The following is a 52293-nucleotide window of genomic DNA, read 5'->3' on the forward strand; positions in this document are numbered from 1 at the left end:
TTGCGGGCGTACTTCGCGTGGTAGACGTCGCCGCCGAGCGGGAGGGCGTCCCATACGGCGTTGCAGGTGATCGGCGCGCGGTCGTCGAGCAACTTCGCCGTGCAGCGCACGCCGCGCTTGTCCAGCGAGACTTCGATGAAGCGATCGGTCATGCTCGGATCGTAGGGGGCAATCCCGGCGTACGGAACGGCATGGAACAGTACGGCACAACTCCCGACCGCTTGCATCAAGGGCCGGAAACGATCGGCATACTCGCCAGGCGTTCGGGTAGCCGCGCGCCCATGGCTCCACCACCATGGAACACCACAGAGATCACAGGCCAATTGACACGCGGCATCCGCCGCCGGTCGCTGCTCGCGGGGGTAGCGGCGCTCGGCGCAGCGGGTGCGGTCGGGGCGGCCGCCGGCTGCTCCCGGGTCGACGTCACCGGCGCGACGGGCGGCGGCCATCTCCTGGAGGATCTGCGCAGCAAGGGCACCGTCCGCATGGGCATCGCCAGCGAACCGCCGTACGCCTCCATCAACAGCAAGGGCGAGCTCACCGGCGAGGCGCCGGCGGTGGCCAAGACGATCTTCCAGCGGCTGGGGATCAAGAACTTCGAGCCGGTGCCGGTCGAGTTCGGCGCGCTCGTGCCGGGCCTGCACTCCTTCCAGTACGACGTGATCGTCGCGGGCATGTTCATCAACAAGGCGCGCTGCCAGGCGGTGCTCTTCTCCGACCCGGACTACGAGTCCAAGGACGCCTTCCTCGTCCCCAAGGGGAACCCCAAGAAGATCAAGGACTATCCGGACATCGCCGAGCAGGGCCTGCGCATGGGCACCGGTATCGGCTACGCCGAGATCGACTACGCGGTCGGCAACGGCGTCAAGCGGGGCGCGATCCAGACCTACGGCGACCAGATCGCCGGCATGGAGGCGCTGGAGGCGGGCCGGATCGACGCCTTCGCCGGTACCGCCCTGACCATGATCGAGGCCCTCAAGACCGGTCAGCACCCCAAGGTGGGGATGACCGAGCCGTTCACCCCGAAGGTCGACGGCAAGCTCCAGCGCGACGGCGGCGGCTACGGCTTCCGGATCGGCGAGACCGAGCTGCGGGACGCCTTCAACCGCGAGCTGCACAAGATGAAGAAGAGCGGCGAGCTGCTGCGGATCGCCAAGCCGTACGGCTTCACCGAGGAGTTCATGACCGACCTCACCGCGAAGGAGCTCTGTAACAAGTGACCTCTGCGCTGTGGGAACTCTTCTTCAAGGGGCTGTGGATCACCGTCCAGCTGATGGTCTACAGCGCCGCCCTGGCCGCCGCCGTCGCCTTCGGCATCGGCCTGGCGCGCACCTCGCGCTTCTGGATCGTCCGCTTCCTGTCCGGTGTGTACGTGGAGTTCTTCCGCGGCACCTCGGCACTGGTGCTGATGTTCTGGCTGTTCTTCGCGCTGCCCCTGCTGGGCTGGCAGCTCGCCGGCATCTGGGCGGGCACGCTGGCGCTGGGCCTGTCGTACGGCGCGTACGGCTCCGAGATCGTGCGCGGCGCCCTCCAGGCGGTGCCGGCCGCGCAGCGGGAGGCGGCCATCGCGCTGAGCTTCTCGCCCTGGCAGCGGCTGCGGAAGGTGCTGCTGCCGCAGGCCGTTCCGGAGATGATGCCGCCGTTCAACAACCTGCTGATCGAGCTGCTCAAGGGCACCGCGCTGGCGTCGCTGCTGTCCATCGGAGAGCTCACCTTCCAGGCCAAGCTGGCCCGGCTGTCGACGGGCCAGAGCGCCCAGGTCTACGGAATCATCCTCGTGCTGTACTTCGTGGTCGCGTTCCTGGTGACCCGGGTCATGCGGGTGCTGGAGCGCCGCGCCAAGGCCCAGGTCGGCCGGGCGGTGCCCAAGGGCGAGGGCTGGTTCTCCCGCAAGCTGCCCGTCGAGAAGCAGGGTCCCGAGGCGCTGGCCACCGGAGGTAAGCCGTGAACAACTGGTCGTGGAGCTACGTCGGCGACATCATGCCCGACCTCCTCAAGGGGCTGTGGATCACCGTCCAGGCGACGATCTACGGTTCGCTGGTGGCCTTCGCGCTCGGGCTGGTGTGGGCGCTGGCCCTGCGCTCGCCCAGCCGCTGGGTGACCTGGCCGGTCAGCGCCGTCGTCGAGTTCGTCCGCAACACCCCGCTGCTGGTGCAGCTGTTCTTCCTGTTCTTCGTGCTGCCGAGCTGGGGGCTGACCTTCGCGCCGCTGACCACGGGCGTGATCGGTCTGGGCCTGCACTACTCGACGTACACCGCCGAGGTCTACCGCGCCGGCATCGACGGCGTACCGCCCGGCCAGTGGGAGGCCGCCACGGCGCTGAGCCTGCCGCGCCGGCGCACCTGGATCGCGGTGATCCTGCCGCAGGCGTTCCGCCGGGTGGTGCCCGCGCTCGGCAACTACGTCATCGCGATGTTCAAGGACACGCCGATGCTGGCCGGCATCACCGTCGCCGACATGCTCTTCCAGGCGAACAGCATCAGCGCCACCACCTTCGACTACCTGGAGCCGATCACCGTCGTCGGCATCCTCTTCGTCGTCATCTCCTACCCCACCTCCCTGCTTCTGCGAGCCCTGGAGCGTCGTCTTGTCCGCTGACAGCAATCCCCCCAAGGACCACTCCGAGGAAGCGGCCGCCCCCGCAGGGGAGGGCACCGAGCTGATCCGCTTCGACAACGTCACCAAGCGCTTCGGGGCCAACACCGTCCTGGACGCGCTGGACTTCACCGTCTCCCCGGGCAAGCACGTCACCCTCATCGGCCCGTCCGGCTCCGGCAAGACCACGATCCTGCGGCTGCTGATGACGCTGCTGAAGCCGGACGAGGGCACCATCAAGGTCGGCGGCGAGTACCTGACGCACGAGGAGAAGGGCGGCAGGCTCGTACCGGCCGGGGAGAAGCACACCCGGGAGGTCCGCAAGAACATCGGCATGGTGTTCCAGCAGTTCAACCTCTTCCCCAACATGAAGGTGCTGCGCAACATCACCGAGGCGCCGGTGCACGTCCTGGGCATGAGCAAGGACGCCGCCGAGGAGCGGGCCCGCGAGCTGCTGGACCTGGTGGGGCTGACCGAGCACCTCGACAAGTACCCCACCCAGCTCTCCGGCGGCCAGCAGCAGCGGGTCGCCATCGCCCGCGCGCTGGCGATGCGCCCGCAGGTGCTGCTGCTGGACGAGGTGACCTCGGCGCTCGACCCGGAGCTGGTGGCCGGGGTGCTGGACGTGCTGCGGGACATCGCGCACACCACGGACATCACGATGCTGTGCGTCACCCACGAGATGAACTTCGCCCGGGACATCTCCGACGACGTCCTGATGTTCGACGCCGGCCGGGTCATCGAGTCCGGCTCCCCGGAGAAGATCTTCACCGAGCCGGAGCACGAGCGCACCCGGGAGTTCCTGAGCGCGGTGCTGTGAACCGCGCGCCATCGGCGCGGTGAGAGGTGGTGCGTCCCGGCCGGGGCGCACCACCTCTCGCGTCCCGCGCATGGCGAGAAGGCGATGACGACGTCCTGAGCCGGCGCTCGCGTCATCTGACGGAACCAGCCGCGAGAATGGCCGATTCCGCACCCTCGCAGGGGCCGTCTGCCGGTTCCGCCCCGGCGCGACCGGGTGCCACCGGTGTGTGCAGTGACCCCGCACCTGCCTTCGTGACCTTGGCATATGCCAGAGTCTCAAGCCCCAGTACAGAAATCCGAGACGCACTGCTTTTCAGTCAAGACCCCCTCCATCGAGGGCCGTTGACCGCTATCGTGATAGCAGCCTCGTTGTCCGGGCGCGGTCGCGCATGTGCCGACCGTGCCGCTCAGCGCGGTCACGACGCAAGCGGTAACAACCTGCTAGGGGGACACCGTGGCGCTGAAGCCCGAGCCGACCGCGCCGTTCCATTCGGTGCAGTACGCCCTTCGCGTGCTCGAAACGATCTCCCGGCACGCCGGTGGCGTGACGGATGCGCAGATCGCCCGGGAGACCGGCCTGCCCCCGGGCCAGCTCGCCCACATGCTGTCGATGCTGCGGCGCGAGGGCTATGCCGAGCAGCTCACCGACGGCGCCTATATCGTCGGTGAATCGCTCCTGCTCCTGGGGTCGGGAGGCGACCGCGACCGGGCCTTGCGCGACAAGCTGCAGGCGACCCTCGACCAGCTGCGCGACTCGGTCGGCGCGGCGGTCTACATCAGCCGGTACATCGACGGCGAGGTCAAGATCCTCCACTACGCCGACGGACCGCTGGCCCCCAAGGTCAACGAGTGGGCCGAGTTCCACCGCACGGCGCACGCCAGCGCGGTCGGCAAGTGCCTGCTCGCCCAGCTCGACCACGACGGGCGCAAGGACCACCTCTCACGGCACAAGACCGCCCGGCTCACGTCCCGGACGATCACCAACGAGAAGGTCCTCTTCCACAAGCTCGACAGCCAGCCGCCGACGGTCCCCGTCCTGGATCTTCAGGAGTACGCCGTCGGCACGGTCTGCGCGGCCGTACCGATCACAGCCGGCGCGACGGTCGGCTGCCTCGCGCTGTCCATGCCGCTGGAGCACGCCCACCGCCTGCGCCAGGCGGCCGACACCCTCAACCGCAAGGCCGCGCCGGTACTGCTGTCGCTGGCGATCTGAGCGCTGCGCGGGCGTCCCGGCGGGCGGTGGTCATGAGCACCCCTCTCGACCAGGTAGTATTTCTTTCGTCAGCGCGCGCCGCTAGCTCAGTTGGTTAGAGCAGCTGACTCTTAATCAGCGGGTCCGGGGTTCGAGTCCCTGGCGGCGCACGTAGGAAGTGGGCGTTTCCGGTTCTCCGGGAACGCCCACTTCGCTCTGTCCGGGGTCCTTCCCGGGGGGGAGGCGGGGAGGCCCGCCGGGGGTCAGGAGAGGTCGACGTCCGAGCAGGCGTAGAAGGCGTTGCCGGTGTCGGCGATGTTCCAGACGCCCAGGATCAGGTGCCGGCCGGACTTCTGGGTGGGGACGGTGCCCTGGTGCTGGACGGTCTCGCCCGGCCGCGCGCCGCCCATGGGGACCGTCATGAACGGCTCGGGTTCGAGGTCGGCGCGGGTGAGCGGCTTGCTCGGGTCGTAGCCGTCCTTGGTGATGAAGTACGCAAAGTCGGTGGTGGCGTGGCGCGCCGTCAGCCGCCAGGTGAAGGTGTAGCCCTGACCCGGGGAGAGCTTGGTGCCGGGCCACTTGCCGCCGCGCGGATCGTCCAGTTCGGCGAAGTTCTCATGGCCGCCGGAACAGATCTTGCCGTCGGCGGGGCCGGCCGCCGGGAAGCCCTTGGGGGCCTCGACGCTCTGCGGCTCGTACTGGATCGCGCCGCAGTCCTTGACGGCGCCCTGGGCGCAGAGCGCCTGCCGGCTGGGGGGTGCGTCGCTGTAGCCGTGACTGGCGGCGCTGCCCGTGGAGAGCAGGGAGACACCGAGGACGCCGAGGCCGATCACGGCGGCGCCGATCTTTTTGCGCATGCTTCGCTCCTGAAGGACGTGGGGGAGGTTCCGTGAGCCGAGGAGGGAGGTGCGGGAAGCGCGGTCTAGACCAAACGGCACACTAGACACTGCCACTGGTCATGTCCAGACCAATGACAGTGTCCGGTGTGCCGATGTGCGCCCGCACCGCGCGCGAGCGGCGGGCGGGGCTGGCGGGGCTGGCGGGCAGGGGCGTCAGGCGGCCGCCGGGAACGGGTCCGTCGCGGGGCGGGCGGCGGCCTGGACCAGCGCCGTGTAGGTGCGGCGCAGGGCGATCAGCGACTCCTGGGCCTCGCGGTAGACGGCCGCGTCGGGACCGCCGCGGTGGGCGAGGGTGCGGACGGGGGCGCAGTGCCGGTCCATCGCGCTGAGCCAGGCGCGGTGCTGCGCCGGCAGGTGGCGGCGCAGCAGCTGGCGCCGGCCCTCGCCCATGCGGCGGCCGCCGATGCCCAGCACCGCGTCGGCGGCCTGCAGCACCGGGGGTTCCAGGGCGCCCTGCTCGGCGAGCGCGCCGAGCACGGCCCGCTGCTGCGGCGTCGCGGGCGCGGCCGCCAGCTCGGCCGCCTCGGCGTGGAGCTGGGCGCGCAGGGCGTGCTGGACGCGGACCAGGCGGCGCAGCGCCGTGGGGGTGGAGCAGTCGTCGGGCGAGCGGCCGGCGAGGGTCTCGGCCAGCCGGAAGAGCCAGATGCCGTGCGCCTCCAGCCGGGTCGCGGCCAGCATCAGCCGGTCGAGCCGGCTGAGCGGCTGGCCCTCCGGGGCCCAGCGCACGATCGGTACGAGGGCTTCGGTGCGGGCCAGCTGGTCGATGGGGATATGGCGGCGCGGTTTGCGTTCGGGGGCCCAGTTGTGGAGGGCGAGGGTGGGCAGCGCGACGAACTGGTCGTGGTCGATGCGGTGTGCGATCGCCGCCCACAGGTCGAGGAACGCCTCCTCGGCGACCTGGCGGGCGGCCGGGGCCTGCGGGTCGAGCCCGCACCATCCGCACGAGACCGCGATCACCGCGATCCGCATGGCGGCCGCCTCGGCGTTGCGCAGGGAGAGGCGGGAGACCCGCTGCCGCAGGGCGGCCAACTCCTCGTCCCGGCGGGCGCGTTCGACCAGCGCGATCGCGGCCTGCCGGTCGGGCGCGACGGCGGCCGCCCGGGCCATGGCGTCCAGCCTGGTCCAGGTGCCGATCATGGAGCGGACCGGCGGCCGCTCGGGCAGGAAGCCGTGTGCGCAGGGGTCGTGCGGCGCGGGTGCGGCGGAGTCCGCGGGGGCGGCGGGCGGTATGCCGGAGCCGGGGGCCGGTATGGGCACGCCGGACCGGGCGCCGGCTTCCGGGCCGGCAGCGGTCACCGCCCGCGGCCCGGCCTCCCTCGCCCGCGCGGCCTCGGCCGCCACCTCGTCCATGGCCGTCGTCATCATCGCCGTGCCCCCCATCAGCACTTCCCCGCCAGCAGTCGGGCCAGGTGGGTGTCCAGGTCGAGGAAGCGGTCCTCGCGGCCGGGCGGCACGATCGCCGCCGTCTGCTCCAGCCAGGCGGTCAGCTCCGTCGCGCGCACGGACAGCTCGCACACCGAGCCGCCGGTGCACAGCTCCATGTGGACGCGGCGGACATCGCCCGGCCGGCGGAAGGCCCACACCCGTACGTCCCCCTCGCCCACCTCGCCGGACAGCCCCTCCAGCAGCAGGTCGCGGGCGAACCGCCAGGTCGAGACCGTGCGGCCGCGACTGAGGAAGGCCACCTCGACCTCGTACGGGCGGTCGCTGCGGTAGCCGAACCGGCCGGCCACCGGAACGGCGTCGTGCGGCCCGAGGAGGAGCTGCATCTCAAGGGTGCGCTTGGCTGTCGACACCATGACGATCAACCTTTCCGACGGAGGGGCGAGTCCCGGTGACCCGGTCCGGGGCGCGCGTCCTGGCAGACGTTGCTGTGGTGGGTGGGGTTGCGGGAGGTGCGGGAGGAGTGACGGACGCCATGGCCGGCCCCCTCCTCGCTCGTGTGCGTTCCTTCGCCCCGGCGCTGGCCTCAGCCTCTCAACCGGCGGGAGATATCGCATGTTGACGGGGCAACCGATGCCCTACGAGCACACACGCGCCGAACTCGATCCTCACAGAGCAATTCGGGCGGTCCGGCGGCCGAAGGTCCCAAGATCACGGGACTTACGGCCCGCATGGGGAGGGGGCCCGGTGCGGTATGACACCCGGACGAAAAGGGCGCGAGTGGCGGGGATCACATGAACCGAGCGCGTGGGCGGCCGGGTGCTGGGTACGGAGCACCCTCCGAGTTCGTGTAAAGTTCTTCAGGTCAGCGCGCGCCGCTAGCTCAGTTGGTTAGAGCAGCTGACTCTTAATCAGCGGGTCCGGGGTTCGAGTCCCTGGCGGCGCACGTAGGAAGTGGGCGTTTCCGGTTCTCCGGGAACGCCCACTTCGCTATGCCCCGGCGACGGCCGACGGCTCCTTGGCCACCTCGCGGGCGCGGGCGATCCGCGAGGTGGCCGGCACAGCGGGAGCCGCGCGGAGGCGGGCGGGGCGGCGACGCGCATATCGCACGGCAGGGCGACGGCCATGCGTTCGGCCGATTTCCGGACAGGCGGAGGCCACCCCTCCGGAGGCGGCGAACGAGTCGAACCCGTCATGACATGACGAACCGGACTCCACCGCGGCGTCGAGCGGGACCTCTCGGCCATCGAGTCAAGGCCCGCCGGAAAGCGGACAGTTGCAGTCACCGCCGGACTCAAGTCTTGCGCGCTGCGCCATACATCGTCCCGCCTTGCACACTCTTGTCCGTATACCCTTCGGCCCGTCTTGCGATCATGGGGCCGGTTCGGGACCCTGACCTGGGAACTCGGCTGAAAAGTGGCAGGGTTCCGGCGAGTTGGGACAGGAAACGCCGGTTGGCGTGATGTGGACGCGGGGAGCCCGCCGCTTGGCAGGATCGACGGGGCGTTCATCATGCAACCGGAAGACGGCCGTCACCGTCCCACGGTGTGGGCGGCCGACACCAGTGAGCCCGAGTCGGTCGAGGGGGACCGAGACTCGGGCCGTCAGCAATCGGCACGCAGCCCCCGCTGCGTGCGGGGGGATGGACTCATGACGTCGCCGCATGACGGCGCCCGGCCGCAGCCACCGTACGACCCGTCCGCCACGGCGCGCCTGCGCGTGCCGCGCCAGCACTGGCAGCGGCGGACCCAGCGCAAGCCGCTGCCGCGCTACGACTACGAGCACTACAGCCGGCTGGCCGGGCCGCTCACCCAGCCCGACCCGGACAAGCCCTACACGGTCCGCTACCGCTCGCTGCTCGCCGGCGAGCCGCACCGCATCCGGGCGGCGCTGCTGCTCGGCGCGGCCCCGCTGCTCTCGCTGGGCCTGCTCGCCTGGCTGCTCCAGCCCGATCACTGGACCCAACGCGACTACCCCGCGTATGAGTTCCTGCCGGTGCTGGACACCGTCATGCTGGTCTCGATCGCGCTGATCGAGTTCTTCCGGTGCATGAACGTGCTCTCCAACGCGCACGCCACGCTCGTCGCCCGCGACCCCGTGCCGGTCATACCCGAGAGCGGCACCCGCGTCGCCTTCCTGACCTCCTTCGTGCCCGGCAAGGAGCCGTTGGCGATGGTCACCAAGACCCTGGAGGCGGCGGTCCGGGTGCGCCACCGCGGTCTGCTGCACGTCTGGCTGCTGGACGAGGGCGACGACCCCGAGGTCAAGGAGGTCTGCCAACGCCTGGGAGTGCACCACTTCACCCGCAAGGGCGTGCCGGAGTGGAACCAGGCCAAGGGCCCGCACCGCGCCAAGACCAAGCACGGCAACTACAACGCCTGGCTGGCCGCGCACGGCGACGACTACGACTACTTCGCCTCGGTCGACACCGACCACGTCCCGCTGCCCAACTACCTGGAGCGGATGCTCGGCTTCTTCCGCGACCCGGACGTCGGCTTCGTCATCGGCCCGCAGGTCTACGGCAACTACGACACCTTCGTCACCAAGGCGGCGGAGTCCCAGCAGTTCCTCTTCCACGCGCTGATCCAGCGGGCCGGCAACCGCTACGGCGCGCCGATGTTCGTCGGCACCTCCAACGCCGTACGCATCAGCGCCCTCAAGCAGATCGGCGGGCTGTACGACTCGATCACCGAGGACATGGCGACCGGCTTCGAGATGCACCGGCACCGCAACCCGGCGACCGGCAGGAAGTGGCGCTCGGTGTACACACCGGACGTGCTGGCGGTCGGCGAGGGGCCGACGGCCTGGACGGACTTCTTCACCCAGCAGCTGCGCTGGTCGCGCGGGACCTACGAGACGATCCTCAAGCAGTTCTGGAAGGCGCCGTTCACGCTGCCGCCGGGCCGGCTCTTCAACTACACCATGATGGTGATCTTCTACCCGATGTCGGCGCTGAACTGGATCCTGGCGGCGCTGAGTTGCGCGCTGTTCCTGGGCCTGGGGGCCTCCGGCGTCCAGATCGACCCGTCGGTGTGGATGATGCTCTACGGCAACGCCTCGGCGCTGCAGATCGGGCTGTACGTCTGGAACCGCCGGCACAACGTCTCGCCGCACGAGCCGGAGGGGTCCGGCGGCGTCGCCGGCATGGTGATGTCCGCGCTGTCGGCGCCGATCTACGCCCGGTCGCTGTTCGACGCCGTACTGCGCCGCAAGAGCAAGTTCGTGGTCACGCCGAAGGGCGACTCCTCCAGTCCGGACACGCTCTTCGGCACCTTCCGGGTGCACCTGTTCTTCCTGCTCGTCTTCGGGGGCTCGCTGGGTGCCTCCTTCGTCCTGGGGCACAGCCATCCGGCGATGATCACGTGGGCGTCGCTGGCGCTGCTGATCACGGCGGCGCCGATCGCGGCCTGGCGGCTGGGCGTACGGCAGGCACGGCGGAAGGCGGCCGCCGGTGACGCCGGCGCCTCGGCCGCGGAGGACGGTACGAGCCCCGCCGACCCGGCCGCCGACCAGCCCGCCGCCACCGACCAGACCATGCAGATCGCCCTTGGGGGACGTCACACATGAAGTACCGTCCGAGCCGTCGCACCCGCAGAGTGGCGATAGCGACCGCGGTGGTGCTCGCGCTGGCCGGGATGAACGGGCCGGCCCTCTACGGCTTCGCCTCCGAGCAGTACCACGAGTACAAGATCAACAAGCCCGAGTACAAGGCGGCGAACGGCCACTGGGACGTCGTCGACGTCCCCGACAAGTACCGCATCAACACCATCCACGCGGCCCTGCTGCACACCGGCAAGGTGCTGCTGGTCGCCGGCTCCGGCAACAACGCCGCGAACTTCAAGGCCAAGTCCTTCCGCACGGTGCTGTGGGACCCGGAGAAGAACACCTTCAAGAACATCCCCACGCCCAAGGACCTCTTCTGCGCCGGGCACACCCAGCTCCCGGACGGCAAGCTGCTGGTCGCCGGCGGTACGCAGCGCTACGAGAAGCTGCAGGGCGATGTGAAGAAGGCCGGCGGCCTCATGATCATCTACAACGAGAACCCGGACGGCCCGAGAACCTTCCCGGCCGGCACGCTCTTCACCGGCAAGCAGAACGGCAAGACCTTCACCTCCAAGGACCCGGTCGTGGTGCCGCGGGCGAAGAAGACCAAGGACCCGGCGACCGGCAGGGTGACCGTCACCCACAGCGAGGCCCGGGTCTATGTCGAGGCGCTCAAGGACGGCCCCGCGCACTCCACGGGCGCCCAGGACAACTACCGCATCCACGGCCTGACCGGCGCCGACGCCCACAACTTCTACGGCATCGCGCAGAAGCTCTCCTTCGACAAGAAGGACTTCCAGGGCATCAAGGACTCCTTCGAGTTCGACCCGGTGGCCGAGCGCTATGTCCCCGTCGACCCGATGAACGAGGCCCGCTGGTACCCGACGCTGACGACCCTGCAGGACGGCAAGGTCCTCTCCGTCTCCGGGCTGGACGAGATCGGGCAGGTCGTCCCCGGCAAGCAGGAGATCTACGACCCGGCGACGAAGAAGTGGAGCTACCTCCCCCGGCAGCGCTTCTTCCCGACCTACCCCGCGCTCTTCCTCACCGACCGGGGCCGGATCTTCTACACCGGCTCCAACGCCGGCTACGGCCCGGACAACATCGGCCGCACGCCCGGCATCTGGGACCTGAAGTCCAACACCTTCCAGGTCGTGCCCGGGATGAGCGATCCGAAGATCCTGGAGACGTCGATGTCGGTGCTGCTGCCGCCCGCCCAGAACCAGCGGTACATGGTGCTGGGCGGCGGCGGGGTCGGCGAGGACCCCCGCTCGACGGACAAGACCCGGATCGTGGATCTGCACGCCCCCGCACCGCGCTTCCAGGACGGGCCGCCGCTGTACGCCAAGGCCCGCTACCCGAGCAGCGTGATCATGCCGGACGACTCGGTGCTGACCACGAACGGCTCCGGCGACTACCGCGGGCGCAGCGACTCCAACGTCCTCAAGGCGGAGATCTACGATCCGGGGTCCAACACCGCCCGGCAGGTGGCCGACCCGCTGGTGGGCCGCAACTACCACTCCGGCGCGCTGCTGCTGCCGGACGGCCGGGTGATGACCTTCGGCTCCGACTCCCTCTACGCCGACAAGGACAACACCAAGCCGGGCGTCTTCCAGCAGCAGATAGACCTCTACACACCGCCCTACCTCTTCCGGAAGTCGCGCCCCGAGCTGACGTCCTCGGGCGGGGCCGCCAGGACCGTCCCGCTCGGCGGCACCGCGACGTTCGGCGCCCCGCACGCCGACGCCATCAAGAAGATGCGGCTGATCCGGCCCGGCTCCTTCACCCATGTCACCAACATCGAACAGCGGTCGATCGCGCTGGACTTCACCGTGACGAAGGGCAAGGACGGTGTGACGGTCACCCTGCCCAAGGACCCCTCGCTGGTGCCGCCCGGGTGGTACATGCTCAACGCGGTCGACGGGTCGGGCACACCGTCGAAGGCGGTGTGGCTCCGGGTTCCCGTGGCGGGGCAGGGGCAGAGCTAGGGCCTGTCCGATGGGTCGGGGTCGGAAAGGCCGCGGCGTCTGGTGCGGTGCATCGCAAGGCGCCGGAGCGTCTCGATAGCGGAGCTATCGGGATGATTCGGCAACGCCGCGAGGTGCCGTGCCAGGCGTCGCGGGCCCGGCCAGGACCCATCGGACAGGCCCTAGCCGGCCTCCGTCGTGGCCGGGCGCGGTGGGCCGCCGCGCCCGGCACCCGGACGGCTACTTCGCCCGACGGGCCAGCTCCAGGGCGTACTTCGGCCACCACTCCCCCGCCTTCGGGCCGCCCTTGCAGGTGCCGTCGGACTCTCCGGGGCGCTTGATCCAGAGGAAGGCGGCTATCCGGGGATCGCCGGTCCTGGTGGTGGGCGGGGTGCCCAGGGCGCGGCCGGGTGGGTTGCACCAGTTCTCCCGGTCGTCGCCGCCGGGGGCCGGGCCGTTGCCGTTGCGGCTGGTGTCGATGACGAAGGGCTTGCCGCCGACGAGGTCGGAGAGCCGCCTGCCGTACTTCGCGTTCTCCTTCGTGGTCTGGTAGTTGGAGATGTTCAGCGCGAAGCCGTCGGCGCGGTCGATGCCGGCCCGCTTGAGCGGTTCGACCATCGCGCCCGGGTCCTTGATCCAGTGGGGGTTGCCGGCGTCCAGATAGACCTTGGTGTGCGGGAGCGCCTTGAGTTTGCCGACGGCCTCCGTCAGCAGGGCGTAGCGCTCCTCGTGGAACTGCTGCGGGGTGCACTTGTCCGCGATGTGCGGCAGCGCGTCGGGCTCCAGGACGACGGTGGTGGCGCGGTCGCCGATGCCCTTGAGGACACCGTCCAGCCAGGCGCGGTAGGCGTTGCCGTCGGCGGCACCGCCCTGGGAGTAGCTGCCGCAGTCGCGGTGCGGGATGTTGTAGAGGACCAGCAGCGCCTCACGGTCGGCCTTGGCGGCCGCCTGGGTGAAGCCGCGGGCCTCGCCCTGCGGGTCGTCGACGCCGATCCACTCGGCGACCGGCTGCGCGGCGATCCGGTCGACGAGCCGGGCGTCGGCGGCCTTGCCGTCCTTGCCGTACGCGGAGACCTGGCGGGCCGCCCTGCTGTCGGGGTTGACCCAGTACGGGGCGACGGACTTGGGGCGCTGCCCCGGTCTGCCGGGGACCCGGTCGTCGCCGTCGTCGCCCGACGAGGAGCAGCCGGCGAGCAGCAGTGCGGCCAGCGCCCCCACCACCGCCGTGCGCGCCAGCGCGCCGCGGCGCGCCGTACGCCACCGGTCGCGGCCCGGGACCGGTGGTCCGCTCCCGGCAGCCCTTCGAAGATCGCCGTACATCCACTCCCCCCTCGGAGCACTGATCCGGCCGGCGCGAGACCACCGGCCAGAAACCATCGTGGCACACGGCCACCCGCCGGAGCCGGGCTGTGGACAACCCGTCCACAGGCGGCTACCGCGCTTGACGAATGCCGGTCGTAGGAGGTCGTGGCGGCCGGTCGCAGGGAGCCCGCACGGCTCAGCCGCGGGTCGGCTCCGGCGCCCGGGGGCGATCCTGATGACGCGTCAGGCAGGCGGACAGCAGGACCAGGTCCGGATCGTCCGCCCGTTCACCGCGGACGCCGTCGCCGCCCTCGCCCCCGATGCCGCCGACGCTGAACAACCGGAGTGCGGAGGGGCCGCGTCGGCGGTCCGCGCAGGCCGTGTGGGGGTCGAGGCGGCGTACGGCGCTCCGGTAGGGCGAGGGGCGCCCCACGGCGGCCACATCGCCGGTCGTGGCGTGCCGCGCGGCCGGCCCGTCCGGCATGCCGCGCCCCCACAGCCACCCTGTCAGCAGCAGCACCGCCCAGGCCGCACCGGCCAGCAGCCTCCCGGCGCCGCGGCGCACGTCCTCCTCAGCGCTCATCGGCCTCGCCGCCCTGCCGTTCGCGGCGCAGTCGCAGCCGCAGCCGCAGCAGCTGCCCCGCGACGACGAGGACGGCGCCGCCGGCCAGCACCAGGCCGACGGCCGAGGTGCTGCTCAGTTCGCCGCGCTGGGTGACCCTGGCGGCCGGACCGGTACGCGTCCGGTCGCCGTCGGCCGGCCCCGCGGAGCCGTCCTCGGCGAGCGGTGCGACCTCGCGCCCCGGGGCGGGGGCGGCCGGGGCCGGGGCCGGGGCGACGTGGACCGCTTTGGTCCCGGCTCCGCGTGCGTCCTCGCCGTACGCGGGCGCCGTCGTCACCGCGCAGGCCGCGACCGCGGCACAGAGAGCAAATTGCGGTGCGCGCATGGTGAACCTCCGATAATTCCGAAGGTCCGCCCGCGCGCGCGCCACCGCATCCCGGTGCGGCCCGGGGCTGCGCCGTTCGGGTGGCGCCCGGCGCGCCAGGGGTGTCTTCCCCCAGGCGCAGCGCCGGGCCCCGTACGGCCGCCGGCCCGCGTCAGACCAGGTCGACCGGATCCGCGATCGAGTCCACGACCCGGGACGGCCGGAAGGGCCGCATCCGCCACACCTGGCGGCCGTTGGCCCCGGGACGTGGCCGTCACCGTGAGCCGCGGTGGACGAATCAACCGGCTTTCCCCCCTGGCTACTCTGGGGGCGTCGCGGCACAGTGTCGTCCCGGCGCCCCAGCAGGCCCTTGCGTACAGGAGACCGGCAACATGGCAGAACGTAAGCCCATCGAATCGTGGCTCAGCGACATGGACGGCGTACTGATGCACGAAGGTATTCCGGTGCCGGGAGCGGACGCTTTCATCAGGAAGCTCCGTGAATCAGGCAAACCCTTCCTGGTCCTGACCAACAATTCGATCTACACGGCCCGGGACCTGCACGCCCGGCTGAACCGTATCGGCCTGGACGTGCCTTCGGAGAACATCTGGACTTCCGCCCTGGCCACTGCGAAGTTCCTCGATGACCAGCACCCCGGCGGCTCGGCCTATGTCATCGGGGAAGCCGGCCTGACAACCGCTCTGCACGACGTCGGATACGTGCTCACCGACATGGAGCCCGACTTCGTGATTTTGGGCGAAACGCGAACCTACTCGTTCGAGGCCATGACGAAGGCCGTCCGACTGATCAACGACGGCGCCCGGTTCATCGCGACGAACCCCGACGAAACGGGCCCCTCGGCTGAGGGCGCTCTCCCTGCCACCGGGGCCGTCGCGGCGCTGATCACCGCGGCTACCGGGAAGAAGCCGTACTTCATCGGCAAGCCGAATTCCCTGATGATGCGGACCGCGCTCAACACGATCGGGGCGCACTCGGAGACCAGCGCCATGATCGGCGACCGGATGGACACGGACATCCTCGCCGGCCTGGAGGCCGGGATGGAGACCTTCCTCGTTCTCACCGGGCTCACGGCGACCGAGGAGGAGGTCAACCGCTACCCGTACCGGCCCACCCACGTCAAGGACTCCATCGCGGACCTGGTCGACTACATCTGATCGACAGGTGCTCTGCACACTGCGGGCAGATGACTCGGGCCGCCAGGGCGAGCCTTCAGGGCGCAGGGCCGTCCCGTCATCCCCGGCGATCACCTCCGTCGAGGCCCGTGCGCCCGCCCGCGAGGGGAGGGGCACGGGCCTCGGGGCCGCCGGTCAGCTCTTCGTGGCCGTCTTCCAGGCGGTCACGTAGGAGTCCAGGTTCTTGTCGATGTCGTTCCAGTCGGGCTGGAAGACCTCCACCCCGTCCATGAGCGCGGCGAGGGCCTTGGCGTGGGGGTCGGTGGCCTTGATGTCCTTGCGGGCGGCGAAGCCGCCGCCGATCGCGGAGACCTGGCGCTGGACGGGCTCGGAGAGCAGGTAGTCCAGGAACTTCTCGGCGTTGGCGCGGTGCGGGGCGTTCTTGACCAGGCCGGCGGCGTAGGGCAGCGCGAAGGTGGTGGGCCGGCCGCCGGGCTTCGCGGCGGGGAAGAAGATGCCCTGGTTCGGCATCGACTTCATGTTGGCGTAGTTCATCTGGACATCGCCGTTGGCGACCAGGAGTTCGCCCTTGTCGGTCTTGGGGGCGAGCTGGCCGGTGGAGGAGGACGGGCCGACGTTGTTGGCCTGGAGCCTGCCGAGGAACTTCATGGCCGGTTCCTGGCCGCCGAAGTCGTGCAGGGCCTTGATCAGGACGGCGGTGCCGTCGCCGGCGACTCCGGGCGTGGAGTACTGGAGCTTCTGCGCGAACCTGCGGTCCAGCAGGTCCTGCCAGGTGGCGGGGGCCTTCGCCAGCTCCTTCTTGTTGTAGATGAAGCAGAAGTAGTTGTCGACGACCGAGGTCCACCGGCCGGCCGGGCTCTTGTCGCCGGCGGCCACCTGGTCCGCGCCCTTGGGACGGTAGGTCTGGAGGAGGCCCTTGCCGTCGGCCTGCTGGATGAAGGGCGGGAGGGTGACGACGACGTCCGCCTTGGTGTTGGCGCGTTCGCGGGCCAGGCGCTGCACGGCCGCGCCGGAGCCGGACTCGACGTAGTTGACCTTGATGCCGGTCTTCTTCTCGAAGCCCTTGAAGACCTGGTCGTAGAAGCCGTCGCCGTTCTCGCTCTTGAGGCCGTCGGCGCTGTAGACGGTGATCTCCTTGGCGTTCGGATCGGCACCGGAGGCGCCGCAGGCGGTGAGCGCGGCGGCGAGGGCGAGGGCGCCGCAGCAGGCGGCGAGCGGCTTGGCGAGCGGGCGGTGTACGGACATGGCGAGGTAACTCCTCAGCAGGGCACGGGTGTCGGGCGTTCAGCGGTAGGTGGCTCGGGTGCGGATGCGGGAGACGGCGAACAGCGCGAGCAGCGTGGTGGCCATCAAGGTCACCGCGAGGGCGGCGCCCGCGAAGAGGGAGCCGCGGTCGGTGGCGGCGAAGATCATCACCGGCAGCGGCATCCAGTCGGGGGGATAGAGCATCATCGTGGCGCTCACCTCGCCCATGGACAGGGCGAAGCAGAGGCCGGCGGCCGCGGTGAGGGACGGCAGCAGCAGAGGCAGCTTGATCCGCCACAGGACGACGGCGGGGCGGGCGCCGAGGCCGGCCGCGCTCTGCTCGTACGCCGGGTCGAGGCGGGCCAGCGCGGCCGTCACGGACTGGTAGGCGAAGGCGGTGACCAGCACGCCGTGGGCGATGACCACGATCTGGGGGGTGCCGTTGAGCAGGAACGGGGGCCGGGAGAAGGCGACGAGGAGGGAGAGGCCCACCACGACGGAGGGCACCGCGACGGGCAGGAGGAAGAGCGCGTCGAGCAGGCGGCGGGTGCGGCGGCCCAGCCTCGCGAAGGCCAGCGCGGCCCAGGTGCCGGCCGTCAGTGCGGCGGCGCTCGCCGCCAGGGCGGTCAGGACGCTGGTGAGCAGGGCGCCGAGCGCGTCGCCCCGGGCGATGTCCTGATAGTGGGTCAGGGTCGGGCCGGAGGGCAGGGCGCCGCTCCAGCTGGTCGCGAGGGACGCGCCGACGATCACCAGCAGGGGCAGCGCGAAGACGGGGACGAAGAGGGCGAGGAAGAGGAAGTGGACGGCCCGGCGGGCGGACCTGCTATGCACCAGCACGGCGGGGGGCACCTCCGGTGTGCGAGCCGGCTCGGCCGCCCGTACGGGACATCACGGTCCGGTAGAGGGCGTAGAGCGCGACGGACAGCGCGATGTTGACGACGGCGACGACGCAGGCTCCGGTGTAGTCGCCGTCGAGGATCGCCTTGGTGTAGACGAGCATCGGGAGGGTGACGACGTCCTTGGCTCCGGTGAAGAGCACGATGCCGAACTCGTTGAGGCACAGGACGAGCACCAGCGCACCGCCCGCCGCCAGCGACGGCAGCGCCTCGGGCAGGATCACCGTCCGCACGATCCGCCACGGCCGGGCGCCCAGCGACGCCGCGGCCTCCAGCTGACCGGTCTCCATCTGCGCGAACGCGGCGAGCAGCGGGCGCATCACGAACGGGGTGAAGTAGGTGACCTCGGCCAGCAGGACGCCCCAGGGGGTGTGCAGGAACGCAAGCGGCCCGTGGGCGGCGCCGGTCAGATCCGTCCACAGGCCGTTGGCCACGCCGACGGTGCCGTAGAGGAACAGCAGGGCGAGGGTGATCAGGAAGGACGGGAAGGCCAGGAAGACGTCGATGAAGCGGCCCAGCGCCCGGCCGCCGGGGAGCGGGACGAAGGCGATCACCAGGGAGAGCGCCAGGCCCAGCAGCAGCGCGCCGGCGGTGGCGCCGGCGGCGATCAGCACGGTGGTGGCGAGCGCGTCGCGGAAGGACGCCTCGGCGAAGACCTCCGCGTACGGGGCGGTGGAGGGGCCGGCGCCGTCGGGGGTGAACGACTGCCACACCACCAGTGCCAGGGGGTAGAGGAAGACCACGCCGAGGACGGCGACGGGCGGCAGGGCCCACAGGGCGGTCCTGGCCTTCGGTGGGCGGGGGCGCCGCTCCGGTGCCGCCGGACCGCGCGCCGCCACCGCCGTGGTGTCAGCGGCCATGGCGTCCACCGTCCTCGCACCCCGGGGCGGCCGGTGCGAGCCCGGCCGGTATCAGCACCGCGTCCTGCGGCGCGAAGTGCAGCACGGTCTCGTCGCCCGGCACCGGGGGCCGGCGCAGTTCGCGTACGTCGGCCAGGACGCGGTGGCCGTCGACGGACACCTGCAGCCGGTGGGTGGCGCCGCGCCACTGCACGTCGGTGAGCGTGCCGCACAGCGCGTTGCCGGGGATGTCGCCGGCGCCCAGCCCGACCAGGTGCGGGCGCACGCACAGCGTCGCGCCGGCCCCCTCGGCCAGGCCCTTCGGCACCGGCACGGCCAGCCGGCGCCCGCCGAAGTCGACGCCGTCGCCGCGCACGGTGACCGGCAGCAGGTTCGCGGTGCCGACGAAGGACGCGGTGAACTCGCTGCGCGGGCGCCGGTAGAGCTCCTGCGGGGTGCCGCACTCGCGCAGCCGGCCCCCTTCGAGCACCGCGATCCGGTCGGCCAGGGTCAGCGCCTCGACCTGGTCATGGGTGACGTAGAGGATCGTCACGTCCGGCAACTCCCGGTGCAGCCGGGCGAGTTCGGCGAGCATGCCGGAGCGCAGCTGGGCGTCGAGGGCGGAGAGCGGCTCGTCCAGCAGCAGCACGCCGGGCCGGATGGCCAGGGCCCGGGCGATGGCGACCCGCTGCTGCTGGCCGCCGGAGAGCTCGCGGGGGTGCCGGCCGGCGTAGGCGGCCATGCCGGTCATCTCCAGCGCCTCGGCGACCCGGCCGGGGATCTCGGCGCGCGGGGTCTTGTGCGCCCGCAGGCCGAAGGCGACGTTCTCGGCGACCTTCATATGCGGGAAGAGCGCGTACTGCTGGACCACCATGCCGATGCCGCGCCGGTGGGGCGGCAGCCCGGTCACGTCCCGGCCGCCGATCAGCACCCGCCCCGAGGCCGGCTGGACGAACCCGGCGACCGCCCGCAGTGCGGTGGTCTTGCCGGAGCCGGACGGGCCGAGCAGCGCCATCACCTCGCCCGGTTCGACGGTCAGGTCGAAGGAGTCCAGGACGGTGTGGTCGCCGCGCCTGCCGTAGCCGACGGTGACGCGGTCGAAGCGGATGCCCGACGCGGGCCGGGCCGGGGGCACGTCGGCGGCCCTGGCGGACGCGGCGGCGGCTGGGGCGGTCATCTCACACCACCCCCAGCAGCGCGGGCAGTTCGGCGACCGATCCCAGGACGTGGGTGGCCCCGGCGGCGGTCAGCCGGTCCGCGTCGTGCGCCCCGGTGAGCACTCCGGCGACGACCGAGGCGCCGGCGCGGCGGCCGGAGAGCATGTCGTAGGAGGTGTCGCCGGCCACCGCGATCCGCTGGACGGAGTCGGTGGCGCGGGTGCGCAGCAGCGCGGCGAGGACCATGTCGGGGTAGGGGCGGCCGCGCCCGCCGGCGTCGGCCGGGCACAGGGTCAGCTCGACCAGGTCCTGCCAGCCGAGCGCGGCGAGGATGGCGTCCTGGGTGACCCGGGCGAAGCCGGTGGAGAGCACGACGGTGCGGCCGGCCGCCCGGAGCGCCTCGATGGCCTCGCGGGCGCCGGGGACGGGGGCGATCCGCCCGCCGTCGACCAGCTCGCCGTACGCCGTCTCGAAGGCGGTGTTGGCGCGGTGGGCGGCAACCTCGTCGCCGAAGAGGTGCCGGAAGACGGAGATCTTGGACTCGCCCATGGTGGCGCGCACATGGGCGAGCTGCTCGGCGTGCTCGGCGCTGCCAGGCTCGACGCCCATGTGCCGGGCGGCGGCGTCGAAGGCCCGCTCGACCAGGCCGCCGTCGGCGACGGTGGTGCCGGCCATGTCCAGGACGACCAGCTGGATGTCGTGGTCGGGGGTGTACTGCGGCAACTCGCTCACCATCCCAGTGCGTTCGCGGTGGTCTCGGCGATGGCCGGGGAGCAGGTCATTCCGCGCCCGCCCGGCCCGGTGACCAGCCAGACGCCGTCGCGGGCCTGCTGGCGGTGGACGATCCGGCCGGTGTCGGTGCACTGGGCGTAGACCCCGGCCCAGCGGTGGCGGATCCGCGGCAGCGGGCGGCCCAGCAGTGTTTCGACGACGCCGGTCAGATGCTCGTAGGGCTCCTCGACGGTGTCGAAGGCGAACGGCGCCTGGTACTCGTGGGTGTCGCCGATGGTCAGGCCGCCGTCGGCGCGCTGGACCATGAGCAGCTGCATCTTGTGCTCGGCGGCGGTCGGCGCCTGGGCCTGGCCGGCGTTGAGCGCGTCCAGGGCGTCGCTTCGGTAGGCCGGGTAGTAGCGGAAGCTGTCGGCGTCGGCGACGGAGGTGGGCAGCTCCTCGCCGAGCGGGTCGGTCTGCATCATCTGCAGCCGCACCCGGCGCACCGGCAGGTCGGGGACCAGCTCGCGGACCAGGCCGCCGAGCCAGGCGCCGGTGCACAGGACCACCGCGTCGCCCTGGTGGAGTTCGTTGTGGTCGTCGCGTACGGCCCGCTCGCCGACCACCTCGCGGACCTCGCGGCCGCCGAGGTAGGTGTAGCGGCCGGACGCCAGCAGGGCCTCCTTCAGGGCGCGCTGGGCGGTGCGCGGCTCCACGGCGGCGTCCCGCTCGCACCACAGGGCGCCGGTGAAGTCGCCGCGCAGGGCGGGGTTGAGGGCGCGGGCCTGATCGGCATCGAGCAGCCGGTAGCCGCGGTCGGCGGCGTCGGGGCGGCGGGCGGCGGCCTCGGCGACCGCCCGTTCGGCGTCGGTCCTGACCACGGTCAGCGAGCCGTTGGCGCGGAAGCCGAGTGCGGGGACGCGGGCGCCGATGCCCTCCCACAGTTCGCGGGCGCGCAGGGCGCACTCCAGCTCCTCGCCGCCGGCCCGGCCGCTGATCCAGATCTGTCCGAAGTTACGGACCGAGGCACCGCGGGCCTCGGCCTCCCGTTCGAGGTGCAGGACCTCGTGGCCCCGCTCGATGGCATGCCAGGCGTGCATGGTCCCCAGCACGCCGGCTCCGACAACTATGACTCGCATGCCCCAGACGGTCGTGGCGGCGGATGGCCCGTGCGGGGTCGTTCGGCGACGCGAAGGTGAACGGGGTCCCAAACTTGGCCTAGACCCGTTACCCTTTCGTGATATTCACGGGCGGGGTGTGCGCGCTCCGCGGCCCCCCGCCTCAGCCCTGCGCCGGCGTGCCCAGGTGGGTGGTGAAGGAGAACCGGTCGCCCCGGTAGAGGGAGCGCACCCGCTCCAGCGGGCGGCCCCGGGTGTCCCGGGACAGCCGGTGGATCAGCAGCATGGGCAGCGCGCCCGGCGTGCCGATCAGCAGCGCCTCGCGCGGGGTGGCGAGCACGGTCTCCAGCCGCTCGTCCGCGTCGCCGAAGCCGATGCCCAGCCGCTCGTGGAGGTAGGCGTAGAAGGACGAGTCCGGTACGAAGTCGGCGTCCAGGTCCGGGACCCGCTCGACCGCGACATAGGTGCTCTCCAGCCCGACCCGCTCGTCGTCGGCGAGCAGCACCCGCTCCATGTGCCATACCGCGTCCCCGACCGCGAGGCCCAGATCGTCGGCGAGCGCGGGCGGGCAGGGGAAGCGGTCCAGGCCGACGAGGTGCCGGCCGGGCCGGCGGCCCTGGCCGCGTACGCCCTCGGTGTAGCTGGCCAGGGACAGCGGCTGCGCCAGCTTGGGTCCGGCCACGACCGTGCCGCGCCCCAGCCGCCGCAGCCGCCCCTCCAGGACCAGCTCGCGCAGGGCCTGGCGCAGCGTCTCGCGGGAGACCTCCAGGCGCGCGGCCAGCTCGCGCTCGGTGGGCAGCACCTCCCCCTCGCCCAACTCGTCGAGCAGCGCGGCGATTTCGACCTTGGCCGCGTAGTACTTGGGGATACGTCCGTGCTCGGGGACGCCGGACCGGACGGGTGCGCCAGGATCCTGGCCGTAGGGGAACTCCACGGCGCGATCCTCGCACCCGCGGCTGCGGCATCCGGGGAGCGGGGTGCGCCGCCCGGATGACGGGGCGGGCGGCCGCGGCTCACCCGGGGCGGGGCGGCGTCATCCGAAGAGGGGGGCGAGGACCAGCTCCGCCGCGCCGTCCGCGACCGCCCGGGGGCCGCCGCGGGCGAGGGCGACGGACACCGCGGATCCGGCGCCGGCGCTGCCGCGGGTGCGCGCCTGGGCGGCCAGCTCGCGGGCCACGCCGCTCAGGAACGGCTCGGGGGCGTCGAGCACGGTGCGGCCGCCGAGCAGCACCCGGTCGATGTCCAGCAATTCGACGAGGTTGGCGGCGCCGACGCCCAACGCGCGGGCTGCGCCGGGCAGATCGCCGCGGGCCACCGCCGCCAGGCACAGCGCCTCGATGCAGCCGCGCCGGCCGCAGCCGCAGCGCGGACCGTCCAACTGGACGATCTGGTGGCCGAATTCACCGGCGCCGGTGCGCGGGCCGCGGTAGAGGCCGCCGTCCAGCACCAGCCCGGCGCCGAGGCCGGTGCCGAGGTGCAGATAGCCGAAGGAGCCGGTGCCGGCGGGCAGGGCGCGGGCCAGGCCGAGCGCCGCGGCGTTGGTGTCCTTGTCGAGCGCGACGGGCAGGCCGAGCCGGGCGGCGAAGGCGTCCCGCAGGGGGAAGCCGTCCCACTGGGGGGCGCCGGTGACGCGGTGCAGCACCCCGGTGGAGTGGTCCAGCGGCCCGGGGCAGGCCACCCCGGCCCCCAGCACCAGCGGCCCGCCGGCCTGCGCGAGCAGCTCCGCGACCTCGCGTTCGGCCGTGGTGAGCACCTGCTCGGCGCCCGCTTCGAACGCCAGCGGCGCCTGTCGCACCGCGACCGCGCGGCCGGCGAGGTCGGCGAGCACGGCCGTGAGCTCGTCGCGGTCCAGGTGCAGACCTATCGCGTGCCGGGCGCCGGGGACCAGGCGATGGACCGTGGCGGGCTTGCCGCCCGTGGAGGCGCGGCGGCCCGCCTCGGCGGCCAGGCCCTCGGCCCGCAGCCGCGCGGTGATCTTGCTGACGGCCTGCGGGGTGAGCCCCGTGTGCGCGGCGAGCTCCAGCCGGCTGACCCCCTCCTCGCCGGCCGCCCGCAGCAGCCCCAGGACCAGCGCGGTGTTGTGGCCGCGCAGCGCGGGGAGATTGGCGCCCGGGCTGCCGGTGAAACCGCCCTGGCGGGAGGCGCGGGAGGGGATGTCATCGCTGCTCACCCGCCCATTGTCGGCGGTGGCTTGCACTTTGGCAACAGCGTTGCTTAAGTAGGGGCATGAGTGAGACGAGCGAGGAGAGTGCGATGAGCCGCCCCACCGGTACCCCCGCCCCCGGCGACCCGCTGCGCGTCGGCCTCCTCGGCTACGGCCTGGCGGGCTCGGTCTTCCACGCCCCGCTGATCGCCGCCACCGACGACCTGCTGCTCGACACCGTCTCCACCTCCGACCCCCAGCGGCAGGCGCAGGCCCGCGCCGAGCATCCGCAGGTGCGTACGGTCGCCACCCCGGAGGCGGTGCTCGACCGCGCCGCGGACCTGGATCTGATCGTGCTCGCGACGCCCAACAAGACCCATGTGCCGCTCGCCACCGCCGCGCTGGAGGCCGGTGTGCCGGTGGTCGTCGACAAGCCGCTGGCCGCGACCGCCGCCGAGGCCGAGAAGCTCGCCGCGCTCGCCGAGGAGCGCGGACTGCTGCTGTCGGTCTTCCAGAACCGCCGCTGGGACAACGACTTCCGCACCGTCCGCAAGCTGATCGAGGACGGTGCGCTCGGCGACATCACGCGCTTCGAGTCCCGCTTCGAGCGCTGGCGGCCGCAGCCCAAGGGCGGCTGGCGCGAGTCCGGCGACCCGGCGGAGATCGGCGGGCTGCTCTACGACCTCGGCAGCCACCTCGCCGACCAGGCGCTGACCCTCTTCGGCCCGGTCGTCTCCGTCTACGCCGAGTCCGACATCCGCCGCCCGGGCGCGGAGGCCGACGACGACACCTTCATCGCCCTCACCCATGCCGGCGGCGTCCGCTCCCATCTGTGGGTGAGCGCCACCACCCCGCTGCTGGGCCCCCGCTTCCGGGTGCTCGGCACCAAGGCCGGCTACACCAAGCACGGTCTGGACCCCCAGGAGGCCGCGCTGCGCGAGGGCCTGCGGCCCGGCACCGAGGGCGTGGAGTGGGGCGTGGAGCCGAAGTCCGGCTGGGGCCGGATGGGCGCCGGGGCCTCCCCGCGGTCCGGGGGCGGCGAGCCCGTACCGACCCTGCCCGGCGACTACCCCGCGTACTACACCGCGATCGCACGAGCCCTGCGCGAGGGCGGCACGCCGCCGGTGACCGCCGCCGAGGCCGCGGCCGCGCTGCGCGTCCTGGAGGCCGCCAGGCTCTCCGCCGCCGAGGGCCGTACGGTCCGGATCGAGGCGGGCGCGTGACCAAGGCGCCCACGACGGACGAGGTGCGCGCCCTCGAAGAGCACGAACGGCGCCTGGTCTTCGACAGGTTCGGCAACGACGACGCCTGGGAACTGGGCGCGCTGCTGGTGACGCTGGCGCGCGAGCGCGGCGCCGCGGTGACGATCGGGATCCGGCGCGGCGCCCAGCGGCTGTTCCACTGCGCACTGCCGGGCACCTCCGCCGACAACGACGCCTGGATCGCCCGCAAGTCCGCCGTCGTCGAGCACTACGGCGAGTCCTCGTTCCTGGTCGGCGCCCGCTTCCGCGCCAAGGGCCGTACGTTCGAGGACTCCTCGCGGCTGGACACCGACCGCTTCGCCGCGCACGGCGGGGCGTTCCCGGTCCGGCTGCGCGGAACGGGGGTGGTGGGGGTGGTCGCGGTGTCGGGGCTTCCACAGGCGGAGGATCACGCGCTGGTGGTCGAAGCGGTGCGTCGGCACTTGGGCTAGTACTCCGGCTTTGGCGCCTGGGGCTTGCGGTGCTTGCCAGTGCCTGCGCCGAGCTTGGGCGCCGACCCCGAGGCCGACGGCTCGATGACCTCGGGGTGCAGGACCTTTTTCGCCTCGGCGAGGTTGGACGCGAATCCGTGGGGCTCCCAGGAGTACCCGTTCCATCGCTGGATGGCGCGGGGAGCATCTGGATTCAGATGCGAGCCTTTGAGGCCGTCACCGGAGACGAGAGGAGTCGCACGGAGCCGCCCGACCTTCGCGTCACGGCGTTCCGCCCATTCCGACAGCGGTTCGTCGTCCATCTCGCTTCCCTACGATTCGGCGGCTGCTCCCAGGAGGGTAGCGGGCCACCAGGGATGATCACTTCGCGCTCGTTCAGGCGAGTCGATGGCGCCAGCGCAGCGACGGGCTGTCTTCCATCCAATAGGTGTGGGCCTTGCTGTCGATCTGGAGCTGCACGGCGGTGATGTCCGTGCTTCCCGCGTCCTGCCACGCGGTCAGAGCCTGCTCGATGTCGTCCCACAGGGCCACCGGGCCGCCCTGGCGGACGGTCCAGCCACCGCCGTCAGGCGTGAATTGGGCGAAGGACTCACGTTCCGGGTCGAAGAGGTACAGGAGCGCCAGTCCCTCGCTCGTCGAGGCGCGAACGAGCTGTGCGCCAGGCGCTGCAAGCTGCGCAAGAAAGGCGGGCATCCACTCCTCCAGCATGACCGGCGATACCTTCGCCGCGCGCTCACTGTCGGGGTAGGCCGTGCGTGCGGACAGGTCGCCGGCCAGCGGGACCACGGCTTGCGCCCGAGCCTGCATGAACGAGGAGCGGCCGATGATCCGGCCCTCGGCGGTCCCGTCTTCGCCCACGGTGACCTTCGCCAAACCCGTGCCATAGGGCCAGGAGCCAATGGTCGTGAGGATGATGCCGCCCGGCTTCGTCTGCCGGATCCAGGTGTGGGGGATGCGGCGTACGGCACAGGTGGCGATCACCCGGTCATACGGGGCGCGGCGGGGATGTCCCAGGAGCCCGTCCCCTGTCACGGTCCAGGTCGAGAACCCCGCTGTTTCCAGCGCGGCGTCGGCACGGGCCGCCACCTCGGGGTCCACCTCGACCGTGGTGACGTTGTCCTCGCCGAGGCGGTGGCACATCAGGGCTGAGGAGTAACCGGTGCCGGTGCCGATCTCCAGCACCTGGTGCCCCTCTTCCACGTCCAGACTCTCGATCATGCCGACTACGGTGACGGGGGTGGTGGATGAGGACGTGGGCATGCCTGTCACAAGGTCAGCGGCCTGGTCGGCGGTGAGGTGCCCGTCGAGCTGAATGGTCAGGGACTGGTCGCGGTAGGCGATCTCGGCCCACTCCGCCGGGTCGGCTCCAGCTGCTGTGACCGGTTGCCAGCGGCCACCGTCCACGGGCAGGAAGACCCCGGGGTTCAAGAACAGCTCACGCGGTACGGCCTCGACGGCCGCCCGCCATTGGGGGGTCGTAAGGACACCGGCCTGCTCCAGCCGGTCAGCAAGGGCACGTCGCTCGGGTGCGGTTTCCGTCATGGGGCTCTCCTCGGGTCAGCAGGTCGGCGAATGCGGCGGACATTTCCAGGCCGGTCTTCTCTTCCAGCCACCCCCATTGGCCGTTCGGGTTCAGCTCCAGCCACCAGTAGTCACCCGCCTGGTCAACGGCGAGGTCGAAGCTCCCGGACACCAGCCCGAAGTGGTCCAAGCAGGCAAGGAGCGCCTTGTCCACATGGTCGGGCAGGTCTACCACGCTGTAGGAGAGGGCGGAGTAGTCCTTGCGCCAGTCCAGGAGGTCGGAGTCGATCCGCACGGGGAACGTTCGCCCGCCGACCACCAGCACGCGCACGTCGGCGACCTTGTCCACGCGGGCTTGGAACAGGTGCGGTGTCACGCGCACGCTGTCATCAAGCTCCGCGGTGGTGACCGGGTCTGCCCACCCTGTAACCGGAACTCCGTCCCGCTCGTATGAGGTCCACCGCAGGGTCTTGTAGATGACTTGACCGTGTGCGGCGATGAACTCCCGAGCTTCATCGGGTTCATTGGTCACGAGGGTCGGCGGCACTGTGAGGCCAAGCCGCTGGGCGACAGCGAGTTGCGCAGGCTTGTAATCGGCCGCCGCGTTACGAAGGGGATGATTGACCCATAGCGGGCCTTCGAGGGCGTAAAGGGTGCCGCCGAGCCCGTAGCGAACCTGCGCGGCGGCGAACCGCGCATCGTCGTCGCTCAAGTGCGGGAAGTCGGGCCAGAGGGGGCGGCGCCAGTACACCGCTCGCACGTGATCCAGGTCGACGGTTCTCGACAAGGTGCGCACCTGCCCGGCCACTGGGGCCGGGCAGGTGCCGAACCGAGCCGAGACCGTCAGGCATCCGCCGATGTCGGCGGGGTTGAACCTGACCACCGGCACGTTTCGCCGGTTGAGTTGTGCGATCACCATGTCGGCGGTGGCATCGTCCGCCTCGGTGGCCACCAGTACCGGCCTCTCCTCGGTCGCAGCCATCAGTCCTGCTGGCTGTCCTGGTCGTGGCCCTGGTCGTTCTGCGAGTCCGAGTTCGTCGTCGTGGAGGTCTCGGTGCCGGAGCTGGTGCCGTGCTTGCCCATCTCGACCACCTGACCGGCGTGATCGCGGAACACACCGAGCTGCGTGGCGGGGTCGACGGTGACCGTGGCGTGCGGGCGGCGCAGGGTGGTCGGGTACGGCGCGAGTCGGCTGGCCCCCCAGGGGCGAGTGTGGGTGAGGTGCGTAGCGGATGTGGTGCTCTCGGCCTCAGCGGTCGCGGCCATGCCGCGCCCCCTTCCTCTCGTGGGTCCCGGCCCGGCTGGGCACGGGAGTTGCCCGTCCGTTGCCACGGATCGGGTTCCGCCATCGGTTGGGCTGTCGGCCGTGAGGGAGTACCAACGCCCTGGGTGGTCCCCGTCGAGAGCGGATGTCTGTGCTCAATCGCGGCCGCATGCCTTCGGGTGGGGGTGACGGCGGATCTCGATGTTGCAGTCGGTCGCCTTCGACTTGTCCCCGTTGGTGTGCGCCTTCGCACGCTGCTCGGCCAGGGCAGTGCACACATCGCACCCGGCAACCGGCTCGGGCTCCGTCGCCGAGACCGGTTCCATCAGGTGAACGGGGCAGCACACGCGGGCCATCAGCCCATCGCCTCCGCACTGTGAGTCCAGTACGGCCCCGCGTCGTGCCCGTGCGGCGTGGACCACAGCGACTGCCGCCGACCATCGTGCGACCGCCGCTCCTGCCGTTCCTCAGGTGTGAGGACATACGGGCGGATCAGAGGCGAGTCTTCTCCGCGGAGCAGCCCCGGCCACCCGACGGAGACCTGGCGAAGCATGAGTGTCTGCGCGTCCTCGCGCCTCGTGACGCACCGTGCGCCGACGTGCCGGTGGCAGCCTCGCGCGGGAAACAGCAGCCGCAGCAGCAGGACTAAGAGTCTCGCTGTAGCTTTGGACATGTTGTCAACTCCCTGGTAGTTGATGGCCATGCCCCCGGACGTCAGCAGCGTCGCGGGGGTCTTCCGTGATCCAGCGGTGACGACGCGCATGCCGCGCCTTTGCCGTGCAGTCGGACGGTGCTTACGTCGGGATCCGCCGGGGGTGTCGTTGCGGTCACGGTCTCTCCCTGCGCCGTCAGGCTCGGGAAGAGATTGGCCCCGCGCGTACCCCTCAAGTACCCCTGCGAGGGGTAGCGTTCAGACGCCCGCCCCGGCGTGACACCATTCGGCGAAGTTCGACAGGCTCTCGGCGTCCGCTCGCTTCAGACGGCGCAGCGTTGCCGCATCTTCCCGCACCCACCTGTGCTCCCGGGCATGCTGGGGTGCGATCCGGCGGGCCACCTTCAGCGACTCGAACGCGGCATTCGGGCGGCCGGACCAGAGCTGAGCGCGGCCGAGTTCGATGTAGAAACCAGAGCGGCGCTCCGCCGGCAGGCTCTGCGGCGGCTTCCATTCGCGGGCCAGCCGGAGAGCCCGGTCCAGGCAGTCGTCACCGAGGCTCACGGCCACCGAGAGCTCGTGGATACGCACACTATCCGGCCCGAACGCCGTCCCTCCGTATACGTCCTCCCGCACCCGGTCACCGAAGGCGCGGGCGGCATCGAGGTGGAGCGCCGCCGCGTCACCGTTGCCGGCTCTTCCGGCGACCACCGCGGCCCGCATATGCAGTGCGCCACGGGCTGCCAGGACCTCAAGGGCCTCACTGCGCGGAGCGCGATCCAGGGCCTGTTCAAGGGCACGCAGCCCCACGGCATGCGTCTGGGCACCGAAGTGGATTTCCGTACGGACGTAGGCCACCGCGGCATCCACGAGCGGGTTGTGAGCCTGAGGGGCAGCCCACCGCATGAGGTCGATGAGACGGGCCGAGAGATCCTTCGCACCGTGCTTGAACGCGACGGCGTCCGCGGCTCGGCATGCGTCCACAAGCAGCCGTGCCACCATCGGCCTGTCGTGCGACGATGCGCTCTGGAGCGCGCGGCACAGTTCGGCGAGGAGCCCCGGGACCATGCGGCTGATGCGCGCGTACTGCGCGCTCAGCCGGTAACCGACGATCGATGCGACAGCCTCACCGAGCGCCCGCAGTTCGCGGCACGTCCCGTCGTCCGGCGCTTCGTATGCGGCGAGGACCGCGGACAGGCCCGGCATCGCCTCGTGTACGCGGTCGTCCGGGCGTTCCCGGTCCGGCAGCAAACGAGTGGGGTCGGTGTCCAGTGCGTCCGCGATGGCAGTCAGGACAGCGTCGGAAGCGCCGCGTTCGCCGCGCTCAATCTTCCGGATCGTGCCCAGTGCGACACGGGCAGCACGGGCGAGGTCGACCTGGGTAAGGCCGGCAATGCGCCGCTCGTAGGCGATGCGGGGCCCTACCCCTTGGTAGACGATGCTGGGCATACGAACTCCCTCCGGCGCGGCCACTGCGAACCGTACCCACATCGTCACTGTCCGGGAACACGGATGCCTCGCCCTGCGTCACGCGGGCAAGGCCGTGCGGTCACCTCACCCCCGGAAGGAACAGGCCCACCAACTCGGCCAGACTCCCAATCCGCCAGTCCGCGGCCCGCGCGTACTCGCTGTCCGCCCACAAGTGCCCGAGCGGCCCGCGGCGCAGGTGCGCGGTGCGCATCCCTGCCCGAGCCGCTGGCACGACGTCGTTCTGCGGGTGATCACCGACGTACAGCACTTCGTCCGCCGCGGCACCCGCCAGCTCGATGGTGCGGGCGAAGAACGAGGGGTCCGGCTTGGCCGTGCCCCATTCCCCGGACACGGCGAGCGCGTCCGCCGGCAGGTCGAGGGCGCCCAGCAACTGCCCTGCTCGGCGGGTCTGATTGCCGGCGATGACCACTCGAATCCCGGCCTCCCGGAGCGCGGCCAGGGACGACCGGACATCGGGGTACAGGTCGGACTCATCAAGGAATTCGCCGCGTCCGGCCCGTTCCATCGCGGCCCGCTCGGCCTCGATGTCAATGTCCGGCCGAACGAGCCGGAGTGCGTCGGCGTTGTCCCGGCCCTGTGCCACCACCGCGCCGACCAGCGCGGACAGCGTGTGCCGACTGACATCAAGCCAGTCGGCCCACGCCCCCCAGCCTCGGTCGTCCCTGATGAGGGTCTCGCCGATGTCGAACGCCACTGCACGGATCATGCGAGCAGCCTAGGGGTGGGTGGCGGGCTGCGCTTCCCGCGGCCCGCCACTTGCCAAGCGGGACGCGCGCCAGCCGGCCGTATACCCACCGACACGGTTGGGGCCCACACAGGCGCGCCCCCACGGCCCCCTTCCCCACCCCCACGGGAGGGGGCGGGCCGGAGGGGCAGGGGTGTGGGACGTAAAGCGCAGCAGTCCCACACCCCTGCCCCGGAGGACCGTCACCGCACCCCGAAAGCCCCGCGCAGCGGACCCCGCCCGCCGCAGGCGCAACGGCGACGAACCACCACGGCGGGAAAGCCAAAAACGTGGGAATCAAGCAGCGCGCAGCGTCTGCCGCTGGCGGCCCAGGCCGTCGATCTCCAGCTCGACGACGTCGCCGGCCCGCAGATACGGCTTGGGCTCCGGCTGCCCCATGGCGACACCGGCGGGGGTACCGGTGTTGATGACATCGCCCGGATACAGGGTCATGAACTGGCTGACATAGCGGACCACTTCGGCCACCGGGAAGATCTGCTCGGCGGTCGTGCCGTCCTGCTTCAGCTCGCCGTTGACCCACAGCCGCACCCCGAGCGCCTGGGGGTCGGGCACCTCGTCGGCGGTCACCAGCCAGGGGCCCAGCGGGTTGAACGTCTCGCAGTTCTTGCCCTTGTCCCACTGGCCGCCGCGCTCGATCTGGAAGGCGCGCTCGGAGACGTCGTGCGCCACCGCGTAGCCGGCCACCGCGGACAGCGCCTGCTCGTCGTTCTCCAGATAGCGGGCCGTCCGGCCGATGACGACCGCCAGCTCCACCTCCCAGTCGGTCTTCACGCTGCCGCGCGGCACCAGCACCGCGTCGTCGGGGCCGACGACGGTGTCCGGGGCCTTCATGAAGACGATCGGCTCCTCGGGGGTCGCGGCCCCGGTCTCCCGGGCGTGGTCGTGGTAGTTCAGCCCGATGCACACGATCTTGCCGATCCGGGCCACCGGCGGACCGGTGCGCAGCCCGTCGGCGTCGAGCCGGGGCAGTTCGCCGGACGCGGCGGCGGCGCGCAGCCGCGCCAGCGCCCCCTCGTCCGCGAGCAGCGCTCCGTCGATGTCCGGCACCAGGCCCGACAGGTCCCGCAGGACTCCCGCCTCGTCGAGCAGCGCCGGGCGTTCCGCCCCCACCGGTCCGACACGCAGCAGCTTCATCGGTTCAACTCCCGTGGTCGAAGGTCGGCCCGGAAGGGGCCTTCCGGGCCGGCCGATGGGGGACGGCCATCGGGCAATTTGGCCGATCCTCCAAGAACGAGGTCCAGTCTGCAAGACCCCGTTCACGGACTGGACCGTTACTGAGGGGTAGTAACGACGTCGCGCCCCTTGGCCGACCGCGGAGCGGGAACCGCCGCACCCCGCTCGCCCCGCTCGCCCTGCTTGTCCCGCCTCTCCCGCTGGAGCAGTGCCCGCTCGCACGCCGTCCAGGTCGTCGTCGTCACCATGTACAGCCCGGCGGCCAGCGGCAGCACGGCGACCGTGATCAGCGTGCCGAACGACAGCAGCGGCAGCACCTTGCCCATGGCGGCCATCCCCGGGGCCGCGGCCGGGCCCGTGGCCGGTGTCGGGGCCGCGGCCGCCGCGGCCAGCGCACGCCGGTAGTTCCAGGTGGCGACCGCCGCGATCAGCGCGAACAGCACGAGGTAGACCAGGCCCTGCGGGCCGAAGGGGCCGCCGTCGGCGAGCGCCTGGCTGAAGTGGCCGCCGAGCGGCGCGCCCAGCAGCGTGTGGTCGAGCAGCCCGCCGCCCCCGGTGGAGAAGAGGTGGTACATCACGAAGAAGACGGGCAGCTGGAGCAGGGTCGGCAGACAGCCGGCCAGCGGCGAGGAGCCCGTCTTGGCGTACAGGTCGGCCATCGCCTTCTGCAGCCGCTCCGGGTTGCCCTTGTGCTTGCGCTGCAACGCGGCGAGCTGCGGGGCGAGCGCGGCCCGCGCCTTCTCGCCGCGGACCGCGGCGCGGGCGAGCGGGTGCAGCGCGGCGCGTACCGCCAGGGTGAACAGGACGATGGCCACGGCCGTGGCCGCGGTGCCGAAGAACGGTTCGATCGCTTGGGCGCCGTGCGCCAGCGCATCGCCGAGGAAGCCGAAAACGGACATGGGTGAGCCCTCCACGGGTCTCGTCGTACCGGGATGTGGATTCGGCGTGACGAGCCGCGCGGACGCGGAAGGCGGTCCGGAGGGAAGAAGGAAGAGCAGCGCCGTGAAGGCGGAGCGCGGTCCGGACGTGCGTCTACGCGGCCGTCGGGAGGGCGCGGCCCGGTGCCCGGGGCCGCGGGCGCCCGGCCGCGTCGGGATCGCGCTGCGGCAGGAACGCCGTACGCCGCTCGCGATCGCGGATCGCCGTACGGATCCGGCCCGGCGGGACCGGCGGCGCAGCCGCCGCGATCAGGAAGGCAGCGCACAGCAGCAGCACCGCGGCGGTGGTCGCGGCGGCGGTCAGGGCCGTCGCCAGCCCGCTCTGCGCGAGCAGGAGCCCGCCCAGGAAGAAGAAGAGCGCGCAGGTGTACAGGCGCCAGGCGTCGACGATGCGATACATCCGGTCCCCTCCCCGCGTCCGGCCGGCCGGCAAGACTTGTCGTCTTCCGCTCAAGAGTAACCGGATACCTGGGCAGCGGCCGGACCGACCGGTAACTTGCCCCTCCCTGCCGTCGGGACGGCGGGGGACCAAGGGGGAATCAAGGGGGAACACCTAGGAGGTGCTGTGCGCGACATCAGCGTTCCGGCCCTGGCGGCTCCACTGCGGACCGGCGGTCTGGCCGACTCCGTCTTCGACACCGCCGCCCACCAGCCGGACTTCGTCCAGCTCGCCCGCCGCGAGGACCGCGCGCCGGGCGGCTGGGAGGAGGTGTCGGCGAAGACGTTCCGCGACGAGGTCATGGCGCTGGCAAGGGGGCTGCTGGCGGAGGGCGTGCGGCCCGGCGCCCGGGTCGCGCTGATGTCCCGCACCCGCTACGAGTGGACGCTGTTCAGCTATGCGCTGTGGGCGATCGGCGCCCAGCTGGTCCCGGTCTATCCGACCGCGTCGGCCGAGCAGCTGCGCTGCATTCTCAACGGGGCGGCGGTGACCGCGATCGTCGTCGAGCACGAGGCGCACGCCATGACCGTGGCGGAGGCCAGTGACGACCGCTCCCGGCTGCGCCGGCTGTGGCAGCTGGACCTGGACTGCGTGGCCCGGCTGTCGGAGGAGGGCACCCGGCTGCCCGAGGCGGATGTGCACCGGCTGCGGCACGCGGTCACCCCGCGCAGCACCGCCGCGATCGTGCACACCTCGGGCACCAGCGGGCGGCCGCGCGGCTGTGTGATCACGCACGCCAACCTCGCCGCCCAGTGCGACACCCTCTATGCGGGCTGGGGCGGGCTGCTGGCCCCACCCGGCGAACGCCCCTCGCTGCTGGCCTTTCTGCCCTTCGCGGGCGTCTACGGGCTGATGGTGCAGGTGGCGTGCCTGCGCGGCGGGGTGCAGCTCGCCCACCAGCCCGACGCGTCCTCCGACGAACTGCTGCCGGCCCTGGCGTCGTTCCGTCCGACGTTCCTCTTCGCAGTCCCCTACGTCTTCGAGAAGATCTGCGCGCACGCCCGGCGGGCCGCGGAACAGGCGGGCCGGCGGCGGACGTTCGACGCGGCGATGACGGTGGCGGTGCGCTACGCCGAGGCGATGGCGGCCGAGGCCCAGGGGACCGGGCGCGGCCCCGACCCGGTCCTGCGGGCCCGGCACGTCCTCTACGACCGGCTGGTGTACTGCCGCATCCGGGAGCTGCTGGGCGGCAGGGTGGCCACGGCCGTCTCCGGCGGCTCACCGCTGCTGAAGGAGCTGGCGCTGCTCTTCGCCGGCATCGGGATCACCGTCTACGACGGCTACGGCCTGACGGAGACCAGCGGCGCGATCACCGTGCAGCCGCCCGGGAAGGTGCGGTTCGGGACGGTGGGACTGCCGCTGCCGGGCAGCGCGGTGCATCTGGCGCTGGACGGCGAGGTGTGGGTGCGCGGTGCGGTGGTGTTCGCCGGATACCTCGATGCCGAGAACGGGGGTGCCGGCACGCCGGGCAGCGGGCTGTACGACGGCTGGCTGCCGACCGGCGACCTCGGGCATCTGGACGAGGAGGGCTATCTGATCATCACCGGGCGCAAGAAGGACATCATCATCACCAGCAACGGCAAGAGCGTCGCCCCCCAGGGACTGGAGCAGCGGCTGTGCGCCCATCCGCTGATCTCACAGTCGGTGGTGGTCGGCGACAACCGGCCGTATGTGACCGCGCTGATCACCCTGGATCCGGAGGCGCTCGCGCACTGGCGCCGGCTGCGCGGCGACACCGGCGAGGACGGCGGCAGCGGCTCGGGGCCGTCGCCGCAGGAGCAGCTGGAGGCCGAGGTGCGGCGGGCGGTGGCCCGGGCCAACGCGTCGGTGTCCAGGGCCGAGTCGATCCGGGCGTTCCGGGTGCTGCCGGACGAGTTCAGCCAGGAGTCCGGGCTGATGACGCCGTCGATGAAGCTGCGCAGAGCGGCGATCGTACGGGCCTACGCGGCGGAGATCGACGCCCTGTACGCGCGCGGGGAGCGCGAGGCGCCCGACACCCGCAGCGAGCGCCGGCGGTGGGCGACGGCGGGCCTGTACGCGCGCTGAGCGCAGGGGCGTCCCCCCGCACGGACGGGTCCGGGCCCGCACGCGGCACCGTAGCAGTGTCGCGGCGGGCCCGGCCGTTATTTGTCCAGGGGTGAGAACCCCGGCCTAAAGGCCCGGTGGGGCCCTTAGCGTCCGGTGGCATTCCAGTAGGGACGAACCGGGAGGCCGTGTGCGGTCGATCCTCAGCAACTCCGCAGCATCCGGGCGGACCATCGCCACCGGACTGGTCGTCGCCGCGCTCGTGGCCACGCTCGCGGCGGTGCTGCTGCCCGTACAGCTCTTCGGTGAGAGCGCGTCCGCGGCGACCAACACCGTCGCGTACGACGACGACGGCGGCGGGACGGTGAACACCCGCTACGGTCCGCTGACCGCGATGGACCGCGACTTCGTGCGCAAGGTCAGACTGGCCGGGCTGTGGGAGCTGCCCGCGGGCCGGCAGGCGCAGGAGCGCGGCACGACCGCGGCGGTGCGCATGGCCGGCGACCATCTCGTCGCCGGGCACACCGAGTTGGACCGGCGGTCGATCGAGGCCGGGCGGGCGCTGGGCATCCAGCTGGCCAACCAGCCCACTCCCCAGCAGCAGGGCTGGCTGGCGCAGATGAGCGCCGCCCAGGGCGACGACTTCCCGCCGGTCTTCGCGGAGCTGCTGCGCCGGGCGCACGGCAAGGTCTTCGGCCTGGTGGCGATGGTCCGCGACCAGACCCGCAACTCCATGGTGCGCGCCCTGGCGAACCGGGCCAACACGGTGGTGCTGGACCACATCACGGTCCTGGAGAAGACCGGACGGGTCGACTTCAACACGCTGCACAGCTACTGAGGCCCCCGCGAGGCCCCGGGCGACGGCGCTCCTCCCCTCCCCTCTCATCCCCTCACCCCCCTCATCTCCTCGGACGAAGCGAAGTGATCTCATGAGGCAACGGCAGCAGGCCCAGTCCCATAAACGCTCGCGCTTGACGAACAGAATGCTGGTCGCCGCGGCCGCGCTCCTGCTCGGCGGCGGTGGTCTGGCCGTGGTCGCCACCACGGCGCTGGCCGGCAACAACGCGCCCGACGCGGCGGCCGGCCATGCGCACATGGTGACCGCCACCACCGTCTCCTGCCCCGACGTGGGCCAGTCGCTGCGGAAGGTGCCGCGCAGCGCCCAGCTCCAGGTCTCCAAGGGGCTGGCCTCGCTCGACCGCCAGGTCTCCGACGCGTACCACCGGATGACCGAGGGGGCGGGCGACGAGGTCCTCGCCCGGCTCAAGAAGCAGCGGTCCAGGACGATCGGCACGATGGTGACGGCGATCGCCAAGGACGCCACCCGGCCGGACTATCTGCTGAAGATGAGCGGCTGTACGACCAAGCCCACCGGCGCGGACGGCCAGGCCGCGGCCAAGTCCACCAACGACGGCTGGAACCAGAGCGGGCAGCAGTACCCGAACCAGAGCCAGCCCCAGGACCCCAACCAGAGCCAGCCGCAGGACCCCGGCCAGGGCCAGCAGCCGGGGCAGGTCCAGGGGCAGGGCGGCGGGCAGCAGCAGCCGGGGCAGGTGGGCGGCCCCTCCCCCGACGACTTCGTCGACATCACCACCGTCCAGCCCAACGCGGGCGATCCGCCGTTCGCCGCCCCCCAGGGGAACAACGCCTCGACCGGCACCTTCACCACCGAATGCGGCCGCAACGAGGACGGGCACTTCAACTCCGACAACGTCATCGTCACGCCGGGCGTCAGCAACGGCGCCCACCACACCCACGACTACGTCGGCAACAAGGCCACCGACGCCTTCGCCAACGACCGCAAGCTCGCCGACTCCGACACCACCTGCCAGAACGGCGACCAGTCCACCCACTACTGGCCGGTGCTGCGCAAGCTGGACGGCACCTCGGAGCAGAAGCCGGGCGCCGGCCACGACGGCAACAACGGGTCGGTGCTGACCCCGGCCTCGGTCAACCTCACCTTCCGCGGCAGCCAGAGCGGCCAGGTCCGGGCGATGCCGCGGTTCCTGAAGATCATCACCGGTGACGCCAAGGCGTTCACCAACGGCACGAAGAACGCCAACGCCTCCTGGAGCTGCACCGGATTCGAGGACCGCCAGCTCAAGGACAAATACCCGCTCTGCCCCCAAGGCTCCCAGGTCGTGCGCACCTTCGCCTTCCAGAACTGCTGGAACGGCCGGGACATCGACAGCGCCAACCACCGCGACCACATGGCCTTCTCCGACCAGAACGGCAACTGCCCCGGCGGCTTCACGCCCGTCCCGCAGCTCGTCCAGCGCATCACCTACGACGTCCCGCAGGGCAACAGCTTCGCCGTCGACAGCTTCCCCGAACAGCTCCACAAACCGGTCACCGACCACGGCGACTTCATCAACGTGATGCCGGACGACCTGATGAACAAGGCCGTCAACTGCATCAACAGCGGGCGTGAGTGCCGCTGACACACCCTGGGCGAAGGGGCCGGTCCGCCGCGCGGCGGACCGGCCCCTTCGCCGTCGAAGACCGTCCCGGCCGGCCTCCCCCGTCGGCCGGTAAGGTGGCGCTCTTCGGGCGGCCCCCGCACCCGGAGTCCCCAAAGGCGCAGACCATGACAAGCCCCCATCCGACCGCCGCGGACGCACGGCTGCGGCTGTCCGCCGCGCTGGACCGCCTCGCCGTCGTCTTCGGCGGGATGACCGCCCACCCCGACGAGGACAACTGCGAGTGCCACTGGGGCAGCGCGCAAGAGCTCGCCCTGCTGAAGGTGCCGGACGTGGAGCTGGACCCCGACCTGCTCCAGCGCACCTGGCAGGCGGTCGACTGGACCTACAAGGCATCGGTGCTGCGCCGCATCCTGCCGCAGTTCGCCACCGCCCTGGCCGACGGCCGGATCACCCCCCTCTTCGGCATGGAGGAGGCCGGACTCACCTTCCACCACGCCGGCTGGCAGCAGTGGCCCGCCGAACAGGCCGCGGCGGTGGAGGAGTTCCTCCACGCATGGTGGGCCCGCACCCTCACCGACCCCGACCCCGCGGTGCCCGCCCACCAGGTCCTGGTGCTGGCCGCCGAAGCGTCCGGCACGCCCACCCCCTGGCTCCGCGCCTGGGAGACCCACCCCCGCCCCACAGCCGACCGCCACCTGGCCCTGGCCGTGGACGAGTGGGAGAGCGAGCTGCTGCGCGACGAACTGCCCTGGGACACCTGGCACGACGAGGAAGCCACCCGCGCCGCACTGACGGCCTGGCTGCTGCGCCACGCCGCCGGCCGGCTCCGGTCCCACGGCGCGCCCGAGGACCTGCTGCACCGGATACGGCTGCTCGGCCTCACCGGGGACGACCGCTGGGACGACCCGCACTGGCCCGGCTTCCGCTGATGCCCCCGGGCGGTGCGGAGTTCACCACATCCGCCCGCTCCTGCTGTTCTTTCCGATCATCCGCACGTAGATTCCGGACGTGGACTGGGGGACGCTCGTCGCGACGGTCAGTGGTGGCTCGATCGCCATATCCGGGACCGTGCTCGCCGACTATCTGCGGCACCGCCGCGAGGACGACCGCGGCGTGGGGGCACGCAGACGCGCGGTGTACCTGGAGTTCATCCGCGCCGCGGGAGTGTGCCATACGCGCCTGCGCCGGATCGCCCAGGACCCGGGCGCCGAGGCCGACTTGGAGGCGGCCGCCCGTGCGGCGATGGAGGAATCCGGCATCCACGAGGTGCGCGAGAGCCTCTACATCGACGCGACCACCGCCGTCGCCGGCGCCGGCCAGACGATGTTCGAACGGCTCCGCGCCCTGCGGCGGGTGGTCGCCGAGGGAGCCGGGCAGGACGCACCGGCCTTCCACGACGCCTACCACCCCTACATCGGCGCGGTCTGGGCCTACCGGGTGGCCGTACGGCGGGAACTCGAAGGACAGCCGCTCTCCCCCGCGGAGTTCGGCTGGCAGGACTGGGACGGCACGGACCGCTGCCCGCTCTGCCGGCAGACCGCCGCTCAGCGCACCTGAGACCGTGGCGAAGGGAACGGGGGGAGGGACATCGACCGCCCGCTTCCGCCGCGGCCCACCGCGCTCCCGGGCGGGCGGCGGCGCGCGCCCGGGAGCCGGCCGAAGCGCGCGCTGCTACTGGAGCATGCCCTCGACGACGTCGGTGTCCGCCGGGGAGGCACCGGTCGTGGTGATGCCGGACGCCGTGCCGGGCAGGCGGAGCGAGCCGTCGACGATGCCGGTGACGTAGAGGTCGGCATGGCCGTCGCGGTCGGTGTCGCGCAGCCGGACCGTGCCGCCGAAGCAGTCGTTCCACGCCACCGAGCCCGGTACGCCGGGGGTGTTGCGGGCGAACCACTGGGAGCGGGCGCCGGTGACACCGCTGGGGCCGCCGCGCAGGACGTGGACGCCGCCCTCGGTGGTCTGCTCGCTGATCTTCTCCCCGTACGCGCCGACCGCCAGGTCCTGGTAGCCGTCGCCGTCGACGTCGGCGGCCGAGAGGGAGGAGCCGAACATGTCGCCGCTCTCGGGGGTGCCGGCGACGCCGCTGGTGGCCTGGGTGATGCGGGCGCTGCCGGCGGGGCCGGTGGCCGAGCCGTACCAGAGCGAGACCCGGCCCTGGTAGTCGCCGTACATCTGGCTGCCGACCGCGAGGTCCCCGTAGCCGTCCTTGTTGAAGTCGGCGATCACGCCGGCCCCTTCGGCGCCGTCCCCGTAGCCGGAGACCAGCCGCAGGGTCTTGCCCGGGGTCAGGGTGGCGCCGCCCTTGATGAACCAGGCGTCCGTACCGAAGCCGGGGGTGTCGGCGAGGCCGACGACGACCAGGTCGGTCCTGCCGTCGCCGTTGACGTTCCCGGCGACCAGGGACCGGGCGTCCAGGGCGGCCGAGGACCTGTTGAGGGTGGTGACCGGACCGGTCGCGCCGGCGGGGGTGAGCGGGCCCCGGTAGACGTAGGTCCGGCCCGCGCTGATCGCGGCGAGGTCCTTCCTGCCGTCCCCGTCGAAGTCGCCGACGGCCAGGTCCCGGCCGAAGTGGCCGTCGGACTTCCTGGCGCCCATGTTGGGGACCGAGGTGCCGCCGGAGAGGCCGCCCGCACCGCCCCACAGGAGGGTGACGGAGCCCTGCTCGGTCCGCCCGTCGACGTCCTCGCCGTACGCCGTGACCGCCAGGTCCGCGTATCCGTCGGCGTTGAAGTCGGCGGGGGCCAGGACGCCGCCGAAGAGGTCGCCGTCCTCGTCGGCGCCGGGGACACCGGGGCTGGACTGGTCGATCACCTGGGTCCGGGTGCCGGGTCCGGCGGCGGTGCCGAAGGTGACCTGCACGCCGCCGCCCGGGCTGTGGCCGGGCAGATAGGTGGCGTAGTCGCGGTAGCCGTCGCCGTTGAAGTCGTCCGCGTACTTGGCGGCGGCCGCGCTCGCGGGCGGCGCCGAGAGGACGGGGACGAAGGCCGCCACCAGAAGCGCCGCGCAGGCTGCGGGGCGAATGCGCATGAAACTCTCCGATGTTTCCGTGCGACCGCCCGTGCGCCGGGGGATGTCCCGGGGGCACGGGGCGGTTGACGAACATCAGACACCGGGCGAGGGGGGAAGGTTGCCCGGCCGGTCCCGGTCGCGGGTGCGCGGGGCTCGGGGCCGGTGCGGCGTGCGCCGAGGGGTGGCCGGCGTCACGCCAGCGGGTGCGGGGCGAGGGCCCCGCCGGGTCATAGGCCGTTGACCCGGGCCTCCCGGGCCACGCCGAGTGGCCGGATGGAGGAGGCGACGGCGCGGGCCCGCCGTCCGGCGCGGGCGCGGTAGGAGCGGACATGGGCCATGAGCCGGCGGCTGCGGAGCGCCATTTCGAGTTCGAAGCGGGTGCGCGGGTCGCGCAGGACCGGGCCGAAGAGCTTCTCGATCTGGCGCAGGCGGTAGCGGACCGTCTGCGGGTGGACGTGCAGGAGCTTGGCCGCTTCGGGCGCGCCACCGCCCTCCAGCCAGGCCAGCAGGGTGACTTCGAGACGTTCGCTCTGGCGCGGGGTCAGCTCCTCCAGGGGGCCGAGCCAGCGGGAGGTGAGGGCGTCGGCCAGGGACTCGTCCTGAAGGAGCAGCAGCGCCGAGAGGTGGTCGTCGACGAAGGCGGGGCGGGTCTCCGGGCCGACCCGGCCGGGGGCCAGGGTGAGCAGGTACCGGGCCCAGCGGAGGGAGGAGGCGGTGTCGGTGGCCGGTACGACGTGGCCGACGGCCGCGGCGCGGCCCTTGAGGGCCGCCTCCAGGCGGGGCCTGGTCTGGGTGGCCGGGTCCGGGACGAAGAGGCAGGTGTAGCCCTCGACGGTGCCGATCAGGGCGTGCCCGAGCGCCGCGGCGAGTTGGGGCGCCTCGGCGGGGGTGGCCAGTACGACGGCCTGGAGGGTGTCCGGCACCGGCCAGCCGGCCGCCCGGGCGAGGTCGTGCAACCCCTCGTCCGGGGCCTCGCGTTGACCGGCGAGGACGTCGAACAGGTCCTGGCGGGCCCGCGCGACGGGCATCGGGGTGACTACGGACGATACCGCCGGACGTTTACTTTCCGACTCTTTCTGGTAACCCAGTACTGTCAGCAGGGCCTGTTCCAGGGCCCATTCGGCCTCTTCTATGGGCGTATCACCGAGAAGTGCGGCCAATGCGGGAAATCCGCGTTGCAACTCCGCGACCACCTTCTCGGCGAGGTCCGGGAGTTCATTTCTGACGGCCCGGGTCCACTCGCCTCGGGGACGCGACCAGATGCGGTTCAGCAGATCACACATCGCTACCTCGATCCTGGCGGGGATGCGGCTTGTTCAGTTCAGTGGGTGGGCGCCCCCGTGCGCCTGACTCGGCATCATCCGGAGTGACGCCGTGCGCCCGCGACGCCGCTGCAGGAATTTGTCACAGCGCGATAAACCTTACGAAAGCCTGAACGCGCTCGGAGATGCTTTTCCGCATCCGGATCACAGCCGGATCACGGCAAGATAACGCCCTGCGTATCCACCCGGTTACGGAATGTTTAGTGTTACCGGGGGTCACCCGTACAAAAGCCGTCGGGCAAATACCACCGCAGGGAAATTTCAACGAAATTCGCATCCCGCACCCGTGCTCCGACACCGGGAGGTCCGATGTCCGCACCGCGTTTGCAGAGCCGCCAGAGCCGCCAGGGCCGCCGCGCAGCACACCGGGCCCGGCCCTCGCCGACCGTGCCCCGCCCCCGGCGCCCTCCGAAGGAACCGAAGCCGCCGGGCCGTTCGTCCGGCGGCTTCGCCTCGACCACCGTGCTGCGCCCCGCCCTTCCGGCCGCGCTGCTGCTCTTCATCGCCGTCACCCTGCACTCCGGCGCGATGGAAACCCTGATGCAGTTCCTGGACTTCGGCGCCGGGGTGCTCGCCCTGGTCTCGCTGTCCGTCACCGTGCTGTGGGGGTTGGCCGCCACCGACCGGATGGTGCTGCACTCCGGCCACCGGCTGCTCGCCCAGGCCGTGCACCGCGGCACCGGCGTCGCCGGCCTGGGCTTCCTGGGCCTGCACATCTGGGTGAAGGTCGCCGAGGGCCACGTCGGTACGACCTCCGTCGCGGTGCCGTTCACCGACGGGGCGCGGCCGGTGCTCATCGGGCTCGGCACGCTCGCCGCGTATGTGTTCGTCGCCGTCGCGGTGACCGGCGCGGTGCGCGGCGCGTTCACCGGCATCACCGCGTCCCGCTGGTGGCGGGCGCTGCACATGAGCGCGTATCTCGCCTGGGGCCTGGCCCTGGTGCACGGCCTGAAGTCGGGCCGTGCGGCGGCCGGTTGGGCCGTCGCCGGATACGCCGTATGCCTGGCCGCGGTCGCCGTACGGCTGGCGCTGCGGCTGCGTGATTCCCGCAGGAACTCAGGAGAGCTCTCATGACCGCCCCCGCCCCCACCCGACTGCTGCCGGCGCTGACCGGACCCGAACCCGTGCCGACGCTGGCGTCCTTCGGCCCGCCGCGGCTGCTCGCCGGGCTCGACGAGACCCCGCGCATGGACCGGGTGGCGCATCTGGCCCGGCACGGCAGCCTGCCCAAGCTCACCGCCCAGGAGCTGGTGGCGCTGGCCGAGGACACCGATCTGCGCGGCCGCGGCGGCGCGGGCTTCCCCTTCGCCCGCAAGCTGACCGCCGTGACGGACGGGATGCGGCGCGCCGACGGCAAGGGCGCCGTGGTCGTCAACGGCAGCGAGGGCGAGCCCAGTTGCCTCAAGGACACCGCGCTGCTGCTGCACGCGCCCCATCTGGTGCTCGACGGCGCCCTGCTGGCCGCCGAGGCGCTGGGCGCGCAGGAGGTCGCCATCGGGGTGACCCGCAAGGACGTCGAGCGCTCGGTGCGGCAGGCGATCGGCGAACGCGGCCCGGTCCGGCCGGCCTTAAGGGTCACCCTGCTGACCGAGCGGTTCGTCACGGGCGAGGGCACCGCGATGACCAACGGGCTGGGCGGCGGCCCCGGTCTGCCCTCCGGCCGCAAGGTCCGCTCCAGCGAACGCGGTCTGAACGGTGTGCCGACCCTGCTGTCGAACACCGAGACCTACGCCCAACTCGCCGTGGCCGCCCGGCTCGGCGCCCTCGGCTACCGCAACGCGGGGCTGCCCGCGGAGCCCGGCACACTGCTCCTGACGGTCGGCGGCTCCATGGTCGTGGAGGTCCCCTACGGGGTGCAGCTGAGCCGGGTCCTGGCGCTGTGCGGGTCCGACCCGGGGCTGGGCGTCCTGCTCGGCGGCTACCACGGCACGTTCATCTCCCCGGAGGACGCCCGCACCGCGACCCTCTCCCGGGAGGCGCTGACCGCCTACGGCGCGGTGCTCGGCGCCGGCGCGGTGCTGCCGATCCCGTACGACACCTGCCCGGCCGGCGAGACCGTACGGGTCGCGCAGTGGATGGCCGCCGAGTCCGCCGGCCAGTGCGGCCCCTGCGTGCTGGGCCTGCCCGCGCTCGCCGACGAACTCGCCCGCGCCGTACGGGGCGGCGGCACGGGCGCCCTGGACGCCGTGCGGGCCCGGATGCGGGCCGTGGAGAAGCGCGGCGCCTGCAGCCACCCGGACGGAACCGCGCGCTTCGTCGCCTCGGCCCTCGCCGCCTTCCCCGAGGAGTTCGAGTGCCATGCGCAGGGGTTCGGGTGCGGCCGCCCGGTGACCGGGGCGCTGCCGGTCACCGGGCACCAGCCGCCACCGGCCACGACGCCCGCGCCGGCGCCCACGGCCGCCCCGCCGCAGGAGCGGCTGCTGGTCGACTGGACGCTGTGCCGCGGCCACGGCCTGTGCGCCGATGTGGTGCCCGGTGTCGTCAAGCTCGGCCCGGACGGCTACCCGGAGCGGGCCAGCATGCCGCTGCCGGCCCGGATGCGGCGCCGCGCGCAGCTCGCGGTGCGCCGCTGCCCCGCGCTGGCGCTGCGGGTGCAGGGCGGCAACTGACCGGTCCCGCACGGTTTTTCGGCCGACCGGCAAAAAACCCGGCACCGGTTGAACACCGGGCACCCCATGCCGCGTACTTCCCGGGCGACGGCACCCGCCGGCGAACAGGCGACGGCGACCCGCCCAGCAACCCACACCATCAGCAACCGGCAGAGGAGACACCATGATCACTCGACGTCGTGCGGGACTCGCGGCCGCCGCGGTCGCCACCCTGGCGCTCACCGCCGCCTGCGGCAGCAGCAACCAGAGCGCATCCACCCCCACCACCGACACCGTCCAGCCGGCCGGCCAGGGCACCAGCGACTACGGCTACGGCTCCTCCGGCTCCGGCCAGGGCGACGACGGCTACGGCGGCCAGGCCGGCGGCGACAGCGGCAAGGAGACCAAGGCCGGGCCGAGCGCCGGGACGCTGGCGCTGCACCAGGACGCCAAGCTCGGCCCGGTCGTCACCGACGCCAAGGGCATGACGCTCTACCGCTTCGACAAGGACACCCCCGACCCCGCCAAGTCCAACTGCTCGGGCTCCTGCGCCACCACCTGGCCGCCGGTCCCCGCCGACGGCGCCACGGCCCCCGCCGGCATCGCCAAGAGCGCCCTGGGCTCGGTCACCCGCGCCGACGGCGTCAAGCAGCTGACCATCGGCGGCTGGCCCGCCTACCGCTACGTCAAGGACACCAAGGCCGGCGACACCAAGGGCCACGGCGTCGGCGGCACCTGGAACGCGCTGGCCGCCGACGGCAAGAAGGCCGGCGCCCAGCCGCCCGCCGACGTCTCGGTGCTCAACCAGCCCGAGCTCGGCGAGATCCTCGTCGACGGCAAGGGCCGGACCCTCTACCGGTTCAACAAGGACAGCGCCTGGCCGATGAAGTTCGCCTGCAACGACGCCTGCCTGGACACCTGGAAGCCCGCCAAGCCCGCCGACCGCTCCAAGCTCACCGGCATCGCCCCCAAGCTGATCTCCACCGTCACCCGCCCCGACGGCATCAAGCAGCTGGCCGTGGACTGCTGGCCGGTCTACTGGTTCACCGGCGACAAGCAGCCCGGCGACATCACCGGCCAGGGCAAGATGGGCCTGTGGTTCGCGGTCTCCAAGGACGGCAAGAAGATCACGACGCCGGCGAACTGACCGGGGCGTCCCCCACCGGGCCACCGCCCTGCGGGAACTCGTCGTCCAGCGCCAGCACTTCGGCGTCCGGCCGCTCGTCGCGCTCGCGCGGCCCCAGCCAGGTGACCGCCAGCGCCACCGCCGTGTTCACGGCGAGCCCGACGATCCCGGCGTTCATCCCCCACACCGGGTCGTGTCCGGTGAAGACCAGGACACAGACCAGAGCGAAGCCCGCCACCAGGCCGCTCACCGCGGCGCACAGCGTCAGCCGCCGCCACACCAGCCCCAGCAGCAGCATCGGCACCAGCTGCGCCATGCCCTCGTACGAGATCAGGGACAGCCGGACGAGGGTGTCGGGGGCGGTGTAGGTCAGCAGCAGCGCCACCGCGCCGGCCGCCACCACCACCAGCTGCGACCACAGCTTCTGGCGGGCCGCCAGCCTGGGGATCGCCCCCAGCACGCTCCTCCCCCACATCGTGCCGATGACCAGCATGAACACGGCCATCGGCACGATGGAGGAGAGGGCGGCCGCCGCCCCGATCAGGCCCACGGCCCAGGCCGGAAGGGAGTCCACCACCAACGTGAACAGCGCCAGGTTCGAGTCCGCCCCGGTCAGCCCCGGCACCACGAACAGCGCCGCCAGGCCCAGCAGCATCGGCACGAACAGCAGGACGTTGTAGAAGGGGAGGTAGAGGGCGTTGCGGCGCAGCGCATCGGCGTTGCGGGCGCCCAGATAGCCCGCCACGGTCGTCGGGAAGACCACCACCGTCAGGGAGTTGACGAGGGTGGTGGTGGCGAACCACAGCTGCCCCAGTCCGCCCGAGGCGTGGCCGGGGAAGGTCAGCCACTGCGGCTTCTCGGCGACGATCCGGTCGAGGAAGGGCCCGTAGCCGTCGAAGTAGTGCAGCGGCACGTAGACCACGAGGAAGCCCAGGGTGCCGATGACGAGGACGTCCTTGAGCACCGAGACCCAGGCGCTGCCGCGCAGCCCGCTGACCACGACGAAGCCGGTGGTGACCGCGAAGCCGAGGAAGGAGGCCCAGTTCAGGCTGATGGCGCCGTAGGAGATCGTCGAGACGACCACGCCCATGCCGGTGATCTGGAGCTGGATGTAGGGCAGCAGGCAGACCGTGGCGAGCAGGGCGACGGCGGCGCCGAGCCAGGGCCGGCCGTAGCGGTGCGCGACGATGTCGGTGATGCCGACCAGCCCGTGCCGGCGGGCGTAGGCCCACAGCATCGGCCCGACGACGTACCCGAGCGCATAGCCGCAGGACATGTAGGCCGGCACGAAGAGCACGGGGGCACCGAAGTTGTAGCCCCAGCCGGCCGCGCCGAGGTAGCTGAAGCTCGTATAGCTCTCGCCGGCCATCAGCACCCAGATGAAGGCCGTGCCCAGGCTGCGGCCGCCCACCGACCACTCGGCCAGTCCGCCGCCGGCTCCCCTCCCGCGCACCGCGAGCAGCCCCAGGACCACGGTGAGCACCATGAAGCCGCCGAACACGCCGGTGGCGACCGCCGCGTTCACCAGCCCTCCCCGTCCGGTCCCCGCCTGAGGTCGCCGCGCCGCGCCAGCCACACCGACAGCGGCGTGGCGAGCGTCGCCAGCAGCATCCAGAAGACCAGGAACGGCAGACCCATGACGGTCGGTGTCACCCGGTTCACCAGCGGCAGCACCGCCAGGAACAGCACATAGGGCAGCAGCAGCCACAGCAGCGCCGGGCGCTTTCGGGAGCCCGGCGCTCGACCACCGGGGGACTCGTTTCGCACGTGAGCAGAGCCTAAGTGATGCCCCATGGCCGCCCTCACCGCGGCCGTGACGACCGCAACACGCCCCAGACCACCAGCCGGTAGGCGGAGCTGTAGTCGGGCGTACAGGTCGTCAGGGTCAGATAGGCGCCGGGCGCGGTGAAGCGGTAGGCGGGGTGCACACCGCTGCGGGGGACGGCGGCCAGCACCGTGCCGTCGCCGGGCGTGGTCCGCGGCAGGATGCGCCGTACCGCATAGGTGTAGCGGGCCTCGGCGGTGTCGAGGACGACGGTGTCGCCCGGCCGCAGCCGGTCGAGACGGCGGAACGGCTCACCGTGCGTGTTGCGGTGCCCGGCCAGCGCGACGTTCCCGGCCTCGCCCGGCTGCGCGCTGTGCGGATAGTGGCCGACATAGCCCCGGTCGAGGACCGCGGCCTTGCCGGTGCCCTCGGCGACGGGCGCGGTGAGGCCGATCCGCGGGATGCGCAGGACGGCGTAGGCCAGGTCCGGCGGGGGCCGGCCGGCGGTGCGGCGGTGGAGCGCACCGGGCGGCGCGGTGCGCTCGCCGGGCCGCGGTGCCCGCGCCCGGTCGCCGTCGGGCGCCGGGGGTACGGCCGAGGCCGGCGGCCGGGTCTGCCACTGCCGCTCCAGCCGCGCCACCTGGTCCCGCGCCGCGTGCCGGGCCTGGCGGTTGGTCCACCACAGCTGGTGCGCGACGAGCAGCAGCAGGACGACGCCGAGCGTCACGGCCAGCTCCGCGCCCGTCCACAGCGCCCGCACGGCGCGGGGGCGACGGGTTCGCCGCCCCTGTACGACCACCGGTATCCGCTCCCGCACGCGGGCACGGTAGGCCCTCGGGCCGCAGGCCGCCAGAGGCGGCGCGCCGCTGCCCTGGGGTCAGCCGCCGAGCGCCTGGGAGACGGTGTGGATGGCAAGGCCGGCCAGGGCGCCGACGACCGTGCCGTTGATCCGGATGAACTGCAGGTCGCGGCCGATGTGCGCCTCGATCTTCTTCGAGGTGTGCTCGGCGTCCCAGCCGGCGACGGTGTCGGTGATCAGCGCGGTGATCTCGCCCTGATACGTCGTCACGACATAGACGGCCGCGCCCTCCAGCCAGCGGTCCACCTTGCCCTGCAGCCGCTCCTCGTCGGACAGCCGCCGCCCCAGGGACAACAGCGCCGCCCGCACCCGCAGCCGCAGTTCGCTGCGCTCGTCCTCGGCGGCGGCCACGATCATCGCGCGCACCGAGCCCCAGGCCGAGGCGATCAGGTCCTGCACCTCGCCGCGGCCCAGCACCTCCGACTTCAGCCGCTCGACCCGGGCGCGGGTGTCCGGGTCGGACTGCAGATCGCCCGCGAAGTCCCGCAGGAAGCGGTCGATCGCGCCGCGGGCCGGATGCTCGGGCATGTCCCGCATCTCGGTGACGAAGCGCAGCAGCTCCTTGTAGACCCGGTCGCCCACCTTGCGGTCGACGAACCGCGGGGTCCATCCGGGGGCGCCGCCGGAGACCGCCGACATGACCGAGTCGCCGTGCTCGACCAGCCAGTCGTGGGCGCGGGCGACGACCAGGTCCACCACCCGCTTGTGGCCGCCCTCGGCGACGACCTTCTCCAGCATCGTGCCGATACCGGGGGCGATCTCCTGGGCGTCGGCGCGCCGGGTGATCGCCTCGCCGACCACCGCCTGCACATCGGAGTCGCGCAGTACGGTCAGCGCGCCGCGCAGCGCGGTGGACAGCTCGGCGGTCACCCGGTCGGCGTTCTTCGGCTCGGCGAGCCAGCCGCCGAGCCGCCGGCCGATGCCGACGGAGCGCAGCCGGAGCCGTACGACCTCACCGGACAGGAAGTTCTCCCCGACGAAATCACCCAGGCTCCGACCCAGTTGGTCCTTCTTCGTCGGAATGATGGCGGTATGCGGGATCGGCAGCCCCATCGGCCGCTTGAACAGCGCGGTGACCGCGAACCAGTCGGCCAGCGCGCCGACCATCCCGGCCTCCGCGGCCGCCGCGACGAACCCCGTCCAGCCGCCCGCCCCGGCGTTCTGGGCCGCCTTCGCCAGGACGTAGACCAGCGCGACGGCCAGCAGCAGGCCGGTGGCCAGCGTCTTCATCCGGCGTACGCCGCGCCGGCGCTCCTCGTCGGCCGCCCCGAAGGCGAAGCCGCCGCCGGGCACCGCCCGGCCGCCCGGGGCGGCACCCGGCGCGGGGGCCGTCGACCCGTTCGGCGCATTGTCCGCTGCTGTGCGTTCCATCCGTTCCACCGCTCCCACCGTGCCCCCGCCCTCCGTACGGCTTCTCGCGCGCCGCGCGTCCGGCCGCCGATCCGGCCGTATGTCCCACTGTGACCTACTCCCGGAACGAACCACGAGTTCCCCGCGTCCATGCCAAGGCGACATCGAGCGGCCCGCCGGGCGGCCCCCCAGGGGTCCGTGGGATCATGAGGGACCGATCGGACCGCAACGGTGCCGCTGATCATCCGCTGCCCTTGCCCGCCCGGAGCCTGCCGCTCCGCTTTCCTCAGGAGACCGCTCCCGCATGAAGAAAAGTGTGGGTTACGCGCTGCTCGCCGGTCTGGCGGCGTTGGTGGTGCTGATCTCGACGGCGATATTCGTCGGCTTCGGCGGCGAGGACGGCGAGCCGCGCGGCTCCTCGCACAAGCCCCGCGACCCCGCGGCACCCGCGGTCTCCGGGCAGTGGGTCGGCACCTGGTCGGCGGCCGCGGCCGCGGCCGAGCCGGGCACGCTGGACGGCTACGCGGGCATGTCGATACGGAACGTCGTCCACACCAGCGTCGGCGGGTCCGGCGCCCGCATCCAGCTCTCCAACCTCTTCGGCACCCGCCCGCTGGTGGTCAGCCACGCCTCGGTGGCGCTGGCCGCGGCCCCCAGCAACCCCACCGCCGCGGACGGCACCATGCGCCGGCTGTCCTTCGGCGGCAAGCCCGCGGTGACCATTCCGGCGGGCGGCGCGGTCACCAGCGACCCCGTCCGGCTGAAGGTGCCCGCCGACGCCGACCTCCTGGTCACCACGTACTCGCCCTCCCCCTCGGGCCCCGCCACCTACCACCCCTACGCCCGGCAGACCTCCTACCTGGCGCGCGGCGACCGCGCCGAGGACGCCACCGGCGCCGCCTACACCGAGCAGAGCCCGTACTGGCGCTATCTGACCGGCGTGGACGTCTGGAGCACCGAGGCGACCGGCGCGGTCGTCGCGATCGGCGACTCCATCACCGACGGCATCACCTCCACGGCCGGCGCCAACCACCGCTGGACGGACTTCCTCGCCGCCCGGCTGCGCACCGAACCCGGCGCGCCCCGCTACGGCGTCCTCAACCAGGGCATCAGCGGCAACCGCCTGCTGGTCAACGGCAGCAGGTTCTCCCCGAACAACGGGCCCAGCGTGCTCTCCCGCCTGGACCGCGACGCCCTGTCCCGTACCGGCGTGAAGGCCGTGGTCGTCGAGATCGGCCTCAACGACCTCTTCAAGACCCCGCGCCAGCTCGACCCGCAGAAGATCGTCGCGGGCATGCGGCAGATCGTCCGCGAGGCGCACGCCCGCGGCCTGCGCGTCACCGGCTCGACGCTTACGCCGTTCGGTGGCCACCGCGGTTACTCCACCCAGCTGAATTCCGTCCGCGAGCGGGTCAACCGCATCATCCGCTCCGGCACGGTCTACGACGAGGTCGTCGACTTCGACAAGGCCCTGCGCGACCCCGCCTCCCCGGTCCGCCTCCGCCCCGTCTACGACTCCGGCGACCACCTCCACCCCAGCGACGAGGGCTACCGCGCCATGGCCAACGCACTCGACCTGGACGTCTTGCGGACGTCGGCTCCCGCGTCGCTCTAGCGCTTGGCCTGCTTCCCACGTTGTCGGCTGGCCCGCCGTGGGGGTTTCGCTGGGTTCGCCTGCGGCGGGCGGGGCCGCTGCGCGGGGCTGTTCGGCCGCCGGTGACGGGTCTGCGGGGTTGGGTGTTCGGACTGCTGCGCTTTCCGTCCGAACACCCCAACCCCGCAGACCCGCCCCCTCCCGTGAGTGGGAAGGAAGAAGCCCGGTGGGAGCGTCCCCATGTGGTCCAGTGCCCGTCACCGACCGAGTCCCTCCCACTCCCCCTGCCCCCTGCCGCAACGGTGACCAGCCACGACGGCGAGAGTCCGGCAGCATCAACGACGACCGCAACCCACCCACCTCACCCACCCACGGGAGGGGACGGGCCGGAGGGGCAGGGGTGTGGGACGTAAAGCGCAGCAGTCCCACACCCCTGCCCCTCCGG

The 52293-nt window shown here is 72.2% G+C and carries 50 protein-coding genes and 2 tRNA genes (1 of these 52 running past the window's edge); 21 read left to right on the forward strand and 31 right to left on the reverse strand.

Annotated features, from left to right (window positions below):
- A protein-coding gene (locus ACZ4NB_RS31450) for a DUF3830 family protein (RefSeq protein WP_467666441.1) crosses the window boundary here: on the reverse strand, window positions 1-152 show its 5' end (the start). Its footprint begins 349 nt before the window's first position; only the first 152 of its 501 coding nucleotides appear in the window; the start codon lies at window positions 150-152; the stop codon falls past the left edge of the window.
- Between the two features lie 129 nt (window positions 153-281).
- On the opposite strand from ACZ4NB_RS31450, the gene ehuB reads away from it, so the two are divergent.
- The 6 genes from ehuB (at window position 282) to ACZ4NB_RS31480 (ending at window position 4758) form a co-directional block, all read left to right on the forward strand.
- Window positions 282-1220 (forward strand): ectoine/hydroxyectoine ABC transporter substrate-binding protein EhuB, encoded by a 939-nt coding sequence (gene ehuB, locus ACZ4NB_RS31455; protein WP_467666442.1) that lies wholly within the window; start codon window positions 282-284, stop codon window positions 1218-1220.
- Window positions 1217-1948: an ectoine/hydroxyectoine ABC transporter permease subunit EhuC gene (gene ehuC, locus ACZ4NB_RS31460; RefSeq protein ID WP_467666443.1), complete on the forward strand. Its 732-nt coding sequence runs from the start codon at window positions 1217-1219 to the stop codon at window positions 1946-1948. The genes ehuB and ehuC overlap by 4 nt, the downstream gene beginning before the upstream one ends.
- A gap of 32 nt (window positions 1949-1980) precedes the next feature.
- A complete protein-coding gene (ehuD, locus tag ACZ4NB_RS31465) occupies window positions 1981-2598 on the forward strand; it encodes an ectoine/hydroxyectoine ABC transporter permease subunit EhuD (RefSeq protein WP_467666489.1) in 618 nt (205 codons plus the stop codon).
- Window positions 2588-3415: an ectoine/hydroxyectoine ABC transporter ATP-binding protein EhuA gene (ehuA, locus tag ACZ4NB_RS31470; RefSeq protein WP_467666444.1), complete on the forward strand. Its 828-nt coding sequence runs from the start codon at window positions 2588-2590 to the stop codon at window positions 3413-3415. Before ehuD ends, ehuA begins: the two co-directional genes overlap by 11 nt.
- A 435-nt stretch (window positions 3416-3850) precedes the next feature.
- On the forward strand, window positions 3851-4609 hold the full coding sequence (locus tag ACZ4NB_RS31475) for an IclR family transcriptional regulator (RefSeq protein ID WP_467666445.1): 759 nt from the start codon (window positions 3851-3853) through the stop codon (window positions 4607-4609).
- A gap of 75 nt (window positions 4610-4684) precedes the next feature.
- Window positions 4685-4758, forward strand: a tRNA-Lys gene (locus ACZ4NB_RS31480).
- A 93-nt stretch (window positions 4759-4851) separates the two neighbouring features.
- Here ACZ4NB_RS31480 and ACZ4NB_RS31485 read toward each other — a convergent pair.
- From ACZ4NB_RS31485 to ACZ4NB_RS31495, 3 genes are all read right to left on the reverse strand, one after another.
- Window positions 4852-5445 carry a lytic polysaccharide monooxygenase auxiliary activity family 9 protein gene (locus ACZ4NB_RS31485; RefSeq protein WP_467666446.1) on the reverse strand — a complete coding sequence of 198 codons (594 nt, stop codon included), beginning with the start codon at window positions 5443-5445 and terminating at the stop codon, window positions 4852-4854.
- 195 nt (window positions 5446-5640) lie between these two features.
- On the reverse strand, window positions 5641-6867 hold the full coding sequence (locus tag ACZ4NB_RS31490) for a hypothetical protein (protein WP_467666447.1): 1227 nt from the start codon (window positions 6865-6867) through the stop codon (window positions 5641-5643).
- The gene (locus ACZ4NB_RS31495) at window positions 6867-7286 is read right to left on the reverse strand and encodes an SsgA family sporulation/cell division regulator (protein ID WP_467666448.1); all 420 of its coding nucleotides are present in this window, start codon (window positions 7284-7286) and stop codon (window positions 6867-6869) included. Before ACZ4NB_RS31495 ends, ACZ4NB_RS31490 begins: the two co-directional genes overlap by 1 nt.
- Before the next feature lie 456 nt (window positions 7287-7742).
- Here ACZ4NB_RS31495 and ACZ4NB_RS31500 point away from each other — a divergent pair.
- The 3 genes from ACZ4NB_RS31500 to glxA all read left to right on the forward strand — a co-directional run bounded on the left by ACZ4NB_RS31500 (window position 7743) and on the right by glxA (window position 12401).
- Window positions 7743-7816: transfer RNA gene (locus ACZ4NB_RS31500), tRNA-Lys, on the forward strand.
- Window positions 7817-8520: 704 nt separating this feature from the next.
- Window positions 8521-10437, forward strand: coding sequence for a glycosyltransferase family 2 protein (locus ACZ4NB_RS31505; RefSeq protein WP_467666449.1), 1917 nt, complete (start codon window positions 8521-8523; stop codon window positions 10435-10437).
- Window positions 10434-12401, forward strand: coding sequence for a radical copper oxidase GlxA (gene glxA / locus ACZ4NB_RS31510; protein ID WP_467666450.1), 1968 nt, complete (start codon window positions 10434-10436; stop codon window positions 12399-12401). The genes ACZ4NB_RS31505 and glxA overlap by 4 nt, the downstream gene beginning before the upstream one ends.
- A 219-nt stretch (window positions 12402-12620) precedes the next feature.
- On the opposite strand, the gene ACZ4NB_RS31515 is transcribed toward glxA, so the two are convergent.
- From ACZ4NB_RS31515 to ACZ4NB_RS31525, 3 genes are all read right to left on the reverse strand, one after another.
- Window positions 12621-13700 (reverse strand): glycoside hydrolase family 6 protein, encoded by a 1080-nt coding sequence (locus ACZ4NB_RS31515; RefSeq protein ID WP_467666451.1) that lies wholly within the window; start codon window positions 13698-13700, stop codon window positions 12621-12623.
- A gap of 178 nt (window positions 13701-13878) precedes the next feature.
- Complete coding sequence (locus ACZ4NB_RS31520; protein WP_467666452.1) at window positions 13879-14265, reverse strand: hypothetical protein; 387 nt, start codon at window positions 14263-14265, stop codon at window positions 13879-13881.
- Window positions 14255-14629, reverse strand: a complete 375-nt coding sequence (locus ACZ4NB_RS31525; RefSeq protein ID WP_467666453.1) for a hypothetical protein — start codon at window positions 14627-14629, stop codon at window positions 14255-14257. Before ACZ4NB_RS31525 ends, ACZ4NB_RS31520 begins: the two co-directional genes overlap by 11 nt.
- A 371-nt stretch (window positions 14630-15000) precedes the next feature.
- On the opposite strand from ACZ4NB_RS31525, the gene ACZ4NB_RS31530 reads away from it, so the two are divergent.
- The gene (locus ACZ4NB_RS31530; protein ID WP_467666454.1) at window positions 15001-15783 is read left to right on the forward strand and encodes an HAD-IIA family hydrolase; all 783 of its coding nucleotides are present in this window, start codon (window positions 15001-15003) and stop codon (window positions 15781-15783) included.
- Window positions 15784-15936: 153 nt separating this feature from the next.
- Here ACZ4NB_RS31530 and ACZ4NB_RS31535 read toward each other — a convergent pair whose 3' ends face one another.
- The 8 genes from ACZ4NB_RS31535 to ACZ4NB_RS31570 all read right to left on the reverse strand — a co-directional run bounded on the left by ACZ4NB_RS31535 (window position 15937) and on the right by ACZ4NB_RS31570 (window position 23898).
- Complete coding sequence (locus ACZ4NB_RS31535) at window positions 15937-17007, reverse strand: 2-aminoethylphosphonate ABC transporter substrate-binding protein (protein ID WP_467666455.1); 1071 nt, start codon at window positions 17005-17007, stop codon at window positions 15937-15939.
- 39 nt (window positions 17008-17046) lie between these two features.
- Window positions 17047-17844, reverse strand: coding sequence for an ABC transporter permease (locus ACZ4NB_RS31540; protein ID WP_467666456.1), 798 nt, complete (start codon window positions 17842-17844; stop codon window positions 17047-17049).
- The gene (locus tag ACZ4NB_RS31545) at window positions 17831-18763 is read right to left on the reverse strand and encodes a 2-aminoethylphosphonate ABC transporter permease subunit (protein ID WP_467666457.1); all 933 of its coding nucleotides are present in this window, start codon (window positions 18761-18763) and stop codon (window positions 17831-17833) included. Before ACZ4NB_RS31545 ends, ACZ4NB_RS31540 begins: the two co-directional genes overlap by 14 nt.
- Complete coding sequence (locus ACZ4NB_RS31550) at window positions 18753-19919, reverse strand: ABC transporter ATP-binding protein (protein WP_467666458.1); 1167 nt, start codon at window positions 19917-19919, stop codon at window positions 18753-18755. Before ACZ4NB_RS31550 ends, ACZ4NB_RS31545 begins: the two co-directional genes overlap by 11 nt.
- A gap of 1 nt (window position 19920) precedes the next feature.
- Entirely contained in the window at window positions 19921-20631 is a 711-nt protein-coding gene (locus ACZ4NB_RS31555; protein WP_467666459.1) for a phosphonatase-like hydrolase, read from the reverse strand.
- Window positions 20628-21749 carry a TIGR03364 family FAD-dependent oxidoreductase gene (locus tag ACZ4NB_RS31560; protein WP_467666460.1) on the reverse strand — a complete coding sequence of 374 codons (1122 nt, stop codon included), beginning with the start codon at window positions 21747-21749 and terminating at the stop codon, window positions 20628-20630. The genes ACZ4NB_RS31555 and ACZ4NB_RS31560 overlap by 4 nt, the downstream gene beginning before the upstream one ends.
- Before the next feature lie 142 nt (window positions 21750-21891).
- Entirely contained in the window at window positions 21892-22662 is a 771-nt protein-coding gene (locus ACZ4NB_RS31565) for a GntR family transcriptional regulator (protein ID WP_467666461.1), read from the reverse strand.
- Between the two features lie 99 nt (window positions 22663-22761).
- Window positions 22762-23898 (reverse strand): ROK family transcriptional regulator, encoded by a 1137-nt coding sequence (locus ACZ4NB_RS31570; RefSeq protein WP_467666462.1) that lies wholly within the window; start codon window positions 23896-23898, stop codon window positions 22762-22764.
- Between the two features lie 56 nt (window positions 23899-23954).
- Here ACZ4NB_RS31570 and ACZ4NB_RS31575 point away from each other — a divergent pair, with 56 nt between their 5' ends.
- Window positions 23955-25094, forward strand: a complete 1140-nt coding sequence (locus ACZ4NB_RS31575; RefSeq protein WP_467666463.1) for a Gfo/Idh/MocA family oxidoreductase — start codon at window positions 23955-23957, stop codon at window positions 25092-25094.
- Complete coding sequence (locus ACZ4NB_RS31580; protein ID WP_467666464.1) at window positions 25091-25564, forward strand: heme-degrading domain-containing protein; 474 nt, start codon at window positions 25091-25093, stop codon at window positions 25562-25564. Before ACZ4NB_RS31575 ends, ACZ4NB_RS31580 begins: the two co-directional genes overlap by 4 nt.
- Here the strand turns inward: ACZ4NB_RS31580 and ACZ4NB_RS31585 are convergent.
- The 10 genes from ACZ4NB_RS31585 to ACZ4NB_RS31630 form a co-directional block, all read right to left on the reverse strand.
- Window positions 25561-25866 (reverse strand): DUF6087 family protein, encoded by a 306-nt coding sequence (locus tag ACZ4NB_RS31585; protein WP_467666465.1) that lies wholly within the window; start codon window positions 25864-25866, stop codon window positions 25561-25563. The genes ACZ4NB_RS31580 and ACZ4NB_RS31585 overlap by 4 nt on opposite strands.
- A 73-nt stretch (window positions 25867-25939) precedes the next feature.
- Complete coding sequence (gene tgmC / locus ACZ4NB_RS31590) at window positions 25940-27106, reverse strand: ATP-grasp peptide maturase system methyltransferase (protein ID WP_467666466.1); 1167 nt, start codon at window positions 27104-27106, stop codon at window positions 25940-25942.
- Entirely contained in the window at window positions 27069-28067 is a 999-nt protein-coding gene (tgmB, locus tag ACZ4NB_RS31595; protein WP_467666467.1) for an ATP-grasp ribosomal peptide maturase, read from the reverse strand. The genes tgmC and tgmB overlap by 38 nt, the downstream gene beginning before the upstream one ends.
- Window positions 28067-28351, reverse strand: coding sequence for a putative ATP-grasp-modified RiPP (tgmA, locus tag ACZ4NB_RS31600; protein ID WP_467666468.1), 285 nt, complete (start codon window positions 28349-28351; stop codon window positions 28067-28069). Before tgmA ends, tgmB begins: the two co-directional genes overlap by 1 nt.
- Window positions 28352-28504: 153 nt before the next feature.
- Window positions 28505-28675 carry a hypothetical protein gene (locus tag ACZ4NB_RS31605; protein WP_467666469.1) on the reverse strand — a complete coding sequence of 57 codons (171 nt, stop codon included), beginning with the start codon at window positions 28673-28675 and terminating at the stop codon, window positions 28505-28507.
- 584 nt (window positions 28676-29259) lie between these two features.
- Window positions 29260-30450, reverse strand: a complete 1191-nt coding sequence (locus ACZ4NB_RS31610) for a helix-turn-helix domain-containing protein (protein WP_467666470.1) — start codon at window positions 30448-30450, stop codon at window positions 29260-29262.
- A gap of 100 nt (window positions 30451-30550) precedes the next feature.
- Entirely contained in the window at window positions 30551-31198 is a 648-nt protein-coding gene (locus ACZ4NB_RS31615) for an HAD family hydrolase (protein ID WP_467666471.1), read from the reverse strand.
- A gap of 315 nt (window positions 31199-31513) precedes the next feature.
- Window positions 31514-32371: a fumarylacetoacetate hydrolase family protein gene (locus tag ACZ4NB_RS31620; RefSeq protein ID WP_467666472.1), complete on the reverse strand. Its 858-nt coding sequence runs from the start codon at window positions 32369-32371 to the stop codon at window positions 31514-31516.
- Window positions 32372-32508: 137 nt separating this feature from the next.
- Window positions 32509-33309: a YidC/Oxa1 family membrane protein insertase gene (locus ACZ4NB_RS31625; protein ID WP_467666473.1), complete on the reverse strand. Its 801-nt coding sequence runs from the start codon at window positions 33307-33309 to the stop codon at window positions 32509-32511.
- Between the two features lie 133 nt (window positions 33310-33442).
- Entirely contained in the window at window positions 33443-33748 is a 306-nt protein-coding gene (locus tag ACZ4NB_RS31630; protein ID WP_467666474.1) for a DUF6412 domain-containing protein, read from the reverse strand.
- Window positions 33749-33913: 165 nt separating this feature from the next.
- Here ACZ4NB_RS31630 and ACZ4NB_RS31635 point away from each other — a divergent pair, with 165 nt between their 5' ends.
- The 5 genes from ACZ4NB_RS31635 to ACZ4NB_RS31655 all read left to right on the forward strand — a co-directional run bounded on the left by ACZ4NB_RS31635 (window position 33914) and on the right by ACZ4NB_RS31655 (window position 39792).
- Window positions 33914-35833: an AMP-dependent synthetase/ligase gene (locus tag ACZ4NB_RS31635; RefSeq protein ID WP_467666475.1), complete on the forward strand. Its 1920-nt coding sequence runs from the start codon at window positions 33914-33916 to the stop codon at window positions 35831-35833.
- 169 nt (window positions 35834-36002) lie between these two features.
- Entirely contained in the window at window positions 36003-36650 is a 648-nt protein-coding gene (locus tag ACZ4NB_RS31640; RefSeq protein ID WP_467666476.1) for a DUF4142 domain-containing protein, read from the forward strand.
- 145 nt (window positions 36651-36795) lie between these two features.
- Complete coding sequence (locus tag ACZ4NB_RS31645) at window positions 36796-38253, forward strand: DUF1996 domain-containing protein (RefSeq protein WP_467666490.1); 1458 nt, start codon at window positions 36796-36798, stop codon at window positions 38251-38253.
- Between the two features lie 146 nt (window positions 38254-38399).
- Window positions 38400-39164, forward strand: a complete 765-nt coding sequence (locus ACZ4NB_RS31650) for a hypothetical protein (protein ID WP_467666477.1) — start codon at window positions 38400-38402, stop codon at window positions 39162-39164.
- A 79-nt stretch (window positions 39165-39243) separates the two neighbouring features.
- Window positions 39244-39792: a CchlQ gene (locus tag ACZ4NB_RS31655; protein ID WP_467666478.1), complete on the forward strand. Its 549-nt coding sequence runs from the start codon at window positions 39244-39246 to the stop codon at window positions 39790-39792.
- 114 nt (window positions 39793-39906) lie between these two features.
- Here ACZ4NB_RS31655 and ACZ4NB_RS31660 read toward each other — a convergent pair whose 3' ends face one another.
- The gene (locus ACZ4NB_RS31660; protein WP_467666479.1) at window positions 39907-41262 is read right to left on the reverse strand and encodes an FG-GAP-like repeat-containing protein; all 1356 of its coding nucleotides are present in this window, start codon (window positions 41260-41262) and stop codon (window positions 39907-39909) included.
- A gap of 209 nt (window positions 41263-41471) precedes the next feature.
- The gene (locus ACZ4NB_RS31665; RefSeq protein ID WP_467666480.1) at window positions 41472-42272 is read right to left on the reverse strand and encodes a PucR family transcriptional regulator; all 801 of its coding nucleotides are present in this window, start codon (window positions 42270-42272) and stop codon (window positions 41472-41474) included.
- Window positions 42273-42875: 603 nt separating this feature from the next.
- Between ACZ4NB_RS31665 and ACZ4NB_RS31670 the strand changes: the two genes are divergently transcribed.
- The 3 genes from ACZ4NB_RS31670 (at window position 42876) to ACZ4NB_RS31680 (ending at window position 46301) form a co-directional block, all read left to right on the forward strand.
- Window positions 42876-43640: a hypothetical protein gene (locus ACZ4NB_RS31670; protein ID WP_467666481.1), complete on the forward strand. Its 765-nt coding sequence runs from the start codon at window positions 42876-42878 to the stop codon at window positions 43638-43640.
- Window positions 43637-45175, forward strand: a complete 1539-nt coding sequence (locus ACZ4NB_RS31675) for an NADH-ubiquinone oxidoreductase-F iron-sulfur binding region domain-containing protein (protein ID WP_467666482.1) — start codon at window positions 43637-43639, stop codon at window positions 45173-45175. The genes ACZ4NB_RS31670 and ACZ4NB_RS31675 overlap by 4 nt, the downstream gene beginning before the upstream one ends.
- A 163-nt stretch (window positions 45176-45338) precedes the next feature.
- Window positions 45339-46301, forward strand: a complete 963-nt coding sequence (locus ACZ4NB_RS31680) for an SCO0930 family lipoprotein (RefSeq protein ID WP_467666483.1) — start codon at window positions 45339-45341, stop codon at window positions 46299-46301.
- Here ACZ4NB_RS31680 and ACZ4NB_RS31685 read toward each other — a convergent pair.
- From ACZ4NB_RS31685 to ACZ4NB_RS31700, 4 genes are read right to left on the reverse strand one after another with little or no spacing between them, the layout of a single operon-like run.
- Complete coding sequence (locus tag ACZ4NB_RS31685) at window positions 46282-47805, reverse strand: sodium:solute symporter family protein (protein ID WP_467666484.1); 1524 nt, start codon at window positions 47803-47805, stop codon at window positions 46282-46284. The two genes, ACZ4NB_RS31680 and ACZ4NB_RS31685, sit on opposite strands and share 20 nt — an antisense overlap.
- Entirely contained in the window at window positions 47802-48047 is a 246-nt protein-coding gene (locus ACZ4NB_RS31690) for a DUF3311 domain-containing protein (protein ID WP_467666485.1), read from the reverse strand. The genes ACZ4NB_RS31685 and ACZ4NB_RS31690 overlap by 4 nt, the downstream gene beginning before the upstream one ends.
- 35 nt (window positions 48048-48082) lie before the next feature.
- Complete coding sequence (locus tag ACZ4NB_RS31695) at window positions 48083-48862, reverse strand: class E sortase (RefSeq protein WP_467666486.1); 780 nt, start codon at window positions 48860-48862, stop codon at window positions 48083-48085.
- Window positions 48863-48922: 60 nt separating this feature from the next.
- Entirely contained in the window at window positions 48923-50275 is a 1353-nt protein-coding gene (locus ACZ4NB_RS31700; protein WP_467666487.1) for a DUF445 domain-containing protein, read from the reverse strand.
- Between the two features lie 283 nt (window positions 50276-50558).
- Here ACZ4NB_RS31700 and ACZ4NB_RS31705 point away from each other — a divergent pair, with 283 nt between their 5' ends.
- Complete coding sequence (locus tag ACZ4NB_RS31705; protein ID WP_467666488.1) at window positions 50559-51869, forward strand: SGNH/GDSL hydrolase family protein; 1311 nt, start codon at window positions 50559-50561, stop codon at window positions 51867-51869.
- The last annotated feature ends 424 nt before the right edge of the window (window positions 51870-52293 follow it).

This window comes from Streptomyces sp. NPDC026575, assembly GCF_055567415.1.

Bases quoted from the DNA above. Each gene is read 5' to 3' on its own strand.
- ehuB (WP_467666442.1), top strand. From the start codon at position 282: ATGGCTCCACCACCATGGAACACCACAGAGATCACAGGCCAATTGACA.
- ehuD (WP_467666489.1), top strand. From the start codon at position 1,981: ATGCCCGACCTCCTCAAGGGGCTGTGGATCACCGTCCAGGCGACGATC.
- ACZ4NB_RS31485 (WP_467666446.1), bottom strand. From the start codon at position 5,445: ATGCGCAAAAAGATCGGCGCCGCCGTGATCGGCCTCGGCGTCCTCGGT.
- ACZ4NB_RS31490 (WP_467666447.1), bottom strand. From the start codon at position 6,867: ATGGGGGGCACGGCGATGATGACGACGGCCATGGACGAGGTGGCGGCC.
- ACZ4NB_RS31495 (WP_467666448.1), bottom strand. From the start codon at position 7,286: ATGGTGTCGACAGCCAAGCGCACCCTTGAGATGCAGCTCCTCCTCGGG.
- ACZ4NB_RS31505 (WP_467666449.1), top strand. From the start codon at position 8,521: ATGACGTCGCCGCATGACGGCGCCCGGCCGCAGCCACCGTACGACCCG.
- glxA (WP_467666450.1), top strand. From the start codon at position 10,434: ATGAAGTACCGTCCGAGCCGTCGCACCCGCAGAGTGGCGATAGCGACC.
- ACZ4NB_RS31515 (WP_467666451.1), bottom strand. From the start codon at position 13,700: ATGTACGGCGATCTTCGAAGGGCTGCCGGGAGCGGACCACCGGTCCCG.
- ACZ4NB_RS31520 (WP_467666452.1), bottom strand. From the start codon at position 14,265: ATGAGCGCTGAGGAGGACGTGCGCCGCGGCGCCGGGAGGCTGCTGGCC.
- ACZ4NB_RS31525 (WP_467666453.1), bottom strand. From the start codon at position 14,629: ATGCGCGCACCGCAATTTGCTCTCTGTGCCGCGGTCGCGGCCTGCGCG.
- ACZ4NB_RS31530 (WP_467666454.1), top strand. From the start codon at position 15,001: ATGGCAGAACGTAAGCCCATCGAATCGTGGCTCAGCGACATGGACGGC.
- ACZ4NB_RS31535 (WP_467666455.1), bottom strand. From the start codon at position 17,007: ATGTCCGTACACCGCCCGCTCGCCAAGCCGCTCGCCGCCTGCTGCGGC.
- ACZ4NB_RS31545 (WP_467666457.1), bottom strand. From the start codon at position 18,763: ATGGCCGCTGACACCACGGCGGTGGCGGCGCGCGGTCCGGCGGCACCG.
- ACZ4NB_RS31550 (WP_467666458.1), bottom strand. From the start codon at position 19,919: ATGACCGCCCCAGCCGCCGCCGCGTCCGCCAGGGCCGCCGACGTGCCC.
- ACZ4NB_RS31560 (WP_467666460.1), bottom strand. From the start codon at position 21,749: ATGCGAGTCATAGTTGTCGGAGCCGGCGTGCTGGGGACCATGCACGCC.
- ACZ4NB_RS31575 (WP_467666463.1), top strand. From the start codon at position 23,955: ATGAGTGAGACGAGCGAGGAGAGTGCGATGAGCCGCCCCACCGGTACC.
- ACZ4NB_RS31585 (WP_467666465.1), bottom strand. From the start codon at position 25,866: ATGGACGACGAACCGCTGTCGGAATGGGCGGAACGCCGTGACGCGAAG.
- tgmC (WP_467666466.1), bottom strand. From the start codon at position 27,106: ATGACGGAAACCGCACCCGAGCGACGTGCCCTTGCTGACCGGCTGGAG.
- tgmB (WP_467666467.1), bottom strand. From the start codon at position 28,067: ATGGCTGCGACCGAGGAGAGGCCGGTACTGGTGGCCACCGAGGCGGAC.
- tgmA (WP_467666468.1), bottom strand. From the start codon at position 28,351: ATGGCCGCGACCGCTGAGGCCGAGAGCACCACATCCGCTACGCACCTC.
- ACZ4NB_RS31605 (WP_467666469.1), bottom strand. From the start codon at position 28,675: ATGGAACCGGTCTCGGCGACGGAGCCCGAGCCGGTTGCCGGGTGCGAT.
- ACZ4NB_RS31610 (WP_467666470.1), bottom strand. From the start codon at position 30,450: ATGCCCAGCATCGTCTACCAAGGGGTAGGGCCCCGCATCGCCTACGAG.
- ACZ4NB_RS31615 (WP_467666471.1), bottom strand. From the start codon at position 31,198: ATGATCCGTGCAGTGGCGTTCGACATCGGCGAGACCCTCATCAGGGAC.
- ACZ4NB_RS31620 (WP_467666472.1), bottom strand. From the start codon at position 32,371: ATGAAGCTGCTGCGTGTCGGACCGGTGGGGGCGGAACGCCCGGCGCTG.
- ACZ4NB_RS31625 (WP_467666473.1), bottom strand. From the start codon at position 33,309: ATGTCCGTTTTCGGCTTCCTCGGCGATGCGCTGGCGCACGGCGCCCAA.
- ACZ4NB_RS31630 (WP_467666474.1), bottom strand. From the start codon at position 33,748: ATGTATCGCATCGTCGACGCCTGGCGCCTGTACACCTGCGCGCTCTTC.
- ACZ4NB_RS31645 (WP_467666490.1), top strand. From the start codon at position 36,796: ATGCTGGTCGCCGCGGCCGCGCTCCTGCTCGGCGGCGGTGGTCTGGCC.
- ACZ4NB_RS31650 (WP_467666477.1), top strand. From the start codon at position 38,400: ATGACAAGCCCCCATCCGACCGCCGCGGACGCACGGCTGCGGCTGTCC.
- ACZ4NB_RS31660 (WP_467666479.1), bottom strand. From the start codon at position 41,262: ATGCGCATTCGCCCCGCAGCCTGCGCGGCGCTTCTGGTGGCGGCCTTC.
- ACZ4NB_RS31665 (WP_467666480.1), bottom strand. From the start codon at position 42,272: ATGCCCGTCGCGCGGGCCCGCCAGGACCTGTTCGACGTCCTCGCCGGT.
- ACZ4NB_RS31670 (WP_467666481.1), top strand. From the start codon at position 42,876: ATGTCCGCACCGCGTTTGCAGAGCCGCCAGAGCCGCCAGGGCCGCCGC.
- ACZ4NB_RS31675 (WP_467666482.1), top strand. From the start codon at position 43,637: ATGACCGCCCCCGCCCCCACCCGACTGCTGCCGGCGCTGACCGGACCC.
- ACZ4NB_RS31680 (WP_467666483.1), top strand. From the start codon at position 45,339: ATGATCACTCGACGTCGTGCGGGACTCGCGGCCGCCGCGGTCGCCACC.
- ACZ4NB_RS31700 (WP_467666487.1), bottom strand. From the start codon at position 50,275: ATGGAACGCACAGCAGCGGACAATGCGCCGAACGGGTCGACGGCCCCC.
- ACZ4NB_RS31705 (WP_467666488.1), top strand. From the start codon at position 50,559: ATGAAGAAAAGTGTGGGTTACGCGCTGCTCGCCGGTCTGGCGGCGTTG.